The organism is Niveispirillum fermenti (assembly GCF_052474395.1).
This window is the reverse complement of sequence record NZ_CP156678.1, coordinates 344,583-402,253: the sequence shown is the minus strand read 5'-3', so window position 1 is coordinate 402,253 and position 57,671 is coordinate 344,583. Positions and strand designations below refer to the sequence as shown.

General features: G+C 66.7%; 44 protein-coding genes (2 of these 44 cut by a window edge). 23 read left to right on the top strand and 21 right to left on the bottom strand.

The window, feature by feature from the left end:
• From ABC728_RS01570 to ABC728_RS01560, 3 genes are all read left to right on the top strand, one after another.
• Window positions 1-378 carry the end of an FAD-binding oxidoreductase gene (locus ABC728_RS01570; protein ID WP_416618635.1) on the top strand. It extends 1,080 nt beyond the left edge of the window, so 378 of the gene's 1,458 nt are visible here — the last part of the coding sequence; its start codon lies off the left edge, out of view; its stop codon occupies window positions 376-378.
• Between the two features lie 47 nt (window positions 379-425).
• Window positions 426-1,640, top strand: coding sequence for an aspartate aminotransferase family protein (locus tag ABC728_RS01565; protein WP_416618636.1), 1,215 nt, complete (start codon window positions 426-428; stop codon window positions 1,638-1,640).
• Between the two features lie 75 nt (window positions 1,641-1,715).
• A complete protein-coding gene (locus tag ABC728_RS01560; RefSeq protein WP_416618637.1) occupies window positions 1,716-2,117 on the top strand; it encodes a group II truncated hemoglobin in 402 nt (133 codons plus the stop codon).
• 13 nt (window positions 2,118-2,130) lie between these two features.
• On the opposite strand, the gene ABC728_RS01555 is transcribed toward ABC728_RS01560, so the two are convergent.
• The 7 genes from ABC728_RS01555 to ABC728_RS01525 form a co-directional block, all read right to left on the bottom strand.
• A complete protein-coding gene (locus tag ABC728_RS01555) occupies window positions 2,131-2,598 on the bottom strand; it encodes a GNAT family N-acetyltransferase (protein WP_416618638.1) in 468 nt (155 codons plus the stop codon).
• A complete protein-coding gene (locus ABC728_RS01550; protein ID WP_416618639.1) occupies window positions 2,595-3,341 on the bottom strand; it encodes an NAD-dependent deacylase in 747 nt (248 codons plus the stop codon). The genes ABC728_RS01555 and ABC728_RS01550 overlap by 4 nt, the downstream gene beginning before the upstream one ends.
• An 81-nt stretch (window positions 3,342-3,422) precedes the next feature.
• Entirely contained in the window at window positions 3,423-6,308 is a 2,886-nt protein-coding gene (locus tag ABC728_RS01545) for a glycosyl hydrolase 115 family protein (protein ID WP_416618640.1), read from the bottom strand.
• 14 nt (window positions 6,309-6,322) lie between these two features.
• Window positions 6,323-7,480, bottom strand: a complete 1,158-nt coding sequence (locus tag ABC728_RS01540; RefSeq protein ID WP_416618641.1) for an endo-1,4-beta-xylanase — start codon at window positions 7,478-7,480, stop codon at window positions 6,323-6,325.
• Window positions 7,481-7,649: 169 nt separating this feature from the next.
• Entirely contained in the window at window positions 7,650-8,822 is a 1,173-nt protein-coding gene (locus tag ABC728_RS01535) for a DUF3667 domain-containing protein (RefSeq protein WP_416618642.1), read from the bottom strand.
• 73 nt (window positions 8,823-8,895) lie between these two features.
• Entirely contained in the window at window positions 8,896-9,969 is a 1,074-nt protein-coding gene (locus ABC728_RS01530) for an efflux RND transporter periplasmic adaptor subunit (RefSeq protein ID WP_416618643.1), read from the bottom strand.
• Between the two features lie 279 nt (window positions 9,970-10,248).
• The gene (locus tag ABC728_RS01525) at window positions 10,249-13,356 is read right to left on the bottom strand and encodes an efflux RND transporter permease subunit (protein WP_416618644.1); all 3,108 of its coding nucleotides are present in this window, start codon (window positions 13,354-13,356) and stop codon (window positions 10,249-10,251) included.
• A 314-nt stretch (window positions 13,357-13,670) separates the two neighbouring features.
• On the opposite strand from ABC728_RS01525, the gene ABC728_RS01520 reads away from it, so the two are divergent.
• Both ABC728_RS01520 and ABC728_RS01515 read left to right on the top strand, forming a co-directional pair.
• Window positions 13,671-14,648, top strand: coding sequence for a KpsF/GutQ family sugar-phosphate isomerase (locus tag ABC728_RS01520; protein WP_416618645.1), 978 nt, complete (start codon window positions 13,671-13,673; stop codon window positions 14,646-14,648).
• A gap of 62 nt (window positions 14,649-14,710) precedes the next feature.
• Window positions 14,711-15,151, top strand: coding sequence for a YbjN domain-containing protein (locus ABC728_RS01515; protein WP_416618646.1), 441 nt, complete (start codon window positions 14,711-14,713; stop codon window positions 15,149-15,151).
• Window positions 15,152-15,178: 27 nt separating this feature from the next.
• On the opposite strand, the gene ABC728_RS01510 is transcribed toward ABC728_RS01515, so the two are convergent.
• Together ABC728_RS01510 and ABC728_RS01505 are read right to left on the bottom strand one after the other, a co-directional pair.
• Window positions 15,179-15,928, bottom strand: a complete 750-nt coding sequence (locus tag ABC728_RS01510) for an ABC transporter ATP-binding protein (RefSeq protein ID WP_416618647.1) — start codon at window positions 15,926-15,928, stop codon at window positions 15,179-15,181.
• A 6-nt stretch (window positions 15,929-15,934) separates the two neighbouring features.
• On the bottom strand, window positions 15,935-16,789 hold the full coding sequence (locus ABC728_RS01505; protein ID WP_416618648.1) for an ABC transporter permease: 855 nt from the start codon (window positions 16,787-16,789) through the stop codon (window positions 15,935-15,937).
• A 211-nt stretch (window positions 16,790-17,000) separates the two neighbouring features.
• Here ABC728_RS01505 and ABC728_RS01500 point away from each other — a divergent pair, with 211 nt between their 5' ends.
• The 6 genes from ABC728_RS01500 (at window position 17,001) to ABC728_RS01475 (ending at window position 26,735) form a co-directional block, all read left to right on the top strand.
• On the top strand, window positions 17,001-19,256 hold the full coding sequence (locus tag ABC728_RS01500) for a glycosyltransferase family 2 protein (RefSeq protein WP_416618819.1): 2,256 nt from the start codon (window positions 17,001-17,003) through the stop codon (window positions 19,254-19,256).
• Entirely contained in the window at window positions 19,253-20,419 is a 1,167-nt protein-coding gene (locus ABC728_RS01495) for a glycosyltransferase family 2 protein (RefSeq protein ID WP_416618649.1), read from the top strand. The genes ABC728_RS01500 and ABC728_RS01495 overlap by 4 nt, the downstream gene beginning before the upstream one ends.
• A gap of 109 nt (window positions 20,420-20,528) precedes the next feature.
• Window positions 20,529-22,772, top strand: a complete 2,244-nt coding sequence (locus ABC728_RS01490; protein ID WP_416618650.1) for a peptidase domain-containing ABC transporter — start codon at window positions 20,529-20,531, stop codon at window positions 22,770-22,772.
• The gene (locus tag ABC728_RS01485; RefSeq protein ID WP_416618651.1) at window positions 22,741-24,105 is read left to right on the top strand and encodes an HlyD family type I secretion periplasmic adaptor subunit; all 1,365 of its coding nucleotides are present in this window, start codon (window positions 22,741-22,743) and stop codon (window positions 24,103-24,105) included. The genes ABC728_RS01490 and ABC728_RS01485 overlap by 32 nt, the downstream gene beginning before the upstream one ends.
• 155 nt (window positions 24,106-24,260) lie before the next feature.
• A complete protein-coding gene (locus ABC728_RS01480) occupies window positions 24,261-25,283 on the top strand; it encodes a rhamnan synthesis F family protein (protein WP_416618652.1) in 1,023 nt (340 codons plus the stop codon).
• A gap of 552 nt (window positions 25,284-25,835) precedes the next feature.
• Window positions 25,836-26,735 carry a calcium-binding protein gene (locus ABC728_RS01475; RefSeq protein ID WP_416618653.1) on the top strand — a complete coding sequence of 300 codons (900 nt, stop codon included), beginning with the start codon at window positions 25,836-25,838 and terminating at the stop codon, window positions 26,733-26,735.
• A gap of 297 nt (window positions 26,736-27,032) precedes the next feature.
• Here the strand turns inward: ABC728_RS01475 and ABC728_RS01470 are convergent, their stop codons facing one another.
• The 4 genes from ABC728_RS01470 to ABC728_RS01455 form a co-directional block, all read right to left on the bottom strand.
• Window positions 27,033-29,828 carry a glycosyltransferase gene (locus ABC728_RS01470; RefSeq protein WP_445376306.1) on the bottom strand — a complete coding sequence of 932 codons (2,796 nt, stop codon included), beginning with the start codon at window positions 29,826-29,828 and terminating at the stop codon, window positions 27,033-27,035.
• A gap of 63 nt (window positions 29,829-29,891) precedes the next feature.
• A complete protein-coding gene (locus tag ABC728_RS01465) occupies window positions 29,892-30,680 on the bottom strand; it encodes a hypothetical protein (RefSeq protein ID WP_416618655.1) in 789 nt (262 codons plus the stop codon).
• A 94-nt stretch (window positions 30,681-30,774) separates the two neighbouring features.
• Window positions 30,775-31,668, bottom strand: a complete 894-nt coding sequence (locus tag ABC728_RS01460; protein ID WP_445376305.1) for a calcium-binding protein — start codon at window positions 31,666-31,668, stop codon at window positions 30,775-30,777.
• A gap of 375 nt (window positions 31,669-32,043) precedes the next feature.
• Window positions 32,044-33,789, bottom strand: coding sequence for a class I SAM-dependent methyltransferase (locus ABC728_RS01455; protein WP_445376304.1), 1,746 nt, complete (start codon window positions 33,787-33,789; stop codon window positions 32,044-32,046).
• Between the two features lie 158 nt (window positions 33,790-33,947).
• Between ABC728_RS01455 and ABC728_RS01450 the strand changes: the two genes are divergently transcribed.
• Together ABC728_RS01450 and ABC728_RS01445 are read left to right on the top strand one after the other, a co-directional pair.
• Window positions 33,948-35,180 (top strand): glycosyltransferase, encoded by a 1,233-nt coding sequence (locus ABC728_RS01450; RefSeq protein ID WP_416618658.1) that lies wholly within the window; start codon window positions 33,948-33,950, stop codon window positions 35,178-35,180.
• 205 nt (window positions 35,181-35,385) lie between these two features.
• Window positions 35,386-37,044 (top strand): tetratricopeptide repeat protein, encoded by a 1,659-nt coding sequence (locus tag ABC728_RS01445; RefSeq protein ID WP_416618659.1) that lies wholly within the window; start codon window positions 35,386-35,388, stop codon window positions 37,042-37,044.
• Window positions 37,045-37,054: 10 nt separating this feature from the next.
• Here the strand turns inward: ABC728_RS01445 and ABC728_RS01440 are convergent, their stop codons facing one another.
• Window positions 37,055-38,344 (bottom strand): hypothetical protein, encoded by a 1,290-nt coding sequence (locus ABC728_RS01440; RefSeq protein WP_416618660.1) that lies wholly within the window; start codon window positions 38,342-38,344, stop codon window positions 37,055-37,057.
• Entirely contained in the window at window positions 38,344-39,285 is a 942-nt protein-coding gene (locus ABC728_RS01435; protein ID WP_416618661.1) for a hypothetical protein, read from the bottom strand. The genes ABC728_RS01440 and ABC728_RS01435 overlap by 1 nt, the downstream gene beginning before the upstream one ends.
• Before the next feature lie 356 nt (window positions 39,286-39,641).
• Here ABC728_RS01435 and ABC728_RS01430 point away from each other — a divergent pair, with 356 nt between their 5' ends.
• From ABC728_RS01430 to ABC728_RS01405, 6 genes are all read left to right on the top strand, one after another.
• Window positions 39,642-40,004 (top strand): helix-turn-helix domain-containing protein, encoded by a 363-nt coding sequence (locus ABC728_RS01430; RefSeq protein ID WP_416618662.1) that lies wholly within the window; start codon window positions 39,642-39,644, stop codon window positions 40,002-40,004.
• A gap of 37 nt (window positions 40,005-40,041) precedes the next feature.
• Window positions 40,042-40,458, top strand: a complete 417-nt coding sequence (locus tag ABC728_RS01425; RefSeq protein ID WP_416618663.1) for a helix-turn-helix domain-containing protein — start codon at window positions 40,042-40,044, stop codon at window positions 40,456-40,458.
• Window positions 40,455-41,618: a hypothetical protein gene (locus ABC728_RS01420; RefSeq protein WP_416618664.1), complete on the top strand. Its 1,164-nt coding sequence runs from the start codon at window positions 40,455-40,457 to the stop codon at window positions 41,616-41,618. Before ABC728_RS01425 ends, ABC728_RS01420 begins: the two co-directional genes overlap by 4 nt.
• Before the next feature lie 4 nt (window positions 41,619-41,622).
• Complete coding sequence (locus tag ABC728_RS01415; protein WP_416618665.1) at window positions 41,623-42,987, top strand: CAP domain-containing protein; 1,365 nt, start codon at window positions 41,623-41,625, stop codon at window positions 42,985-42,987.
• A gap of 172 nt (window positions 42,988-43,159) precedes the next feature.
• A complete protein-coding gene (locus tag ABC728_RS01410; protein ID WP_416618666.1) occupies window positions 43,160-44,677 on the top strand; it encodes a tetratricopeptide repeat protein in 1,518 nt (505 codons plus the stop codon).
• Complete coding sequence (locus tag ABC728_RS01405) at window positions 44,677-46,197, top strand: mannose-1-phosphate guanylyltransferase/mannose-6-phosphate isomerase (protein ID WP_416618667.1); 1,521 nt, start codon at window positions 44,677-44,679, stop codon at window positions 46,195-46,197. Before ABC728_RS01410 ends, ABC728_RS01405 begins: the two co-directional genes overlap by 1 nt.
• A gap of 51 nt (window positions 46,198-46,248) precedes the next feature.
• Here ABC728_RS01405 and ABC728_RS01400 read toward each other — a convergent pair whose 3' ends face one another.
• Window positions 46,249-47,397: a GGDEF domain-containing protein gene (locus ABC728_RS01400; RefSeq protein ID WP_416618668.1), complete on the bottom strand. Its 1,149-nt coding sequence runs from the start codon at window positions 47,395-47,397 to the stop codon at window positions 46,249-46,251.
• 137 nt (window positions 47,398-47,534) lie between these two features.
• Window positions 47,535-48,431, bottom strand: a complete 897-nt coding sequence (gene bla, locus ABC728_RS01395) for a class A beta-lactamase (RefSeq protein ID WP_416618669.1) — start codon at window positions 48,429-48,431, stop codon at window positions 47,535-47,537.
• A gap of 543 nt (window positions 48,432-48,974) precedes the next feature.
• Between bla and ABC728_RS01390 the strand changes: the two genes are divergently transcribed.
• Both ABC728_RS01390 and ABC728_RS01385 read left to right on the top strand, forming a co-directional pair.
• The gene (locus tag ABC728_RS01390) at window positions 48,975-49,148 is read left to right on the top strand and encodes a hypothetical protein (RefSeq protein WP_416618670.1); all 174 of its coding nucleotides are present in this window, start codon (window positions 48,975-48,977) and stop codon (window positions 49,146-49,148) included.
• 149 nt (window positions 49,149-49,297) lie between these two features.
• Window positions 49,298-49,702: a MarR family winged helix-turn-helix transcriptional regulator gene (locus ABC728_RS01385; RefSeq protein WP_416618671.1), complete on the top strand. Its 405-nt coding sequence runs from the start codon at window positions 49,298-49,300 to the stop codon at window positions 49,700-49,702.
• Window positions 49,703-49,735: 33 nt separating this feature from the next.
• On the opposite strand, the gene ABC728_RS01380 is transcribed toward ABC728_RS01385, so the two are convergent.
• From ABC728_RS01380 to ABC728_RS01370, 3 genes are read right to left on the bottom strand one after another with little or no spacing between them, the layout of a single operon-like run.
• On the bottom strand, window positions 49,736-50,410 hold the full coding sequence (locus ABC728_RS01380) for a TetR/AcrR family transcriptional regulator (protein WP_416618672.1): 675 nt from the start codon (window positions 50,408-50,410) through the stop codon (window positions 49,736-49,738).
• A gap of 16 nt (window positions 50,411-50,426) precedes the next feature.
• On the bottom strand, window positions 50,427-52,070 hold the full coding sequence (locus tag ABC728_RS01375) for a DHA2 family efflux MFS transporter permease subunit (RefSeq protein ID WP_416618673.1): 1,644 nt from the start codon (window positions 52,068-52,070) through the stop codon (window positions 50,427-50,429).
• Window positions 52,067-53,161, bottom strand: a complete 1,095-nt coding sequence (locus ABC728_RS01370) for an HlyD family secretion protein (protein WP_416618674.1) — start codon at window positions 53,159-53,161, stop codon at window positions 52,067-52,069. Before ABC728_RS01370 ends, ABC728_RS01375 begins: the two co-directional genes overlap by 4 nt.
• A 277-nt stretch (window positions 53,162-53,438) precedes the next feature.
• On the opposite strand from ABC728_RS01370, the gene ABC728_RS01365 reads away from it, so the two are divergent.
• On the top strand, window positions 53,439-53,864 hold the full coding sequence (locus ABC728_RS01365; RefSeq protein ID WP_445376303.1) for a hypothetical protein: 426 nt from the start codon (window positions 53,439-53,441) through the stop codon (window positions 53,862-53,864).
• Between the two features lie 26 nt (window positions 53,865-53,890).
• Here the strand turns inward: ABC728_RS01365 and ABC728_RS01360 are convergent, their stop codons facing one another.
• On the bottom strand, window positions 53,891-57,136 hold the full coding sequence (locus ABC728_RS01360; protein WP_416618676.1) for a diguanylate cyclase: 3,246 nt from the start codon (window positions 57,134-57,136) through the stop codon (window positions 53,891-53,893).
• Window positions 57,137-57,296: 160 nt separating this feature from the next.
• On the opposite strand from ABC728_RS01360, the gene ABC728_RS01355 reads away from it, so the two are divergent.
• Window positions 57,297-57,671: the start of a metallophosphoesterase family protein gene (locus ABC728_RS01355; protein WP_416618677.1), read on the top strand. 459 nt of this gene lie beyond the right edge of the window; only the first 375 of its 834 coding nucleotides appear in the window; the start codon lies at window positions 57,297-57,299; its stop codon lies beyond the right edge, outside the window.

The window sequence follows — 57,671 nt, the reverse complement described above, 5'->3', positions numbered from 1 at the left end:
ATCGGCCTGGATATTTCGGTGGCCCGCGGCCGCATGTCGGCCTTCCGGGCGGCCGCATCCGACTGGGTCCACCAGCATCATCCCGACCTTCTGGTCTGCGGCTTCGGCCATCGCGGCGATGGCGGCGACCATTTCAACCTGGTCATCCCCAGGGCCGTCGATGCCGACTGGCCGGCCGACCGGGTGGAAGCGGTGCGCCATGGGCTTTACAGGCTGCTGGTGGACGGGTTCGACGGCAGCTACAGCGCCGAACACGGGATCGGGCCTGTGAACCTGTCCTTCCACCGCACCTTCGCGGACCCGGTGCAGCAATCGCTGGCGCGGCTGCTGCAAGATCATCTCGACCCGGCCGGCCTGCTGGGCCGCGTGCGCTGGTAGCGTTCCGGGCACCTTCTCCTTTCCCCTTCAGCAGAAGGCAGAACAGCATGGCCGACAGCGCCCTGATGAACACCTATGCCCGCCTGGATGTCGCCTTCGACCGGGGTGAAGGGGCGTGGCTGATGGCCAGTGACGGCCGCCGTTTCCTGGATTTCGCGGCCGGTATCGGCGTCAATGGCCTGGGCCACGCGCATCCCGCCCTGGTGGCGGCCCTGACGGCGCAGGCCGGCCGGCTCTGGCATTGCAGCAATAATTATCGCATCCCGGGGCAGGAGGCCGTGGCCCGCACCCTGACGGACCATTCCTTCGCGCAGACCGTCTTCTTCTGCAATTCGGGCGCGGAAGCATTGGAAGCGGCGCTGAAACTCGCCCGCTATACCCAGAAGAAGCGGGGCCAGCCGGAACGCTGGCGGACCATCACCTTCGAGGGGGCCTTCCATGGACGGACGCTGGCCACCGTGACGGCGGGTGGCCAGCCCAAATATGTCAACGGCTTCGAACCGCTGGTCGACGGGTTCGACCGCGCCCGGTTCAATGACCTGGCCAGCGTGGAAGCCGCGATCGGCCCCCAGACGGCGGCCATCCTGCTGGAACCCGTCATGGGCGAAGGCGGCATCCGCGTGGCGGAAGCGGGTTTCCTGCGCGGACTGCGGACATTGTGCGACCGGCACGGGCTGTTGCTGCTGCTGGACGAGGTGCAGACCGGTATCGGCCGCACGGGCCGGCTGTTCGCCCATGAATGGGCCTTCGATGCGCCGGGCCTGCGGCCGGACATCGTGGCGGTGGCCAAGGGGCTGGGCGGCGGCTTCCCTGTCGGGGCCTGTCTGGCGGCAGGGGACGCCGCCCATGCCTTCGCACCGGGCGCCCATGGCACCACCTTCGGCGGCAACCCGCTGGCCATGGCCGTTGCCGGTGCCGTGCTGGAACAGGTGCTGGCCCCGGGCTTCCTGGAACAGGTACGGCAGACCGGCGCCCTGCTGGAACGCCGGCTTTCGAACCTGCAGGCGGCCTTTCCCACGCTGATGACGGGCGTGCGCGGTATCGGGCTGATGCGCGGTCTGCACCTGACCATCCCGCCGGCCGACCTTGTGCGGGCGGCGTTCGCGGAGGGGCTGCTGCTGGTCGGGGCCGGCGACAATGTGGTGCGCCTGCTGCCGCCCCTGATCATCGGTCAGACGGAGGTGGAAGCCGCCATGGACAAGCTGTTCACCGCCCTGTCCACCCTGATGCGCGTCACATCGCCCCTGCCGGCGCGGGTATGAAGCAGTGGCGGCGGCCGGCCAGCGCTGCTATTGGGTTCGACCCGATGGACGCAGACCGGCAAGGGACGGGTGGCAATGGGTGACGGTACGGGCGGAACGGTCAGCCTGCATGACCATATTGGCGGACCGGCGGTGATCGGGAAACTGGTCGATGCCTTCTATGACCAGATGGACAGCCTGCCGGAGGCCCGCGACCTGCGGGCCATCCATGCCCCCGACCTGACCGAGGTGCGCCGCGTGCTCACGCTCTACCTGATCCAGTGGATGGGCGGTCCCGCCGATTATTCGGCCGAGCGCGGGCACCCGCGGCTGCGGGCCCGCCATCTCGGCTTCCAGATCGGGGAGGCCGAGCGCGACGCCTGGCTGTTGTGCATGAAGCGCGCGCTGGACGAAACGGTGCCCGACGCCGCCACGCGGCATGCGGTGTTGCAGGCGCTGGCCCCGCTGGCCGACTGGATGCGCAACAAGCCCGGCTGACCGGGCCGGCGGTTCAATCCAGCCGCTTCTCCAGGAACAGGCTGGCGCCGTTGCAGGGATATTCGGCGAAGGAGGCGCAAGGGGTGAAACCCAGCCGGCGGTAAAGCGCCACCGCCTCCACCTGCCTTTCCCCTGTTTCCAGCTTCAGCAGCAACAGGCCCGACGCCCTGGCCGTCTGCGCCAGCGCCGACAGAATGGCCGACGCCACCCCCTGCCCCCGGCAGGCGGGATCGACATACATGCGCTTGATCTCCGCATAGCCGCCCGGCACATCCAGTCGCAGGGCGCCGCACCCCATGGCCACCCCGTCCCGCACGGCCAGCAGGAAGCGGATGTCCGGCGCCCGCAGCCGCTCCGGGTCCAGCAGATGATTGTCCTCCGCCCCGTAAAGGCCGCCCAGATAATGATCCAGCGCCGCGATGAGCGCGCGCGCCGCCGGCATGGTCGGGTCGGCCGGGGCAATGGTCACGGCGCCTGTCATCGTGCGGCCTCCAGCAGCCCATCGACGAAGGCGGGAACAGTGAGGGTGGCCGGCCCGTAAAGCCCCGCATCGAACAATCCGCCCGTCGGTTCCAGATTGATCTCCACCGTCAGCGCACCGGCCATCCGGGCCTCGGTGGCAAAGCCGGCAGCGGGGTAGACCTGGCCTGACGTGCCGATGGACAGGAACAGGCCGCAATCGGACAGCGCATCGCCGATCGCCGCCAGATGCAGCGGCATTTCCCCGAACCAGACGATATGGGGACGCAGGGTGCCACGCGCCCCGCAATCGGGGCAGATGGCATCGGCCGCCAGATCATTCTCGTACCGCTCCATCCGGCCACAGGCGCCGCAGCGGATCTTCAGCAGTTCCCCATGCATGTGCAACAGCCGGTCCGACCCCGCCCGGTCATGCAGGTCATCGACATTCTGCGTCACCAGAAGGAACGGCCCGGTCCAGGCCTGTTCCAGCCGCACCAGCGCCCGGTGGGCTTCATTGGGTTGCACGGCCGGGTCCAGCACGGCGCGGCGGCGGGCATTGTAGAAGCCCTGGACGCGGGCCGGGTCGCGGGCGAAGGCCTGCGGCGTGGCCACCTCATCCAGCCGCACCTGCCGCCAGATGCCGTCGGCATCACGAAACGTGTGCAGGCCGGATTCGCGGCTGATGCCGGCACCGGTCAGGATGACGATGCCGGCATCGGGCCGCAGGGCGGCAAGCTGGCGTCTCAGGGAAGCGTCGATCATGGCGGTCCGGCAGCAGGCGGCAGGGGACCGCAGCCTTGCACAGGGCCGGGGGGCCGGACAAGACCTGGCCTGGTCCCGGCGTCATGGTGCGCGCCGGCTGGCGGCCGGGCCCAGATAGCTTTCCCCGACGGCACCGGTGCGCAGTTCCAGCCGCTGGAAGGCCAGCCCCGTATCGACATGCCACAGTTTCACGACATGCCGGCCGGGCCGGTCGATGCGGTGGCGGGTGGTGCCGATGCGGATATTGTCCGCCACGCTCCGGTCCCAGGCGGCCTCGCTGTCATCGGTATGCAGGTTCACCACCTGCGGCGGTTCATCATCGATGGACACCGCATAACGCAGCCCGCCCTGTGCCTTGAAATCCAGCGTGGGGGACAGCAGCACGCGCAGTTCCACCTCTCCCGCCTGCCACAGATGCACGTCATATTCCAGCCGCGCGCCCTGCCCCGTTGCCGGGGATGGGGGGGCGGTAACGGGATGGCTGATGATGGCAGAGCGCGTGCGGCCCAGATGCGGCACCTCCCGCCAGGTGATGCCGCCGGCCGGCACGGCGCCTGTATGATCCGCCGCCTCCATCGCCACCACCCCATCGGCCTGCACGAAGGTGCCCGCAGCCGGATTTCCCGGATTGTCGATTTCAACCGTGACCGGAATAGGGATTTCATTATCTCCGGTCACGGATATCTTCACGGAATGCCGGCCGACAGGCACGGCGGACCAGTCCACACGGGGGCTGATGCGGCGGCTGTCGCCGGCCAGCCGGCCGGCCGGCATGTCCACGTCCAGCCAGGGCGCATCGCTGTCGATACGGTATCGGACCGGGGCGCTGCCCCTTGCATAAATCTCCAGCCAGCCCGGCAGGGGGGCGAACCGGTCCAGCCGCAGGGACGCCCCCGGCCCCGTCCAGCCGCGCGCATCGCCGGCCACCATCACGCCAAGTCCGGCCCGTGCCGGGGCCGGGCGGCGCCGGACCTCGGGCATCACATCTTCATCGGGCTGCTGCCAGGAGGTGTAACCGATATGAGTTTGGGACATCATGTGGACCCATTTGCCCGACGCTGTCTCCTTCTCGTACAGGTCGCGGATGGCACGGTCGCGGGCGAACAGCGCCTCGGCCTCGGCCGCCAGCCGGTCGGTCTCGGCCCGGCCCTGATCGGCGGCCAGCCGGTTGCGGGCCACCGTGATGTAAAGCCGGGTCAGGTTGGCACTGGCCAGGACGGGATGCAGCACAAGCTGGACATAGGCATCGCGCCAGGCAGGCGCCAGGGCGTTGCCGATCTTTTCAGCCTGCCGTTCCAGCGCCTCCCACTCGGCCAGGACGCGGGCCGCCTCGTCATGGTGGATCAGGCTGAACGTGTCGGGCGACAGCAGTTCCGGCTTCCTGCACGCGTTCAGCCGCGTATAGCCCGTCAGCAGGTCTCCGATGGCCCGGGCGTGGGTCGGCCCAAATTGGGCCGCCGCCCATTGGCGCGGATAGTCGCCCAGCCGCTCCAGCGGCAGGGCGGCGGGGCTCCAGGCCATGTCCAGGAAGAATTCCGTGGGGAATTCCATGGGCTTCAAATCGCCGACATTCACGATCCAGATGCGGTCGGCCCCGTACCGGTGGGCCATGTCCATCTGCTCCCAGACCCGCTCGATCTGGTTGGTATTCAGCCATTTATAGTTTCGCGGGCCGCCGACATAGTCGAAATGATAATAGACGCCATAGCCGCCGGGCCGGGCCGACCCCGGTTCGGGCAGGCGGCGGATATTGCCCCAATTGTCGTCGGCGAACAGCAGGGTCACGTCGTCGGGCACGGTCATGCCCTGGTCGTAATAATCCTGGACCTCCTTATAAAGGGCCCAGACCTGGGGCGTGGCGGCGGCGGGCCGGCCCGTCACCTGTTCCAGGATGGTGCGCTGGTCCTTCACGATGGTTTGCAGCAGATCGATGGCCGTCCCCTCCTCCATCGGCTCATCCCCATCGCCGCGCATGCCGATGGTGACCAGGCTTTCATGCCCGCCCATGCGGGCGATGCCGTCACGCCAGAAGGTGCGCAGGGCCCCGGCATTGGTGCGATAGTTCCAGGGCCCCTGACCATGGCGCTCCCATTCCACATGGGCGCGCATCATGGGCTCGTGATGGGACGTGCCGATGACCACGCCCACCCGGTCGGCCAGCACGGCGTTCTGCGGATCATCATCGGCGAAGGCCTTGCCCCACATGGCCGGCCACAGATAATTGCCCTTCAGCCGCAGGATCAGCTCGAAGACGCGGTCATAGAAGGCGTGATTGAAGCCACCGAAGGTGGCATTGGCCCAGCCGTAAAGCGCCGGATTCTCGTCATTCAGGAAGATGCCGCGATATTTGACGGCCGGTGCCTCCACCCGTGCGCCGGCCGTGACATGCAGGTCCAGACGGACGGGCACCGGCACGTCGGCCCACCAGTTCCAGGGCGAGACGCCGGCCCGCTGGATCAGGTCGTAAAGGCCGAAGATGGTGCCGCGCCGGTCGCCGCCCGCGACCACCAGCGCCCGCTCGATGCCAGGGGCGGGCGCATCCACCGCCTGCACGACGAAGGCTTCCCACCGCCCCGCCACACCGGCTGTCTCCAGCCGGCCGGCCGCGGCCAGCGCATCGATGACGGGGCTCGACCCCAGCGTGCCGGCCAGGATGACAGTGCCGCCACCGGCGGGCACGGGCGATCCCGACAGGCGGGCCAGATCGGCACGCACGGTATCGGCCGCGCGTTCCACACCCGCATCCTGCGGTCCGTCCAGCAGAAGCGGCAGCGCCACCCCGCCCGTGATCAGCGCCATGGAACCGGCGGCGGCCACGGGGCAGACGGCCGCCGGCCCCACGCAATCGCCGGTCACCGGCAGGGCCGGGGCCGGGCGGAGCGGCAGGGCCGCCGCCAGCACCGCAAAGGCCATCCCGGCCAGGAATGGAAGCCGGATGCGGCGAGCCGCCGCCCTGGTCTGGATCATCGCCATAACCTGCCTCACCCCCTTGCCGTGGCGCCGCGCAGCGCGGCGGCGATGGCGTCGCGCAGGGGCTTGGGCTTGAAATCGGCATCATAAGGCGTGGGGCGCTTGGGCAGCCGGTCGGGCCGCAGCCACAGGTTCTGCAGCCAGGAATACCGGTCCGACATCCCCCAGGTCACGATGTCGGTAAGCTGCGGATAGGACAGCATCAGGTCCAGATAGGCCCGCGCATAATCGGCAACGGCCCGGTCGCGCGACGGGATGTCGGCCGGCAGGCCTTTGTCATGCACATCGAATTCGGTGATGATGATGTCATAGCCCATGCCCACCGCGACATCGACGAAACGGCGCCATTCGGCCTCGTGATAGTCACCGAAGCCCGTGGAACTGTCGGTATTGGCCGTGCCGATATGCGACTGGATGCCCAGCGCATCCACGGGCGTGCCGCGCTTGCGGAACCCCTCCAGAAGGCGCAGCACACCCGCGCGATGGTTCTCGTGCCCCGGCTCCCAGCTCATATAGTCATTATAGACCAGTTGCCCACGGGGCAGCACCTCGCGCGCCTTGTGGAAGGCGATGTCCAACACCTGTTCGGCCGGGATGTGGCGGCTGAAAGGGGTTTCGCGCATGGCGCCCGTGTCGGCATCCACCGCCTCGTTCACGACGTCCCAGGAAACGATCTTGCGCTTGTAGCGTCCGGCGACTTTGGCGACATGGTCGGTCAGCATGCTTTCCACGGCTGTTGCCGGGTGCGGACCGAAATCATGCGTCGCGGCCCAGGCGGGGAACCATTGCGGATGGTGCCATAGCAGCGTATGGCCCCGGAAACCCAGCCCGTTCTCGTCCGCGAAGGCGACCTGACGGTCGGCGGCGGCGAAATCATACCGATCGGGCGCCGGCCGCAACGCGGCCCATTTCATCTCGTTTTCCGACACCAGCAACCCGCATTCGGCCACCAGCAGGGCGCGAAGTGCCGGGTCGGCGAAGGATCCCGTCAATGTGCCCGGCGCGCCGCCGCCCACCACCGCCCCGAACCGCCGGCCCCCGGCACGGGCCAGTTCATCCAGCGATGGCCCGTCAGGGCGGGCAAAGGCATTCCGGCCGTGCCAGGAACCGGCAATGGCGGCGGCGAACCCCAGGCCCAGGGCCTGGCGGCGGGTCAGTCGGGCAGGCATGTCTCAACTCCCAGGCGTCATTGTTATGGGGTGCCAGCGCACCTTGGTAGCGCTAATGTTAGCGGTAACCATTCGGAGGTCAAGCCATAACGCCCGGCAAGCGGGAAGAAAACCGAACCACATGCGGGGAAAATAGGAGGCGGCGGCCGGAACCCTCCGACCGCCGCGATCAGCCCGCCACGCCCATCGACACGATGAAGATCACGAAGGTCAGGCTGGTCATGGAGGTGATGAACAGCAGCGCCACGGTCCGCCACAGGGCGGAAAAGGCGGACAGCCGGTAGGTTCCCTTCAACTGTGCGAACATATGCACCGGCGGGGCCAGAACCAGCAGGGTGCCGATGGTGTCGCCGAACCCTTCGGTGAACTTGAACAACAAGGATACGGTGATGAACAGCAAGGACATGAAGGAAAGGGAGTATAGCGAGAAGATGGCATGATCATACATGGCCACATCACGCTTCCAGAAGAACAGCATCCACAGGAAAGGCAAGGAGATGGGGATCAGCAGCCAGGAGAACTTGTAGGCCGTGTTCTGCATCTTGTAGATCAGGAAATCCGGGTTGCTCAGCCGCTTCTTGACCCTTTCCTGAAATTCCTTGGTACCGATGGTGACCTTCAGGTCCTTGCCCATTTCCTGGCTGATAAGGTTGCCCAGCGTGGTGCTGGGCCCCGTGACGACGCCGGCAGCCTTGCCGTCCTTGTCTTCCGTCACCGTGGCGCCGGTCGCCTCCAGCGTCGCCTTGTAGGCATCCAGGGCCACCTGCGCCCGTTCCACCCGTTCGGCGGCACTGTCGCGCAGGCGCGTGGCAACCGCCACCTGTTCGCCGGCGGCGGTCGCGGCCGTCAGATCGGCCTCCACCTCCCGCAGCTCGCCCCGGGCCTCCGCCAGCCCCTCCTCCAGAAGGCGCAGGGCTTCGGCCTGTTCGGTGGGCGGCACGGCGACGGGCACGTCGCCGGCCCCGCCCATCATGGAAAACACCATGAGCATCAGAAAGGCCGTGAACAGGAACATGGCCAGCGGCGTCACATAGCGCGCACGGTGGCCATGGATATAGTCATAGGTCAGCTTGCCCGGCCGGAAGATCAGCATGGGCAGCGTGCGCCAGGCCTTGCTGTCGAAATGCAGGATGCCGTGGAAGAATTCCTCCACGATATGCAGCATCGACCGGTGCAGATGCCCCGGCTGGCCACAGGCGTGGCAGAAATTCCCGCGCAGCACCGCGCCGCAATTGGCACACGCGCCATGGGCATGGCCGTGCTGGCCGCTTTCCCCTTCGATGGCCGCCGCCGCTAGGCCGGCCGTGGCCATGGCGCCGACGGAGTCAAACCCGTCACTCATGCGATCCCCCCTTGCACCCCGGCGGGCAGCCTGCCAGGGATAACGGGTCGGGATCAAGCGGTCACATGGCCTGTCAGCCCACCTTAGGGTCCAGTTCGACCTCCTGGCCGTCGCGCAGCCGCTCGGCGCCGCGCGTCACCAGCCTGTCACCGGCCTTCACATCGCCGATCACCTGCACCCATTCGCCGATGCTGGTGCCGGTGCGCACGGTCAGGCGCTCGGCCTTGTTATCGGCATTGACGCGGAACAGATAGGTGCCGTCACCCCGCAGGACCAGCGCATCGCGATGGACGGCCACGGTGCGCGCCGCCATGTCGGAGGGCAGGCCGACGCGCACGGCGGACCCGACGATCCAGGGCCGCTCCCCCGACGGCAGGTCAAGCCGCACCTCGAAGGTACGCGACTGGGCCTCACCGATGGCGATGATGCGGCTGATGCGACCGGTCACGGTCTGCCCCTCCACATCCAGCGGCACCTCCATCCCCTCTTCCAGGTGGCGGGCAATGGCCACGGGGGCCTGGGCCCGCACTTCCACCCGGTCCACGGCGACCAGCCGCGCCACCTTCACGCCGGGGGCGGAATATTCGCCCACCTCCAGCATCCGCGCGGCCACCTGTCCTGCGAAGGGGGCCTTGACGACGGTCCGCTCGATCTCCAGCGCCGTGCGGTCTCGGCTGGCCTGGGCGCGGACCAGTTCCTGGGCCAGCACGTCACGCCGGGACATGGTCTCCTCGAACCGGGTCACGGGTGTCGTGCCGCGCTCGGCCAGTTGGCGCTGGCGATCCACTTCGCGTTCCTGGAAGGCCAACTGGCTCTCCAGGCTTTTTACCTGCGCCTGATACTGGCGCAGTTCCAGGCGCAGCAGCCGGTCGTCGACACGGGCGATGGCCTCCCCGGCCGCGACGCGGGTGCCCGCCTCGGCCACCCAGGTGACCCGACCTGACACTTCCGCCGCCACGGCGGCATCCTGGCGCGACATGACACTGCCCGGCACCTGCTGCACCGGCGCCATCTGCCGCAGGCTGGCCTGCTCCACCTGCACGCGGGCCGCGGGTGCCGCCTGCTGGGCAGTCGCCCCGTGGAGCGGCAGGGCGAACACGCCCAGCAGCAGCAGGGCGGCAAGGCGGAAAGGGATGCGGCGGGTCATGACGGCCATCCGTTCGTGAATTGCTTGCCTTCCTTTTAGTCAAAAGCCGGTAACCTGCGGGTTTCGATGTGTAACGCGCATGTAAAGCCCCGACCTGGGCAAGCCGCCGGGAACCGGCATCTCATACTGTTTTGCGGTGATCGGAACCTGGTGGTCCTGATCACCGCCCGTGAGGCGCCGGGCGCCGCCATCCGGCGTCTCGGCTCACGCGCGCAGGCGCGCGCGGCCGCTCAATACGCCAACCACGTTGCGGTGAGTTCCACTCACCGCAACGTGGCATCACTCCGCAGCCAACCGCTCCGCCGGGGCATCGCTGCCGGTGTCGGGCAGCGCCGGCCGGCCGGCCTTCTCCCCCACACGCAGCAGGGCCGGCAGCAACAGCAGCGTGAAGAGGGTGGAAACGGCCAGCCCGCCCGTAATCACGGCCGCGATGCCGCGATAGATGACGCTGCCCTCCCCCGGCACGACGATCATGGGCGCCATGCCGGCCACCGTCGTGACGGTCCCCATGAAGATGGGCTGGATACGGCTGCGCAGCGCCTGATGGACGGACTCCGCCCGGCTCCTGCCCTCCCCCTCGCAGCGCCGCGTCTCGTCCACCAGCAGGATGGCATTGTTGACGACGATGCCCAGCAGGATGATGAAGCCGATCATGGTCAGCAGGTCCAGCGGCTGAAAGGTGAACAGATTGGTCACATCCAGCAGCGCCAGCCCCCCCACCGTGGCCAGCGGGATGGAGATCATCACCATGGCGCTGTCCTTGGCCGACCGGAACAGCAGGGCCATCAGCAGGAACAGCAGCCCCAGCGCGATGATGAAATTCTTGCCCATGGCGGCCACCGTGGCATCCAGCCGGTCGGCGGAACCGCCATAGCGCAGGGTGCCGTCGGCCGGCAGGAAGCTGCGCAACTGCGGCTCGATCTCGCTGCGCAGCAGGGTCATCACATCCTCAAGCGCCACATTCTCGCCGGGCTGCATGTTCAGCATGATGGTGCGCCGGCCATCGACGCGGGTGATGTTGCTGGGGCCGACGGTGCGCTCCACGCCCACCAGATCGCCCAGCGGCACCACGGCACCGGACGGCGTGGCGATCAGCACCTGTTCCAGTTCCTCCGGCCCCGTCCAGTCATGGGACCGCAGGATGATGTCAAGGCGGTTCTGCCCGTCGAAATGCTCGCCCAGCCACAGCCCGTCGCCCAGCGCCCGCACGACCTGACCCACCTGGCTGCGGGTCCAGCCGACCTCGGCGATGCGCCGGTCGTTGGGGCTGACGGTCAGTTCGGGCTGGGCCATCTCCGGATTGGGGTTGGACCAGCTCTGCACGTCGGGCATCTTCTCGCGCAGCAGGGCCAGCCCCCTGGTCGCCGCTTCCGACAGGCCGGCCGCGTCGCTGGATTGCAACAGGATGGAGACATTGCCCTCCGCCCCCAGGCCGCCGAACAGGTTGCCGCGGTTGGCGAAGACCTGAATATCGGGAAAGCCGGCCAGGATGTCGTTGCGGACGATCTCCATCATCTCGTCCAGCCGCGTATCATCCTCCAGCCGAACGGCGACCGAGCCGCCGCCCGGCCAGCCCAGGAAGTAGAAATTCTTCACCCGGGGCTGCTTCTCGCCATGATAGTAGGGCATCAGCCGGTCCACGACGATTTCGGCGACTTCGGCCTTGGCCATGTCCACCGATGTGCCGACGGGGAAGTTGATGAAGGCATCGACACTGTCGCGCTTGACCGGCGGCAGATAGGACATGGACGGGAACAGCAGCCAGGACCCGCCCAGCGACAGGGCGACCAGCCCCGCGATGACACCGGCCCGGCGGCGGTTGTCGCGCGTCAGGTCCATGATGCGCCCGGACAGCCATTCCACCCAGCGGGCCTCGCCCCCCATGCGGGGTGTGACACGCATGAACCGGGCCGCCGCCACGGGCAGGACGGTGGCGCAGACCAGCAGGGAAATGGTGACGCCGACCGCGATGGTCAGGGCCAAATCGGCGAAGATCTGGCCCTCCACCTCCCGCATGAACACGATGGGCACGAAAGTCACCACCGTCGTCGCGGTGGACGCGAACAGGGCGGAAATGACGCGCTTGGTGCCCTGGTGGCTGGCCTCCTCGCTCGAAAGGCCGCGATCGCGCATGCGGACGATATTTTCCAGCACCACGATGGCGCTGTCGATCACCATGCCGATGGCGAAGGCCAGCCCGGCCAGCGAGATGACATTGATCGACCGCCCCGTCAGCGACAGCACCGCGAACAGCGACAGGAGCGAGATGGGAATGGTGATGGCGACCAGCAGCGTCAGTTGCGTGCGCCGCAGAAACAGCCACAGCGCGGCCACCGCCAGCACGATGCCCGACAGGATGTTGCCCGTCAGCAGGCCGATGGCGTTCTCGATATAGACCGACGGGTCGAAACTCTGGTTGTTGGTCAGGCCGCGCGTCTTCATCTCGCCGTCGCGCAGTTCGGCCATCAGGGTCTTCACATCGTTCAGGGTGGCCAGGACATTGGCCCCCTCGCGCCGGATGATGCGCAGACCGATGGCCTCGTTGCCATTCTGGAATCCGTACTGCCATTGCCGGCCGAGCTGCACCTTCACCTCGGCCACGTCGCCCAGGCGCACGGGCCGCCCCTCGCGCCATTCCAGCACCAGATCGGCGAACTGGTCGGGCTGGAAGCGGCCCTTGTAACGCACGGTATAGATGCGACGGCCATCATCCACGAAGCCGCCGGTCACGTCCTGGGCACGGCCGACAAGGCCGGACACGGCGGGAATGGTGATACCGTACTGCGCCATGCGGAACGGATCGAAGATGATCTGCACCTCCTGCTGCGGCGCTTCGGACTGGTCGCCGAAATTGACGCGCGCCACGCCGGGAATGGCCTCGATCCGGGGGATCACATCCTCGGTCAGGTAATGGTAATGGTCGCTCAGCGCGCCTTGCGTGCCGGGCAGCTTCTGGACGAAATAATAGATCAGCGTCTCGTTGGCATTGTCGCCCCCGCCCATGATCAGGCGCGGCGGGTCGGCATCGGCCGGCAGGCTGGGCAGGCGGTTCAGGCGGCTGATCACATCCAGCATGGTCTGCTGCATGTCGGTACGGGCATCGAACTCCAGCCCCACGAAGGCGCCGCCGGGATTGGCGAAGCCACGCATCTGCGTGACGCCGGGCAGACCCTTCAGCACATTCTCGATGGGCTCCAGTATCTCGCTTTCCACCTCCTGCGGGCTGGCGGCGCGCCAGGTGGCCTCGATACCCAGCGTGGGCTGGCGGATATCGGGGAAAAGCTGCACGGGCAGGGTCATGGCCGACCAGATGCCCAGGCCCACCGTCAGCAGCACGGCGACGGCCAGCGCCGCCGGGTTGCGCAGGCCCAGTTTGATCACATCCATGTCCGCCCCCAGGTGTCCTTGCCGGCAAAGGGCAGCTCCCCGCCACGCCAGGGGGGGGACCACCAGAGCGGCACCATAGGACGGGCCGCTGTAACAGGTCCGTTGGAATTGGCTAATGGATGGTGAATAAATGTAACGGTCCGTTACAATTCAGGGCGCCTGTGGCCATGCCGGAACCGGCGGGCGGCCCCCCCGCTTGCCACAACCGCGCCATGCGGCAGCACCAGGATGAAGTGCCGGCCGCGTCCCCCTACCTTAAGGAACCGTCCGGCACCACGCCCGACCCGACCTTTGCCGACCCAGGAACGACCATCATGCAAGCCGCCCCCACCGCCGCCGCCGCCAGCCACGCCGTCACCATCGGCCGGCAGGTCATCGAACGGGAGATGGATGGACTGTCCCGCCTGCGCGACAGCCTGGACGACACCTTCGAGCGCGCGGTGGCCCTGATCGCCGACCGGGGGGGCCGCCTGTTCGTGACCGGCATCGGCAAAAGCGGCCATATCGGCCGCAAGATCGCCGCCACCCTGGCATCGACGGGAACGCCCGCCTTCTTCATCCATGCCACGGAGGCCAGCCATGGCGATCTGGGCATGATCGGCGACCAGGACATGGTGCTGGCTTTGTCCAATTCCGGCGAAACGCAGGAACTGGGCGATATCCTGCATTATTGCGGCCGGTACGGCATTCCACTGATCGGGATCACCAGCCGGCCCGAATCCGCGCTGGCCCGGGCGGCCACGCTGGTCCTGGTGCTGCCCGACGCGCCGGAGGCCTGTCCCGTGGGCATGGCGCCCACCACCTCGACCACCATGTCGCTGGCGCTGGGCGACGCCATTGCCGTGGCCCTGATGGAACGCCGCGGCTTCACCGGGGAGCATTTCCGCAATTTCCATCCGGGCGGCCGGCTGGGACAGAAGCTGATGCGGGTGGACCGCATCGCGCGGCGCGGTGATGCGCTGCCGCTGGTGACCGGGGCGATGCCCATGTCGGAGGTGCTGCTGACCGTCACGGCCAAGGGGCTGGGCTGCGCCGGCGTGGTGGATGATGACGGGCGGCTGATCGGGATCATCACCGACGGCGACCTGCGCCGGCACATGGCGGCCGACCTGCTGGGCCGTACCGCGGCGGAGGTCATGACCCCCCGCCCCCGCACCACGCGGGAGGATGCCCTGGTCGGCGAGACGCTGGCCCGCATGAACCGGGAGGCCATCACCAGCCTGTTCGTGGTGGAGGACGGGCGGCCCACGGCCATCGTGACCCTGCATGACTGCCTGCGCATCGGGGCGTGACGGAAAGCCCGGACTTGCCCCGCACACCGCCGCGGGGCATGGTCGGCCGGAACAGGGAGAGGATGATGCTGGACAATCTGTTGCGCGGCGTTTCGGTCGCCGACCTGGAAGCGGCCCTGGAAAGGCTGGGGCTGCCGGCCACACAGGACCTGACGCCCACGGGCGCACCGGTGCTGCGCAGCGCGATCGGGGGCCTGACCTTCAATGTCCGGCCGGGTGCCAGGATCGATCCGGAGGCCGAGCGGTTCGGCGATTACAATTTCAACCTGATGTTCCAGGTGCAGCCGGCCTTCGATGCCGGCCTGCTGAACCAGTGGAACCGCCACAAGCGCTTCGCCCGCCTGTCGCTGCGCGATGATTTCCTGGTGCTGGAGATGGATTGTCTGGCCGTCGGCATCAGCGGCGACCAGGTTCTGGCCAGCCTGGAACTCTGGGGCCGGCTGGTGGTGGAGGCGCTGAATTTCCTGCGCACGGCCCATGGCGGGCCGGCGGGCCATTCCTGACAGGCCGGCCCGGGCAGGGACGGGGTTTCACGCCGCCAGCGCGCGGTCCAGCAGGGCCGGCGTGACGGGGCCGAACTCCACCACCCGCCCATGTTCCAGCACGGCCACCTTGTTGCACAGCCGTTCGATCAGGTCGCGGCTGTGGCTGGCGATGACCATCAGGCTGGCCCGGTCGATGAGCGCGTTCACCCGCTTTTCCGCCCGTTCCATGAAGGCGGCGTCGCCGGCCGTGATCCATTCGTCCAGCAGCAGGATCTCCGGCGAGATGGCCGTGGCCACGGCGAACATCAGCCGCAGCAGCATGCCCGAGGAATAGGCCTTCACAGGCAGGTCCAGATATTCGCCCAATCCGGAGAAATCCCCGATCTCCGCGGCATATTCCTCGATCTCGCCCGGGGTCAGGCCCAGCAGAAGGCCGCGCAGGCGCAGATTTTCCCGGCCCGTCGCGTCGGGATCGATGCCCAGCATCAGATCGAACATGGGCGATACCCGCCCCTGTACCTGGACGCGGCCCGATGTCGGCTCATAGATGCCGGCCATCGTGCGCAACAAGGTACTCTTGCCGGCCCCATTATGGCCGATCAGACCGACACGGTCGCCTTCGCCCAGGTCGAGGGTCACCCCGCGCAGCGCATCGATATGGACACGCCCGCCCGGTTCGGTGCCGATGCGGCCGCCCGTGGTCAGCTTCAGCGCCGTCTTCTTCAGGGACCGCCCATGCAGGCCGAAGACCTGGAAGCGGACATGGACATCGTCAAGGCGAATATGGACAGGCATGGTCCTTCAGATCCAATAGGTGACGCGCGGCCGGGCATACCGGAAAACCAGCAGGGCGGCGGCAAGGCCGGACAGGGCGATGGCGCCCACGACCCACCAGTGGACGGGGTCCACATGGCCGGCGATCAGGGGCTGGCGGACGATTTCCACCATGTACTGGAACGGGTTCAGCCGCAGGGCCAGATGCCCGGATTCCAGGAAATTGCCTTTCCACAGGACGGGCGTGATGAAGAACGCCCCCGTCAGGATCGTGGAGACGATCTGCGACACATCGCGGAACCGCATGCAGGTGCAGGCCAGCACCAGGCCCCAGCTATAGCCGACGACCAGCAGCAGCAGCAGCCCGCCCGCCGACAGCAGCACGCCCGTGAAACTGACGCCCAGATCGAACCAGAAAAGCACGGCCACGATGATCAGCACGTGATGCAGCAGCACCAGCGCGTTGCGCGCCACGACACGGTTCACGAACAGGGTCAGGGGCAGGCGTATCTGCCGCAGATAGCCCTCCGCCCCCACCAGCGCGCCGCAGGTCTCGTTGATCAGGCTGCTGATCAGGGTCCAGGCCACCATGCCGATGGCGACATGCGGCATCAGGGCATGCACGTCGATCCGGAACAGCCCGGCATAGACCAGGGCGATGCCGACCGTGAAGGCCCCCATGCTGATCGTGACCCAGAGCGGCCCCAGGATGGACCCGCGATATTTCTGGCGAATGTCGTTCCAGGCCAGGATGAACCAGATGCGCCAGGATGCGAAACCCTGCGCCATATCGACCAGTGCCCCCCTGGTCGATGGCCTTCCATCCGTCGTGAAGCCGCCATACCAGCCCCGGCTGCCATCGGCGGGCTGTTGATATGACATGATGGGCAAACCCCTCCGGTCGTCTCGCTCGCCCCTGCTGTAGCGGTTGAAACCGCCTGTGTGAAGGGGTTTGCACGCCGGCCCGGGCGGAACGCGCCTGCGGTATGCCACTACCGGCCACGATCTGCTAAAGCTATGGGCCATCGCCCGGGTGCCGCCCGGGACCGCCACCGTCCCGCCTCCTCTCCCCTGTTCCGGGAACCGTTTGTTGATGCAGATCCTCGGCTATCTGGAAACCTATGAGAACCAGACCCTGATCGGCTGGGCCTTCGACCGCGCCGCGCCTGGGCGGCGCCTGCTGCTGGCGGTGGAGGTGGATGGCGAGCCGATCGCCGCCGGCCTGGCCAACCTGGACCGGTCCGACGTGGCCGGTGCCGGTCATGGCGACGGGCGCTGCGGCTTCCGGCTGCGGGCCCACCTGTCCCCCTGGGCCCCGTTCCGCGTGGTGGAGGTGGGCAGCGGCACCGTCCTGTTCACCGAGGCGGACCTGAAACAGGCCGATGGCGACACGGAGATGGCGGAAACGGCGGCTTGCGAGGGCGGCGGCGTGCAGGGCCATGTGGACAATGTGCTGGGCACGGTGATCCAGGGCTGGTGCTGGCGGCCGTCCGCCCCCGACAGCCATCCGGTGGTGACGGCCAGCATCGACGGCCGGGTCGTGGCAAGCTGCCGCGCCGACCTGACCCGCGGCGACCTTGTCAATGCCGGTATCGGGGAGGGCGACCACGCCTTCAACCTGCGCATGCCCTACTGGACGCTGGACGGGGTCGAGCACGATGTCGAGGTGGCCGTGGAGGGGGAAGGCCCGCTGTCGGGCAGTCCCATCCGCTTCATCGGGCTTTCCGATGGCGGCCGGCCGCTGCTGGGCCGGCTGATGGCCGCCCTGCCGCAGCCCGGCTCCGACTTGACAGCCACCGCGCGCCTGCTGGACAGCTATCTGGAACAGATGGAAATGCTGGTCCCGCAATCGCTGGGCTTCGCCTATTATCCGGACTGGTACCGGGCACAGGCGGCGGCCGGCGGCACCCAGCCTCCGCCGGCCGCCTTCGCCGATGACCGGCCGGGCCTGCGGGAGGCGGGACTGCGCCTGCGGGCCGGCGACGGCCCCGTCTATCTGGCGCTGCTGGACGAGGGGGTGCGGCTGCTGCCCGGCGGGCTGGAACGGGCCCTGCGCGCCGTCGCGCGCTGGCAGCCGGCCATCCTCTATGCCGATGCCCAGGCCGTCGTGGATGGCACGCTCCTGCCCTGGTTCCGCCCGGACTGGAGCTATGATCTCTGCTTGGCGCAGGATTACACGCGCGGCCTGACGCTGATCCGCGAGGATGCGATGGTGCCGGCGGCCGGCAACCGGACCCTGGCCGGCGCCCGCACGGCCGCCCTGCTGGCCTGCGATCCGGCCGGCATCCGCCATCTGCCGGAGGTGGTCTGCACGCTGGCCACCGCGCAGGCCGGCCCGGTCGGCCAGGATGTGGCGGGCATGGTCGCGGCCCATCTGGCAGCCCGCACCGGGACCCCCAGCGGGGCCCGTAGCGGGGAAAGCGCCCGCCTGCGCGTGATCGATCCGGCCTGCGGCCTGCGCCGGGTCGACTGGCCACCGCCGGCGGACGCGCCGCTGGTCAGCCTGATCATCCCCACCCGTGACCGGCTGGACCTGTTGCGCACCGCCGTGGACAGCATCATCCGGCTGACAAGCTACGACCGATTCGAGATCATCATCATCGACAATCAGAGCCGGGATCCGGAAACCCTGGCATGGCTGGCCGACGGCGAGCGGCAGGGCCGTTTCGAGCGGCTGTCCTATGACGCGCCGTTCAATTATGCCGACATGAACAACAAGGCCGCGGCCGTGGCGTCGGGCGACATTGTCGGCTTCATCAACAACGATGTCGAACTGATCACGCCGGACTGGCTGCAGGTGGCGGTCGGCCTGCTGGCCCGGCCAGAGGTGGGGGCCGTAGGGGCGCGGCTGCGCTTTGCCAACGGCATGATCCAGCATGGCGGCATCGTGGCTGGCACGGGCGGGCTGGCGGAAAACGCCTTCCAGCATGTGCATGTCGATGATGCGGGCTATTTCCACCGCACGCGGGTGGCCGGCAATTACAGCGCCGTGACGGCCGCCTGCCTGTTCTGCCACCGGCAGGAATTCCTGGACACGGGCGGGTTCGACGCGGCAAACCTGCCCGTGGCCTTCAATGATGTGGATTTCTGCCTGCGGCTGCGCGAGCGGGACCGGCAGATCGTCTGGACCCCGCATATCGAACTGTTCCACTATGAAAGCGTCAGCCGGGGGCAGGACAGTACGCCGGAAAAACAGGCACGGGCGATGAAAGAGGCACTTTACATGCGACAGCGCTGGGCCCGCATCACGGCCATGGACCCCTATTACAGCCCCAATCTCAACCTGGACGGTGCCCCCTTCTCGGGACTGGCCGTGCCGCCCCGCCGCCGCTGGGGGCAGCCGGCATGATTCAGGGGCATTTCGATTGTGTGGTCGGCCGCGATGTCTGCGGCTGGGCGTGGGACAGGGCCAATCCGGACCGGCCGGCCCGCGTCCGGGTTCTGATGGATGGCGTGCCGGTGGCGGAAGGCATCGCCGACCAGCATCGCCCCGACCTGGAGGCCGCCGGCATCGGCTCCGGCCACCATGCCTTCTTCGTGCGTCTGCCCATGGCGCTGCTGGACGGCCGCCGCGTCCGGCTGGTGCTGACGGGGGAGGACGGGCTGCCGCTGACGGGCACGCCGGTCGACATGGACCTGCCCAGCCTGGCCTTCCGGCCCGTGGCACCGCCCGCCAACCCGACGCCGCTGACATTGTCGGTCTGCGCCATCGTCCGTAACGAGGCGCCCTACCTGCTGGAATGGATCGCCCACCACCGGCTGGTCGGGGTGGAGCATTTCGTGCTGTTCGACAATGGCAGCGACGACGGAACCACGGCGCTGCTGGCCGGGCTGGCCCGCGCCGGGATCGTGGACCATGTCCCCTGGCCGGACATTCCCCATGTCGCGGTGCAGTGCCCCGCCTATATCGCCGGGCTGGCCCGCCTGGACGGCCGGAGCCGCTGGGTCGCCTTCATCGATGCCGATGAGTTCCTGAACCCGTTGCGGGGGGAAACCGTGCCCGACATCCTGCGCGATGTCGACAAGGCGGCGGGGCTGCTGGTGCCCTGGCGTCTGTTCGGGTCCAACGGGCATGAAACGGCGACGGACGATCTCGTCGTCCGCCGCTTCACGCGACGCGCACCGGCGGCCCATCCCCTGAACAGCCAGGTCAAGACAATCGTCCAGGCCCGGCTGGTGGCGCGGCCCGACATCCATACCCCGCGGATCACGGAAGGCAGCCTGGTCGACGAGTTCGGCCGCATCGGCGGCAGCCAGGGGCATACCGACCATCACGCCGTGCCGGATGCCGCGCGGCTGGTGATCAACCATTATTTCACGAAATCGCAGGCCGAATGGCAGCGCAAGCGCAGCCGCGGCCGGGCGACGATGAGCGGGGACAGCACCAGCCGCTGGCGGCCCGACCATCATTTCCAGGCCCATGACCTGAATGATGAGGAGGACAGGGGCCTGGCCTCCCGGGCCGGGGCCATCCTGGACGAAATGACGCGGCTGCGCGGCCTGTCAGGCTGATCCGCCGGGTCTGGTCCCCGCCCGGCGCCGACCAGCACGCTTGACACCGTCGCGTCGAACCCGCCACCTTCGCTTTCGCGAAATTGGCGGGTGCCCGGGAAGGAACCGAATGGTGCAGGCGGAGTTAGGTGGCGCGCAGGAGGACACGGCCGAAATGGCGACCGGCAGCCATTCCATGCTGGAGGGCTTGCGCTACATCGCCCGATACCATGGCCTGCACCTGTCGCGGGAAAACCTCGTCCGGCAATATGTGCGCGAGGACGGGGAGGTTCGCCCCTCCGTCATCGTCGCGGCTGCCGACAAGGCCGGCCTGAAGGCCAAGGCGACGAAGATGCGATTCGAGCATCTCCTGCGCCTTGGCCATGCGATACCGGCGCTTCTGCGCCTGCGTGACGGCACGGCACGTATTCTCCTGATGGTGCAGCCCAGGGGAAATCCGCCGCTGATCATGCTGCGCCACCCGATGGAAGGGTCCCAGCCCCAGCCCTACGACATGATCGGCCTTTCGGAGATCTGGGACGGCGAGATCATCCTGTTCAAGCGCAAGCAGGGCACGGCGGAGGACAGCAGCGATTTCAGCCTGCGCTGGCTTTTCCAGCAGGTGGCCAGGGACAAGCGCATCTTCCGCGATGTCGGCTTCTGCGCCCTGGCCATGTCCGTGTTCGCGCTGGTGCCGCCGTTCCTCTATTTCATCGTCCTCAACCGCATCCTGGTGCATCAGCGCATGTCGACGCTGTTCGTGCTGGCGGTGGGCATGGCGTTCCTGATCCTGTTCGACACCGCCTTCGGCTATCTGCGGCGATGGCTGGTGGCGGAAGGAACGGCGCGCATCGACGCGCGGATCAGCAGCTACATCTTCGACCGCCTGCTCGGCCTGCCCGTAACCGTGTTTGAAAGCCAGAGCACGGGCACGATCATGCACAAGATCCAGGAGGCGAGCCGCATCCGTTCCTTCCTGACGGGACAATTGTTCACCGCGCTGCTGGACAGCATGGTTCTGTTCATCCTGCTGCCGGTGATGTTCTATCTGAACGCGCAGTTGACCTTTTTCGTGCTTGGCATCGCCGTGCTGATGTTCATCACGATCGTGCTTTTCATCCCGGCCATCGGACGGGCCCATGGCCGGGTGGTCCGGGCCGAGCAGCGCAAGGGATCGCTGCTGATCGAAACCATACATGGCATGCGGACCATCAAGACCCTGGCGCTGGAAGGCCGGCGCCGGCATCAATGGGATGATGCCGCATCGGCCGCCGTGCTGGCCCACCGCGACATGGGTTTCCTGGCCAACCTGCCCCAGACCATCCTCCAGCCGCTGGAAAAGCTGATCTATGCCGGTACGCTGCTGCTGGGCTGCTATCTTGCCCTGACGGCGGAATCCGGGGCCGTGGTGGTGGGGGCGCTGATCGCCTTCACCATGCTGGCCTCGCGCGTCATCCAGCCCTTCGTCCAGATCGCCGGCCTGCTCCAGTCGCTGGAAGAGGTGCGCGGCGCGCTGAACCAGGTGGCCTCGCTGGTCAACATCCCGGCGGAAGACACGCGCGCCACCCACGGGCTGCGGCCACGCTTCACGGGCAGCATCCTGTTCGATGAAGTGCGTTTCCGCTATCCCGGTGCGCAGAGCTTCGCGCTCGACCGGGTGACCTTCAGCCTGCCGCCGGGCAGCGTCACGGGCGTCATGGGCCGCAGCGGGTCCGGCAAGACCACGATCACCCGCATGCTCCAGGGCCTGCATCAGGATTATGACGGTCTCATCAAGATCGACGGTACCGACCTGCGGCAGATGGACATCTCGCATCTGCGCGCCAATCTGGGCGTCGTGCTGCAGGACAATTTCCTGTTCACGGGCACGATCCGCGAGAATATCGGCATCGCGCGACCCGACGCCACGTTCGAGGACGTGATCGAGGCCGCGCGCCTGGCCGGTGCGGAGGAATTCATCGAGCGCCTGCCGCAGGGCTATGACACGATCCTGACCGAAGGGGCCAGCAACCTGTCCGGCGGCCAGCGCCAGCGCCTGGCCATCGCCCGCGCCCTGCTGGTCGATCCGCCGATCCTGATCCTGGACGAGGCGACCAGCGCCCTGGACCCCGAAAGCGAAGCCATCGTCAACAACAACCTGCGCCATATCGCCCAGGGCCGGACGATGGTCGTCATCTCCCACCGTCTGGCATCGCTGGTGGATTGCGACCAGATCATCGTCATGGATCGCGGGCGCGTCGTGGATATCGGCCGGCACGATGAACTGCTCGACCGTTGCGCCATCTATCGTGACCTATGGTTCCAGCAGAACCGCACCCAGCCGCCTTCCGGAGCAAGCAGCCATGAACGGTCGATCACTGGTCCTGCGTCCTGATCCGCGGGCCGCTGCCGCCGATCAGGATATCAACGACTTCCAGTCACATATGGCCGAGATCACGGGCGCGCCCTATCCGTCGCGCGTGCGGCGGACGGTGCATGTGCTGGTGGCCATGCTGGTCACGGCCATCGTCGCCGCCTCCGTGCTGCAGCTGGACCGGATTGTGTCCGCCAATGGCCGGCTGGTCTCCCGCACGCCGACCCTTCTGGTGCAGCCGCTGGAATCGTCGGTGATGCGCGAGGTGCATGTGCGACCGGGGGATGTCGTGGCGCGCGGCGACCTGCTGGTGACGCTGGACCCGACCCTGTCGACGGCGGACGTGTCCAAGCTGCTGTCCAACCGCGACGCCCTGCGGGCCAAGGTGGCCCGGCTGGAGGCGGAACAGGCGGGGGCCACACTGCCCGAACCGGCCGAGGACAACGAGACCCTGCGCACCGAATATTCCATCTGGCAGGCCCGCATCGCCGAGCGTCAGGCCCGCCTGGATGTCTATGACCAGCGTATCCTGGCCGCCAGGGGCCAGATCGCCAGCGGCCTGCGCGATGCAGAGCATTACCGCGCGCGCCTGAAGGTCAGCAGCGAGATCGAGGATATGCGCTCCGAACTGGCGCGCAAGGAGGTGGGCAGCCGCCTGAACGTCCTGATCGCCCAGGACACCAAGGCGGAGATCGCCCGCAACCTGTCCAACAGTGAGCAGCAGGTCACCACCTCGCGGCACGAGCTGGAGAGCCTGCAGGCGGAGCGGGAAGCCTATCAGCAGGAATGGCGGTCGAAGCTGACGACCGAACTGGTCGCCCGGCGGACCGAGCTGTCGCAGGTGGAAGATGACCTGTCGAAGGCGGAATACCGACGAGACCTCGTGGAATTGCGGGCCATGGCCGATGCGACCGTGGTCAGTGTCGCCGATGTCGGCAGCGGCTCCGTCGTCCCCTCCGGCGAGGTGCTGGTCAGCCTGATGCCCAGCAATGCCACGCTGGAGGTCGAGGCGGACGTTGCCGGCATGGACCAGGGCTTCGTGAAGGTCGGCGATGAGGTGCAGGTCAAGCTGAACGCCTATCAGTTCACGCGGCACGGCACCGTGGTGGCCGAGGTGCGATCGATCAGCGAGGACAGCTTCACCAAGCGTGACGACGGCACCGTGGCGCCGGAGCGCTACTACAAGGTGCGCGCCGATATCAAAGCCGTCGAGTTGCACAACGTGCCGGAGGATGTGCGCCTGGTGCCCGGCATGCCGCTGCAGGCCGACATCGTCGTGGGTCAGCGTTCCATCATGTCCTTCCTGCTCGACCGCGTCATGGTCAATACGATGGAAGGTATGCGGGAGCCCTGACCCCAGCGCGGCCGATGGGCAGCGGCCGGACCATGGGCCGCTGCCCATCGGCCCTGTCATTACCGATTGTGGATGGTTCGCGAGTTTGTTAACAACGGAGCCTGTAGATTAACGAAGCGCGCCGCTTTGACATTTTTCCGAAGATCGATAACGCCATGAAAACCATCAAGTATATTGAACGGCTATGGGGCGGCGTGCGGAATGTTGTTGATTTCGGCATCACCTACGCGATCAAGCCGACGGGACCCAGCTACATCCGGCGCAAATGGACGGGTGAACAGGCCCTGGAAGGGGCGCGGCGTGTCGTCGTGTTCAACCATTTCGATCCGAAGGGCCTGATCCATCGCTATGTCGTCCATTATCTGGAGGAACTGGCCAAGGCCGGCTTCACCACGATCTTCACCAGCAATTCGCCGCGCTTCCCCACGGAAAGCGTGGAAAAGCTCATACCGCTGACGGCACGGATCCTCTGGCGGTCCAATGTCGGGTATGATTTCGGGGCCTTCAAGGATGGCATCGCCCAGGTCCCCGACCTGCTGGCACTGGATATGCTGCTCATCACCAATGACAGCATGTATGGCCCGTTGCAGGACCTGTCCGGCATCATCGACCGCATGCCGGCTGCCGGTGCCGACATCTGGGGCATCACCGATTGCTGGGACCGGCGGTTCCATCTGCAAAGCTATTTCCTGCTGTTCCATCCGGCGGCCCTGCGGCACGCCAGTTTCAAGCGCTTCTGGGGGCGGCTCCCCTATTTCCGGCGCAAATATTGGGTGGTGCGCGCGGGCGAGATCGGCCTGACCCAGTATTTCCAGCGCCATGGCGTGCGGGCGCGGGCCTTGTTCCCCTATCGCGGCACGGTGCGCGACATCACGGGGCGGATCGAGACCTATCTGGCCCGGCCTGATTCGGCGGATGACAAGGTTCGCTGGCAGTACCTGTCCCGCATGTCGCAATGCCTGCGCGATGGTGTTCCGCTCAATCAGACCCACTTCTTCTGGGACTATCTCCTGGCCGAATTGCGCTGCCCCTTCATCAAGCGCGACCTTCTCCAGCATAATCCCATGGGTGTGCCATATCTGCATCATTGGGAACCGCTGCTGGCTACCGTCTCCGACTATGACAGCAGTATGATCGTCGACCATCTCGAATATTCGATGCGAGGTCGGGTGTATTGATGGGGATTGCATAAAAATAAAGACAAAGTTTCTCCCGTTGGCAGAGCCGGGAGTGATGTAACGAGAGCGCTTGGCCGGCTTTGGTCCTTCCCGTGGGACGCGGGATGAGTAACGCGGCCGACCAGCGGCCAGGCCTTTGAAGAGTTTAACACCCGTCACTGCCCTGCCTCGGCGCCCACCTTCTCCGGAACGCTCAACCAAGCCTTGTCGACATATCCGGAACCTGAAAATATTCAGGCGACGCATCTTGAATACGTGGCGAGGCAGATATTTCGTCCCTCCATACCCCCGCATCACTACCCTTGCATAAGCGTTCCTTGGATATTATTTATTGCCGGCTTTACACACAATCAAGAAACACAATCGACAAGACTTTCTTCAATTACTATACAGAACTTCGGCTAATTTAGTTTGTCACAATAAAGGCCTGTTGCCGACTGATGCGGGAGATGATAATTTTAACAGACTGAGGGTCATCGACCCGGGGGGACGGATCGGAGCTGAAATGCTCACTGGCCGTCGAGAGACTGTCACTTTCGTCGGAGGGGTGCGATGACAACGTTGCCGGGTGGCCAGACCGTCGCCTTCGTTGGCCTGAACGAGATCGAGTTGTCCGTTCTGAACACCATCTACAGCAATGCCGGCCCTTCGCTGGCGTCGACCATTGCGCAGGTCACGGCTTCACCGACATCGCTTACCGGCGCTGTGACGGTTGGCACCATTACGACCACCCAGGTGATCAACCAGGCGGTAAGCGGCGGCGCCAATATTGTAACTCTGGTGGATGGCGGTTCGCCGGCCCCGGGCTCCACGGGCGTGCTCACCAACATCGTCGCCGACAGCAGCGTCACGAACGTGATCCTGACGAACACCGGCAATAACAATGTTACGGCCTTCTTTGGCGGGCAGAATACCACGAGCGTGGTTGGTGATTTCGGTTCGCAGTTCATCGTCGGTTCCAGCAACGGCAGCGGCATGACCATCCTGACCGGAACGGGAAATGATTCCGTACTCGGCGGTGCCGGCAACGATGTCGTGCGGTCGGGCGGGGACTCGATTGTCAATGGCGGCGCCGGTAACGACACGATCATCGGCGGCAGCGGCATGAGCACGCTGGGCGGTGGTGCTGGCGCCGACAGCATCGTTGCCGGCTCCGGCGGCAGTTACATTATCGGGGAGTCGGGGAACGATACATTGGTCGGCGGTGCCGGCAAGGATATCTTCATCTACAGCCCCGGCGACGGCAACGACACCATCATCGGCTTCGACCCCACGCAGGACACGCTCGCCTTCACCAGCACCAATTTCGGGTCCGGCTCGCTGGATCTGGGTGCCCTCATCAGCAATGCGCAGGTTTCTGGTGGCAACACCGTCCTGACCCTGCCCGACGGCTCCACCATCACGGTGGTCGGGCTGACGGGTGTGAGTATCAACTGGTTCACCGCCAAGTAGGGCGCGCGGCAATTGGTCCTGGCCGGCCGATTGCCCCCTCCTGCTGCCCTCTCCATCATGATACCGGCCTGCCAGGTGGTTCCGCCTGGCAGGCCGTTTTGCGTTTGGGTCCTTGGGTATCAGGCCTTGGGTATCAGGCCTTGCCCATCCTGCCGCGCCAGACCTGAACCCAAATCCCGGTGATCGCAACCGATCACCGGCCTCAATCGCCGGCGCCCACATCCGTGGGCTTGGCACCGGCGCCCACATCCGTGGGCGTGGGCACGCCGCGTGTGCGGCGCGGCGGCGGTTGCCGCTTTACCCTTCAACAACCAGCGACAGCAAGGCGTCGTTGATGGCGGCAGGGGGCAAAGCCGGCGGCAGCAGGGCGCCGCGGCCCCAGGCACGCAGCCGCTCCGCCTGCGCCCCCAGGTCGAACGCCACGACCGGCAGACCGGCAGACATGACGTGGGTCAGGGCGTAGCACCAGGTTTCCGGCCATGTCGAGGGCAGGAACGCCAGATGCGGTCGCAGCAATGCCAGCAGTGACGGCACCTCCGCCTCCGCATAACGGCCGGTGACGACAATATGCCCGGTCTGGCACAGTTCCTCGTCATCCAGGCTGTATCCCAGTATCTGGAAGGTCAATGGCAGGCCACGCTGCCGCGCGTCCCGCGCGCAATCCAGCAAAAGCTGGTACCCCTTGGGTGGGCCGATGGCGCCGGGAACGACGATGCGCACCCCCTCCCCTCGCGCCCGGCGCGTGGGCAGCACGGGTGCCGGCGGCAGGGCCGGCTTCTCCGCCGGTGCCACCTCGTACCGCGCCGCCGGTATGTAACGGTGCATCCGGACGGCCGTGTCACGGGTGGAGCAGCCGACCTGACCGGCACCGGCCAGCACCGACGCCATCGCCTGCCGCCATTCCACGACAGCCATGTCACCGATACCCAATTCGTCGCCGAACCTGCCGACGCAGATCTCGCACCGGTCCACCGGCGGTTCGCCGCAATAGCGATCCTTGTCCGCCGTCAGCGTGATACGCGGACAGATCCAGCTATAATCATGGATATGGGCGCGATAGGGAAACCAGGTGGCCAGTTCCTGCAGCAGCCCGACGCGCAGCAGGCGGGGATGGTGCAGTTCCATCTCCCGCACCCCGAACCGGATCAGGTCCTCGTGCAAGGCGGCCAGGCCGTCCCCGTCATCACCATAGGACAGGTTGTTCAGTTCCAGCCGGTCGGGCACCTCCAGGCACAGCCGCACGCAGCCATCCCGCCCACCGCCCACCGGCCGCAGAAGCAGGACGGGTGCCGCCAGCATTGCGATCCGCTCCCGCAGGAAACGTTCCGTTCCACCGCCCAGTTCGGCACAGACCAGCAGCACGGGGCGGGGCACACCATCCGCCAGCAAACGGGCCCTGTCCAGCAACCGGCGGGCCGGGCCCAGCGGGTCGGCCGCGATGAAGCGATGCACCTCCGCCTCATAATCCGGATAGCGTGTGGCCAGCACGGCAAGCGCGGCATTGATCCGCGCCTGCTTGGCCGCCCCGAAGGACCCGCCGCCCACATGCCCGACAAAGGTGTCCAGGGCGATGACATGGCGCCAGCCCTGCGCCGTAGCGCGCAGGCAGAAATCATTCTCCTCGCCATAACCGGCACCGAACGCTTCCGCATCGAACCAGCCGGTCTGGTCCAGACAGGCGCGCCTTATATAGAGGCAGAAGCCCACCCCGGTCGGCACCTCCATCGTCCGGCCGGCCAACGCCGTCCGGGCCACGTCGTCCAACTCCTCCACATCGATGTCGGCAAGCGGGGTCGGCGCATTGGCCAGCGGATAGGAACAGATGGTCGCATCATTGGACCAGGGCGTGGCCGTCCCCGTCCGGTCCGAGCCCAGGGCGGCGGCGCGCAACCGACCCAGCCAGCCAGCCGAAACACAGGTATCCGCGTTCAACAGCACGACATCCCGGTCCGGATGCAGGGCCATGCCGATATTCACGCTGCGCACAAAACCCAGATTGCCGGGATTACGGCGCAGAACGATCCGCCCCTGCCGGGCCAGGTCATCCAGGAATTGCCCGATCTCCGGGTCGGGACCCCTGTCATCAATGGCCACGATGCGCATGGGCCAGCCAGGATCGCAGCCCAGCAAGGCATCAAAGCAGGCCTGCGTCGCCGCCCGGTCGCCATGGACGGGCACGATCACATCCACGGTCCCATCTTCGGCGGCACCTGCCCGTGGCGTGGCCGGCGGCAGGGACAGAGGCTCCCCCGTCAACTCGAACAGAAGCCGTACCCGCCCCGCACCCGCGGGAAGCTGGAAAGAGAGGATGGGCGCATCAAGCACATCCAGCATGACCGCCCCATCCGGCGGCACGCTGACATGGCGGCCGACCACCCGGTCTCCCTCCATGATCAGAACGGCGACAGGACGCTCCGGGCAGGCCATATCCAGCACGCGCGCCTGATAATGCCCATCGTCAGTGATTTCGACCAGGCCCGACAGGCGCGGCGGACGCAGCCAGCGGCCGGCGGCCAGGCCCGACTGCACCGGCACACCATCCACCGCCACCACGGGATCAACCGGCCCCAGCAGCGCCTCCGGCAGGGGCAGCGGCCATGATTGCACCTTGTCGGACGCCGGCAGGTCGTCCTGCCGGACCACCAGATGCTGCCATGTCATACGAAGCTGCCGTCCACCCGGCGCCACCGCGCAATGGAGCTGACGCTGGCGGATGAAACAGGCGGGCCGGCCCGTGGCGGCGACATGGGCCAACAGCATCTCATGCGCCTGATCACTCGTTTCCGCGTGCCATGCCAGGGCCGCCACCACATCCGGGGTCAGCACGCCAAGCCGGGCCAGCGTGCAGGCCACCATCAGGTGACGGGGTGACAGGGACAGGGCGCAGTCCAGCAGGCTGCGCGCCGTTTCCACCTTGCCTTGCACGAATTGAACCGTGGCAACGACAAGCAGGTCATCCGCATGCACAGGTTCCATCCGGAGCAGCCGTTCGGCCAGCAGGTCCAGCCCCGCCCCCGCCCCGGCCTTGATCCCGGCCAGCAACCGCGCGCGAAGAGCCAGACGGGGGGAGCCGAAAAGGTCGGCCGCCGTCACTCCGGCCCCGTCTGCGGTTGTCGATTCAGGGGTCGAGGATGGTTGCACAGAGCTATCCCCGCATCAGCGGGGAAGAATGGCGACACGCAACGCGATCAGCGGATCCTGCGGTTGCGGTGACCGGCAGGGTTCGCCATCCACAGCCTCCATCTCCCCATGGCGCAGAAACCGGGCGCCATAGACAACGCGATGGGTGCTGGCCAGCGGCGGCAACAACCGAAAGGCGATGCCGGAAAGCGGACGTCCCCCGGGCGCACCCAGCAGACCGGGCGCCGGCATCCAGTTCCCTTCAGACGTGCTGACGCCGGGCACGCGATATTGCAGCAACTGGCCGACGGTGGGTGTAACCTCGACGCGAATCGCCTCAACCCAGAAGGGTGCATCCTCAGCCGCGGCCCACTCGCCAGCGGCGAAGCTCACCTCTCCCACCTGCTGGATATGGGTATGCAGACGCAAGCCGACAGTCGGGGCCGTTGCCACATTGTCCAGCCGCTTTACCTGGACATCCAGGCAAACCTGCAACTCCCCACCGTAAAGGTAATTCGTGATCAAAAGCGGGCTGGCACCCGCCGGCACGACGACAACCGCCTGGTCCGTTCCGCTCAACCAGGCGGAGGAATTCAACTCCCCCTTGTGCAGGAACCGCGGTGCCACCGACCCCGGCTGGGGGATGCTGGTCAACTGCACGCTGGGAAAGCTGACCCCACGGACGATCACGGGTGCCTGGCGTGGCGGTGTGACAGAGATGAGATACAACCCCTCTGGCAGGGGCAGAACCTGTGCTGTGGACCGGAAACGATCGCTCTTCGTATCCCGTTCACCGGCAACTGCAACAGCCTGGTCACTGGTCATCGTCCACCACACCAATTTTTCATCGTGAAGGACAGTACCAAAATGAAAAGGCGGGCAAAAGCCCGCCTTTCCACTCTGGATGAAACCGCCGGATTTACTTGGCGGTGAACCAGTTGATATCCACACCCGTCAGGCCGACCACCGTGATGGTGGAGCCGTCGGGCAGAGTCAGGACGGTGTTGCCACCGGAAACCTGCGCATTGCTGATGAGGGCACCCAGATCCAGCGAGCCGGACCCGAAATTGGTGCTGGTGAAGCCGATCGTGTCCTGCGTGGGATCGAAGCCGATGATGGTGTCGTTGCCGTCGCCGGGGCTGTAGATGAAGACATCCTTGCCGGCACCGCCGACCATCGTGTCATCACCCAACTCGCCGATCAGGTAGCTGCCGCCGGAACCAGCGACCAGGCTGTCGGCACCGGCACCACCGCCCAGCGTGCTCACGCCGCTGCCACCGATCAAGGTGTCGTTACCGGAACCGCCATTGACGATCGAGCTTTCACCCGAGCGCACAATATCGTTGCCGGAACCGCCCAGGACCGAGTCGTTACCGGAGCCGGTCAGGATCGTCATATCGGCAGAACCGCCGATGATGAACTGCGAACCGTAGTCACCGGCCACCGTCGTGGTGTTTTCGCCTGCGAAGAAGGCCGTGACATTGTTGTCGCCGACATTCGTCAGGATGACGTTCGTGACGCTGCTGTCCGCGACGATGTTGGTCAGCACGCCCGTGGAGCCGCCGGACGGCGCACCGCCATCCACGACCGTCACGACGCCCGCACCGCCAGTCACGGCCTGCGTCACCACCGAACTGGTCGTCACCGTACCAACAGTGACGGGAGCCAGAATCCCCGTGGGAGTGGCCGACACGGACACGACCGACGCCGCCAGCGCCGGCCCCTGAGTGCTGTAAACCGAAGTCAGAACAGATAACTCGGCCTCATTCAGGCCGACAAAGGCTACCGTCTGGCCGCCCGGCAACGTCGTCATAGGACCCCCCAACAAAAATCAACAAACCATGAAACCAGGAGGCACCTTGCATCCCTGGCCGCATAATTGTGAAGTTGCATCACGTACTTTCACTATTCACTAAAACTTTATCAGCCACCGCCTGCTTCCGCAACCACCTATCGCGCTGCAGCGTCCCCCCTGAACAGGGGGCCTGCCGCCCTGAAGGCAAGCGGGCGACGCCGGCCACGATGCGCCAAAGGGCACAAAAACCAAAGGATATCAAAAATATACAGAAAAACCGAAACATGGGACGAAACCGGAAAAGGTATTGCAACGGTTGGTAAAAACCCCTACCTAAAACTTTTGACCTAGGCCAACAGGTTGAACACCCCCTTCCGGTCATTCCCCCATGCGTCAGCCCTTCGCAGATGCAGCAATGGCCAGTGCCTGGGCCACGGGCTCGTCTTCCGCCAGCTTCGGCGTGTCCCAGGCGGCGAACAGATGCTCCGCCTCCGCGAAGGCGCCCAGGAGTACAAGACGAATCAGTGCCAGCTTGCGCGCATGGCGGATGGAGGCTGGTGCCTCCGCCGCACCGGGCGTCACCCAGATGGCGTCCAGGGCGGCCCGCACGGCCGCGGCATCGGCAGCCTGTTCGATCGCGGTGAAGGCCGGGACGGGGCCGGCCGGGATATCGGCGCGCAACAGCCGCTCCAGCAGTGCGACCTCCCCTTCCGCCGCCTCCACCCGGGTCACGCCCTGCCAGAGCAGGTTGGGATTGCGGGTGTTGCGCAGATCGCGGCAAACCGTGGCCCGCGCTGTCCGGCGGAACTGGTCGGGCAGCAGCAATCCGTCGGCGGCGGCTCCTTCCTCCACGGCCGTCAGAAGGGGCGCCACATCGGCACCGCACCCGACGGCGGCGGTCATGAACAGATTGATCGCCGCCATGCACAGCACCTCGGTCTCGCCATCCTCCATACCAACCTTGTGCAGCGCCCGGCGCAGGCCCGCCCCCATCAGCGCTGCCTTGCCCGCGAAAAGGGCAGCAGCCTGTGCATCTCCCTGGACATTGTTGGCCAGCACGGCCCGGAAATAGAGCAGGCCCGCGACATTGCCCGGCATGGCCGACAGCCATTGCTCTGTCGACAATCCCGCGTCCGGCACCATGAGCGATTGCGGCCGGGTGATGTCGATGCCGAATTGCTGACGATGGGCCGCTGCTATTTCTTCGAACAGGGCCAGCGCCTCGTCGGGGTCGCCGCCATTCACCATGTCCTTCATCAGCCGGTAGCGCAGACCCGACAGCAGCGCCGGGGCCAGGTCCGGCGACGCGATTCGCTGCCGCAGATAGCGATGATAATGCGCAGCGTCCAGCAGGCGCGGGGGCGGCAGCGGCGCATTGGATGCGAAGGCGTGCAGGGAGCAGCCCACCGCTTCCACCCTGATCTGCGTGAAGCCGGCGGCCCGCAACGCATGCTCCAGCCCAGCCGCGCTGAACAGGGTCAGATGCAGGCCGGGGCTGGCAATGGGGGCCAGCATGGCCGGCGATGTCAGGGGGTTCAGCGCGGCACCGTCGGGCGTGGTCAGCACGGCCATGCCCTGGTCGCCCACGGCACGCCGCATGGCCGCCAGGAAGGGACCGGGTTCGGGAATATGCTCGACCACCTCCGAGGCATAGGCGATGTCGAACGGCTGCGTCATGGGCGTATCGGCCGTCCAATAGTCGCGCGTGATGTCCAGCCCCAGATAATCACGGCCCAGCGTGGCCAGGCCGGAAGGGTCATACCCCTTGGCTGTCCATCCGAACACTTCCTGGGTGAAATCGCTGACGAAGCCGAATCCGCCGCCGATCTCCAGCATGCGCCGCCCCTCACCCGGCTCCACGAAGCCCAGCGGTTCCAGCATGGGGCGCAGGCCGGCCCCCTGTTCCAGATAGAAATGCAGCAGGGGGGCGTTGGGCAGGTCATCGCCGTGGTAATCGGCGCCCTGCCGGTCGGTGGAAAAGCGGGTGGCGCAACCGGCGCATTGCACGATTACCCAGTCCGCACCGCCGGGCCCCGAACGGGGTAGCACCACCACGGGCCGGTGTCCGCCACCATGGCCGCAGACCGGGCAGGACTGCGCAATGGCGGGGCTGTCTTCGGATTGCCAGATGAACTCCACGGCTCTCTCCCGGTGGCTGGATATCGCTGCCTGTCGCGCAAGGGACTGCGTTGATAACATAAGGATGGCAAAGGTCAGCGGAAAACCCGCTATGATGCCTTTCAGCCATCCGCCTTGTCCCACAGCCATCCCCCCAGCCGCAGGCATTCCAACCGGCGATGTACCGCATCCTGTTCCTGCATAAGGATTTCCCCGGCCAGTTCCTGCATCTGGCCCGCCATCTGGCCGGCCTGCCGGGGGTGGAGGTGCGGGCCCTGGCCAGCGATCCGGCCGCCCCCGTGGACGGGGTCGCCGTCACCACCTATCAGGTGAAGGCCCCAGCCGATGGCCGGCCGCATCCCTATCTCCACCTGCCGGACCAGGCCATCTGGCGGGCCCAGGCCGTGCTGGTGGCATGCGTGGGGCTTCAGCAAACGGGATTCGTGCCCGACCTGGTGATCGGCCACAATGGCTGGGGCGAAACGCTGTTCATCAAGGATGTCTGGCCCCGGGCACGGCTGATCGGCTATTGCGAATTCTACTATCATGGCCAGGGGGCCGATGTCGGCTGCGACCCGGAATTCCCCGCCACCCTGGGCGACGTGGCGCGCGTGCGGGTGATGAACGCCGTCAACCTGCTGACACTGGAAGCCATGGATCGCGGTGTCAGCCCGACACGCTGGCAGCACGGATTGCATCCCGCCGCCTATCGGGACCGGATCAGCCGCCTGCATGACGGCATCGACACCGTGGCCGCCTCTCCCGGCCCGGCCCGGCCGCTGACCCTGCCGGACGGGCGGGTGCTGGCCCCCGGCACACCCATCGTGACCTATGTGGCCCGCGACCTGGAACCCTATCGCGGATTCCACACCCTGATGCGGGCCGCTTCGCTATTCCTGGAACAGGTGCCCGATGCCCATCTGGTCATCGCGGGCGGCGACGGTGTGTCCTATGGCAATCCCCCGCGCGAGGGCGGGAGCTGGCGCACGCGCATGCTGTCGGAACTGGCCGGCCGGCTGCCCCTGGACCGGGTTCATTTCCTGGGGCACGTGCCGCATGACGGGTTCATCAACCTGATGCGCCTGTCCCGCACGCATGTCTACCTGACCTACCCGTTCGTGCTGAGCTGGTCGATGCTGGAGGCCATGGCCTGCGGCGTCACGCTGGTCGCCTCGGCAACGCCACCCGTGCAGGAGGTGGTGGCCCACGGCGCCAACGGGCTGCTGGTGCCGCCGCTGGACCCGGCGGCCATCGCGGCCGGCATCGTGGCGGCGCTGGCCCTGCCGGCATCGGCGCGTCGGGACCTGGGTGCCGCGGCCCGGCAGACCGTGCTGCGCCATTTCGACAGCGCGCAGGTGGCGATGCCGGCCTGGCTCGGCATGCTGCGCCGCGATTTCGGGCTGCCGGATTGACCCGCCCGTGGCGATCACCGGCAATCTCGTATAAGACCAGAACCTGGAAAGTAGAATTTGCCGGGTTCTGGTAAGACGGTGATCACCGGGACACGGGGGGGTATAAGACGCTGGCAAGGATCACCAAGGGGGAAAGCGGCCGGTCACAGGCCGTCATGCCCGCCAGTCCCCCTTGGTAACCATTTCACGGGAAAGGTGCATCCGCGTGGCCCTTCAGACCATGATATCGAAGACATGGAAGCAGTTGCAGGGACTGCGCGGATCCCCCCTGACACGCGGCCGGAAGGCGGCGGAGGCCGGAAAGCTGACCAAGGCCGCCGGCATCTGGCAGGAGGGTGCGCGGGCCGGCGACGGCGAATGCCAGTTCGCCCTGGCCGAGGCGCTGGCGAAGGGGATCGGCGTCCTGCGCGACCCGGGGGGGGCCTTCCGCTGGTATCTGGCTGCGGCCGAATCCGGCCTGGCCCTGGCGCAGACCCGCGTTGCATCCCTTTACGCCCGCGGGATCGGCCATGCCGGGGAGGGCGAGGGGCGGGCCGGCGGTGACGCCCCCTTTTTCCTGGCCCAGGATGACAAGGCGGCCCGCCATTGGGCCCGTCTGGCGGCCGAACAAGGCAATGTGGAAGCACAGGTGCTGCTTGGCTGGCTTCTGAGCCGTGACGGCGGCCCCGGCGTCCCACGCGAGCCCGAGGACGCGGCGCGATGGTATGGCCGGGCCGCCGATGCCGGCAACGCCACCGGCATGGTCGGGCTGGCCAACCTGATCAGCGCCGGGGAAGTGCCCGGCCGCGAGCCGGCGGAGGCCTATCCGCTCTATCGCCGCGCGGCGGACCAGGACAATGCCACGGCCGCCTATTTCACGGGCACCCACCTGCTGAACGGCATCGGCACCGATGCCGACCCGGTGGAGGCACGGCGCTGGCTGTCCAAGGCGTCGGAGGCGGGGATCATTGCGGCCATGCGCCTGCTGGGCCTGCTTTACCTGCGCGGTACGGTCGGCCGCGCCGATCCGGTGCAGGCGGAAACCTGGATCCGGCGGGCAGCCGTGAAGGGGGATGCCGACAGCATGGTCCTGCTGGCCGAACTGCATCAGCAGGGCCGCACCACGGTGCCCAACCGCTCGGAAGCCGTGGTCTGGTACACGGCCGCCGCCGAAGCCGGCAATGCCCGCGCCGCCCTGGCCCTGGGCCAGATCCATCTGCGAGGTGACGGCGTCATCCCCGACGCGGCCCGTGGCCTGCGCTATCTGGAACAGGCGGCGGCCGAGCTGCCGGAAGCGGAATTCCAGCTTGGCATGTGCTTCCTGGAAGGAATGGGCGTGCCGGAGGACCATGACCGGGCCCGCCAGCACATCATGAAGGCGGCGGGCCAGCGCCACGCCGACGCCACCTATAATCTCGGGGTGATGCATTACCACGGCAAGGGCGTGCCACTGGACAAGGAGGCGGCCTTCCGCTGCTACGCCGCGGCGGCCGAACTGGGCAGCGCCTCGGCCCAGTTCCGGCTGGCCTATGCCATGACGCTGGGCGTGGAGATACCGGAGGACCCGGAGCGCGCCATCACCCTGTTCACCCTGTCGGCCCAGCAGGGCCATGTGGTCTCTCAGGTCAATCTGGCCCGCATGCTGCTGAAGCACCGGCCGGACGCCGAGGCGGAACTGGCCGATGTACGCCGGCGGATGGAAACAGCCGCCGCCCAGGAATTCCCCGCCGTCCTGGCCGTCCTGGGGGAGATGGCCTGGCGGCTGGACCAGGATCGCGAAACCGCCATGGCCCTGGTCGCCCGTGCCGAGGCCCTGGGTGATCCACATGCAGCCTATGTCCGCGAAATGGTGACGGCGGCTGCCGGCCCGCTCCCCGCCGCCTGACCCCTGCCGGTCAGGCGAACCGCACCAGCCGCAGCCGCGGCAACAGGTTGCAGGCAAAGATGCCGCAAGCCACGACACCCATCAGGATCAGGTTGAGGGGGAAGGCGAAGAAGTTCAGATAGCCGGGCGCCAGCAGCATGATGGCCAGGAACACATAGAAATGGTGCGACCGGACATAGGCGGCCCCCCGCTCCCGCAGGCTGGTCAGCAGCATGAAGGCCATCAAGACATGGCCCAGATAGCCCCAGTCGGTCAGCCCGCCTACGATCACACCCGGCACCCCGAAATCGGCATAGGCCAGGATCGGGCCGCCAAAGGCCGGGGTATGCCCCGCCTCCGCCAGGCCGGGATAGAACATCTCGTTCAGCAGGATCGGGCCATAGACGAAGGGCTTGTCCGCCCACAGCAGGCGCGGCACCGCGCTGATGATCTCCGTCGCGGAAATCTGGCCATAGAAAAGGTCCGCGACGCCATTGTGATAGGCGCGGATGAAATAGGCGCTGTTGGAGTAGTAATCGAAATAGAAGAAGATATCGACCAGATCGGCTGACCCGAAATTCAACAGCACCGCCGCCGCCATGACCACGCCGACGGCCGCCACCGTGCGGATCTGGATCTTGAACCCATAGATCAGCATGAAGGCAAAGGCCGTGACCGTATAAAGGATGAGATATCCCTTGGAACCCAGCATGAAGACGAAAGGCAGGAAGAACAGCCAGGCCGCGATGATGTGCCAGCGTACCGACAGGGACAGCAGCGCCAGCACATAGGAAACGGCCAGGAACGACACCGACAGCGCATAGAAGGCGCCGGCCCCCGTGCGGTGCATCTGATACCCCGTGCGCGGGCTCAGGATCCAGTTGATCAGCCCGAAGCTCCAGCTTGCCGTGACCACGAAGAACAGCAGGAACAGACCGAAGAACAGGCCGGCCGCCAGCCGCAGCCGCACTGTGGAGATCGGCTGGTAATGGAACTGGTCGATCAGGCCGGCCACCACGTTCTGCCGCGACAAGGCCAGGATCATGGCACCCGCCACCATGTGCCGCAGGGAGAAATGCAGGTTCTCCAGCAGCAGCAGATACTGGTAGGTGCCGTCCAGGACCCCGTCATCGAAATGCACCGACGGCCCGGCGAACAGCCACAGCAGCCGCACCGGCAGCAAGGCCAGCACCAGCACCGAATAGGCATTCAGGAACGGCACCCGTGCCACATATGCGAAAAACCACAGAAAGGCCGGTTCAATCAGGAAATTGAACGCCATGTTCAGGGCGCACAGCAGCACGAGCATGGGATCGGTCATCAGTCGGCCGTCTTGCGCGTGAGATGGACGATGCTCATGTTGCCGAACTTTGCGATGTTGGAAATGGCGGACCAGACGGACAGGGCCCGCAGGAAGGCCCATTCGACCAGACGGCTGCGATTACCCGGCAGGCGGCGGAAATAATCTTCGGGAAATTCCCACAAGGTGCGGATGGACAGGTCATAGCCATGGGTCTCCGCCATGCGCCGCAGCCGGTCCAGTTCCAGCCGGCCCGGCTTCAGCCCGGAATATTCGATTCGCTGCGCCAGGCCGCGCCGGGCCAGCCAGCGGATCACCATGTTGTTCGTGGGCTCCACGAAGATGACATTGTCATAGCCATAGGCCAGCAGCTTATCGATGCTGTGATGCATTTCCGGCGTGTGGTGCAGCGCCTCGAACACGATCACCGGCACCTTGCGGGACCGGATCGGCACGAAATCCAGGTCGGACGTGAACAGGGCCAGTTCGCCGGAATAGCCGAACTGACGCAACTGGTGCGGCACGATTCGCACGGAATGGATGGACAGGTCGCTGGCATAGATGCGGCGCGGGCTGGCGCCCTGCACGATCAACTGACCGATATCATAGCCCGACCCGCAGCCCATCACCGCGAACTCGTCCCCGCCACAGCGTCGGATCAATCCCAGGATGCGTTTGAATTTTCCGGTCTGGAAATAATTATAGTAGCTGCTCCAGGTATGCTTGGCGAGCTGGAGCTTGATCTTCTCCTCGTCCTTATATTCGAACGTGTAGGAAATCTCCCGCTTCTTGTGTTCATCGACCTCGTCAAAGCCCGAAAACTCGATGATGCCGTCGGTGATCCGGAATTCCTGGTTTCCCGTCGTATCGACAACGGAACCATCGCGGACGACGAGATCGGTGGAGCCCGTATAGGGGTTGTACAAGTCCTCGATGAACTCCTGGCTGGGAAGAACCCTCATCGCCTGCACCATACTGTCACCATTCCGTTCAAGATTGCCGGTGTCGTCAGCTTCCCGTGACAGGCCTGGCGGACCAGGGCCTGCCGGCCTTCGGCTTTGCGTTTCGATGACGCTCGGGCATCACGCGGGAAAGCCAGATGGCGACCACGCAAGTCAAGCGCTATTTCAAGGATTGGCATCACGATACAGCTCTGGAAGGCCGGCATCCTATAACGGCGCGCATCGCGCCTGCAACGTTCAGCCATAGCGGTGGGGGCAACGTTGCGTCATCATGGCGGGGACTGTTGCGAAAGAACATTGGCAATCTGTTATAAAGTCGCTTATGTTCGACCTAGACAGAAGTTAGAGGTATTCGGATGTACTCACATCCCCAGCATGGTGGCGGCGAAGAGGTCAAGGAACTGCGCCGGCAGGCCGGTGCCTGGCTGAAGGCGCGCCGGACGGAGGTCGGGCTGACACAGCGGGCGCTGGCGGAACTTGTCGGGCTCGAATATTACACGATGGTCTCGATGATCGAGGCCGGGCGCGGCCGCATTCCGCCGGACAGCTACATGGCCTGGGCCGGGGCGCTGGCGATGGAACCGGCGGCATTCGTCCGCACCCTGATGCAATTCTATGATCCGATCACCCATGCCATCCTGTTCGGGGATGGCACCGTTCCCGGCCGGGACGCCGGTGGATCGCAACCGGCCGGCGCGCCGAAATTCAAGGTCGTCTGAGCCGCTACGGACCATCGATTACGGACCATCGACAGCCATGGGCGAGATCGTCTCCCTCCAGTTCGCGGCATCCAAGGCCGGCCATGGCGATATGGCCGAGGCCGGGGCGCGCGAGCGGCTGGCCGCCGTGCGGGAGCGCCGAACGGCCTGGGGGCAGGCAATGCGCCGGCGGCGGGTGGAGCATGGCTTCACCACCAGGCGCCTGGCGGAGACGATCGGCGTCACCACACCGACATTGATCAGCGCCGTGGAGGCCGGCCGCGGCCGGGTGCCACAGGGGGCGCTGGCCGGATGGGCGACGGCCCTGGGCATGGACCCGTCGCATTTCGCCGCCGGTTATCTGGCCGCCTATGAACCGGATGCCTTCGCCGCGCTGCGCTCCCTGCTGCCGGACGACCAGTCGGGCCGGGACGGGGCGGCGGTCGAGGCCAGCGAAGACAGGGGGCCGGCATGAGCGCGTCGGCCGAGATATTCCGCTTCCCCGGCCGCGGCCAGGACAATGGCAATCCCGGTGGCAATTCGGGAGCCTGGTCCAACCAGGACCTCGCCGATATCTATCGCTGCATCGATCAGTTCGCCCGTCACGGCCTGATCGTGGAGGCGGCATCGGGCATGTCGGACGAGCGGGAACCCTGGTTCGCGATCGAGGATGTGGCCAGCGGCGACGCCCTGCTGCATATCGCGCGGATCGACGGCTTCTTCGTGGTGCATGTGCTGGACGGGGAGAACTGGTCGGGCGAAACGCTGCGCCACGCCCTGTCACAGATCAATATCGGCAGCCTGCAGGCCCTGGCCGGGATTGATACGACGGCCGGAACGGGTCAGGACGCGCCCGATGCCGGCGATACGGACCGCGATGGCAGCCACGCCTTCCTGCGCATCGTCAGCGCCGTCATGGCGGTGCTGAGCGCCGATGTGATCGCCGGTGCCATCAGCCAGGATGCCGTGGCGGCCCCGCCCGCAATGCCGGAGGCGCGGGAAGGTGACGACGCGGCTGGAACCGGCATGGACCTGCTGGATCTGGCCTCTCCTTCCGACGCCCCCTCCGTCACGCATCAGGACCGGCATGCGGTTGCGGCAATGGACGATGATGGCGTATCGCCGACATTGATGACCGCCCTTACCGGTCCCGCCGTCACCAAGCCGGAGGACCATCCGGCCCCGGCGCCCGATCAAGAGGATCGGGGGACCCTGGCGCCTATACCAATGCCCGCCGCCATCGCGGTGGATGCGGCGGAACCGGCAGCAACGGCCATGGCGGAAACCCCGGCCATCACGGACGATGGCAATCTGATCTTCACATACGGGACGGAGCGGGTGCAGGTCGCCCACGGCACGGACGTGTCCTTCACGGGCATCGACGGCAAGGAAGACCTGTTCCTGATCATCCTGGACAGGCAGGACACGGACCTGACCGCGAAATTGGGGAATTTCGAGGAAGGGAAAGATAGTTTGGTGATCGAAAAGGCCCATGACCACGGCACGTCCAGCGCCATCGTCACGGACCTGGGGGCGTTGGTTGCCAATGGTAGTGCGAACATGACCATCATTGGACAGGCCACGGTGGAGATCGACTTGTCGACCGCCGCACACCTGCTGGTCACCGGAGGCTGAGACGATGAGTTTGGCAGCGCAGACGACCCTCTATGCCGGCAGCAACACCCTGTCGGTCGACGAGTTGAACCTCTACCACGCCATCAATGACCTGCGCGTGGCCGGCGGGCTCGCCGCCCTGAAGCCGTCCTATGATCTGACGGTGATCGCGGGCCAGCATGCGGCGGATTTCGACATCAATGTCGGCTATGACAACTGGGCCGTGGCGGAGGTGGCGGCGCGTCCCGTGCCGACCCTGCACCACTGGAGCGACGGGCAGTCCTTTGTCAGTGGCGTGCTGGCCATCGGCCGCGACCTGGCGCTGACCCTGCCGCAGAGCCTGGCGGAAAATGCCGATGGCGTGCTGGCCGGCGAACAGCAATCCAACGTGCTGGCCGACTGGATGGCCAATCCCGGCGCCAGCGCCAATATTCTGTCATCCCGCTGGGACACGATGGGCGTCGGCATCCATGGCGACATGGTCTATGTCACGTTCGGCAATTACGCCGGGGCCACCGATACAACATCTGTCGTCTCCATCACCGGCACGGCAGGCGGCGACACGATCCGCGGCACGGGCTGGGCCGACACGATCAGGGGGCTGGGCGGCAACGACGTGTTCATCGCTCCGGGTGACGGGGACCGGGTGGACGGGGGCACCGGGCTGGACCGGCTGGTCCTGTCCGGCACGGCTGACAGTTACAGCATCACCCGCGTGACGGAAGATGACGGCACCTGGGCGCTGATCACAGGGGCGGAGGGACAGATCCGCATCCAGAATGTGGAATATGTGCAATTCGCCGACGGCATGATCGATAGCGGAAGCTGGGGGGAGTACCTGACCAGCGTGCGGTTCGACGCCGATTTCTATGCCCGCAGCAATCCCGACGTGGCCCATGCCGTCGCCATCGGCGCGCTGGACAGCATGGAGACCCATTTCTGGTCCTATGGCAAGCATGAGGGGCGCGACCCCGCCGCCTTCTTCGATACAAGCTATTATCTGGCGCAATATCCCGACATCGCCCAGGCATTGGAAGCCGGCGTCCTGAACAGCGCTTTCGAGCATTACATCCTGTTCGGCCAGTTCGAGGGACGCAACCCCAACGCCCTGTTCGACAGCGAAAGCTATCTGGCCCTGAACCCCGATGTGGCGGTGGCGGTCGATGCCGGCTATGTCGGTTCGGCCATCGATCATTATCTCAGCTTCGGCCGGTACGAGGGCAGGCTGGCCACCGACGCCTTCAACGAGGCATTCTATCTGACCCACAATCCGGACGTTGCGGCGGCGGTGGCCGTCGGCGCCTTTGACAGCGGCCTGACCCATTACCGGCTGCTGGGACAGTTGGAAGGCCGGGAGCCGTTCGACCTGTCCGGCCTGCTGCCCGCCTGACCGCAGCCTGCCAAGCCCCCCTTTTCTCCCGATAGCGCCGGGCGGAGCCTGCAGGGCTTCTCCGGTGCCGGCGGCCTACGCCCATCGAACCCCTGTTCATCGCGATTCCAAGCCGTTATCGTGCCTGGGCCGGGATCAAGGGCCGGCATCGCCGGGGAAGGACGATAAGAACATGACCGATATCAGCATTGGCGTTGACGGCAGCCCCGCGGACCGGGGCCGGATGGCATTGGATGCCGGCAGTTACGCCGACGCGGTCCCCCTGCTGAGGGAAGCCATCCTGGACGATCCCGGCGACGCCACCTTGCGCGCCGACCTGGGGGTGGCGCTGGAGAATATGGAGGATTACGACGGTGCCGCGCAGGCCTATGCCGCCGCCGCCGCGCTGGAACCGGAGAATCCCATCTATCACTTCAACCAGGGGGCCGTGGCCCAGGCCCAGGGCCGCGGCCACGATGCCGCGAACCATTACCTGGACACGCTGGAACGCGAACCCATGTTCGCGGAGGCCTATTACAATCTTGGCACCCTGTTCTATGAGGCCGGGCATCCGGAAATCGCGGCGGAGCATTATGCCAACGCCCTGAAGGCCCGGCCGCATTATGCGGAAGCGGCCAGCAATCTGGGGCTGACACTGCGCCGGCTGGACCGCATGGACGAGGCGATCGACCATTTTCGCCTGGCGCTGCGCCTGCGTCCCGATCTGGCCACGGCCCATTCCAACCTGGGCCTGACCCTGTCGGAGGCGGGCCAGTATGACGAGGCACTGGCCTGCTTCGCCCAGGCTTTGTCGATGGAGCCGAACAGTTCGTCCCTGCATATCAACATCTCGCTGGCCTGGCGCGGCGTCGGCCGGCTGGACATGGCGGCCGACGCCGCGCTGAAAGCGTTGCGTCTGGCGCCGGAAAGCGCGCCGGCCCAGGTGGAGCTGGGATCGGTGGCCGCGGGCCTGCATCGCACGGGCGACCGCGCGGCCCTGGACGCGCTGCTGTCCGAATGGCGGGCCATTGTCGGCCAGTCGGCCCAGCTCGACCATGTGACGGCCGCGGTCGGCGGTGCGCCCGTGCCGCCGCGGGCCAGTGACGCCTTCGTGTCACAGACCTTCGATGCGTCGGCCCGTCGCTTCGACGAGATGATCGGGGCCCTGGGCTATGCCGTTCCGGCCGCCATCGGGGCCGCCCTGCTGAACCATGCCGGGCCGGGTGCTGCCGATCGCGACATCCTGGATGTCGGCTGCGGCACCGGCCTGCTGGCACCGCATCTGGCTGCCCATGCGCGCGCACTGACAGGTGTGGACCTGTCCTTTTCCATGCTCCAGCTTGCCGCGCGGCGCGGCGGCTACACCGACCTGGAGCAGGCGGAGATCGGGGCCTATCTGATCGCGCGGCCCCGCAGTTTCGACATCATCACGGCCGGCGATGTCTTCTGCTATTTCGGTGATCTGGGCGGGGTTTTCCGCTCCGCGGCCGCCAGCCTGCGCCCCGGCGGCCTGCTGCTGGCCACGGTGGAGGCTGCGACGGGCCAAGCCTATACCCTGCATGAGGGCGGGCGCTATGCCCATGATCCGGCCTACCTGCAGGAATGTCTGACGGGTGCCGGGCTGGATGTGTTGGAACTGTCCCCGCTCGTCCTGCGTTATGAAGCAGGCCAGCCCGTCGAAGGCGTGCTGATCGCCGCCCGCCATCCCTGATGCCGCCGGCCGGCCCGCACGTCGCGGGCCGCACCCTGGCGGGATCGTTCCGGTTCCGTATCGACCCCCGCGTGCAGCCCATGACCAACCTCACCCCCTCTTCCGCCATCATTCCCGTGCTGTTGTCCGGCGGGTCCGGTTCGCGGCTATGGCCCGTATCGCGGGAACGGTTTCCCAAGCAGTTGCTGAACCTGTGCGGCGAACGCACGATGATCCAGGAGACGGCGTTACGGGTGGGGGGCGACCATGGCTTCGCCGACCCGATCGTCATCTGCAACCAGGAACACCGCTTCGCCATCGCAGAGCAGTTGCAGACGGTGGGCATCCGCCCGACGCATCTGGTGTTGGAGCCGTTCGGCCGTAACACGGCACCGGCGGCGGCCGTGGCCGCGCGTCTGGCGGCCCAGCGCGACCCGGCGGCACTGGTGCTGCTGCTGCCGGCCGATCATGCCATCCTGTCGCCGGAGGCCTTCCGCGCCGCCATCGCCACGGGGGCCAGGGCGGCGGCCGATGGCCGGCTGGTGACCTTCGGCATCCAGCCGACCAGCCCCGAAACCGGCTATGGCTATATCGAGAAGGGAGACGGGCTGCCGGGGGCCGAGGGCGCCTTCGCCGTGCGCCAATTCGCGGAAAAGCCGGCCCTGGCCGTGGCCCGGACCTATCTGGAAGGCGGTCGGCACCTGTGGAACAGCGGCATGTTCCTGTTCCGTGCCGATCGTTTCGTTACCGAACTGGAACGCCACGCGCCAGAGGCGCTGGCCGCCGCCGACGCCGCCATTGCAGCGGCGCGGGTGGATCTGGACTTCCTGCGCCTGGATCCGGATGCCTTCGCCAAGGCCCCCAACATCTCCATCGATTTCGCGGTCATGGAGAAGACAGACAGCGCCGCCGTCGTCCCCTGCGATATCGGCTGGACCGATGTCGGCGCCTGGAGTGCGCTGTGGGAGATCGCGGGCAAGGACCAGATCGGCAATGCCGTGCTGGGCGACGCCATTCTGGTCGACGCCCACAGCAATCTTGTCCGCAGCGAAGTGGGGCTGACGGCGCTGGTCGGCGTCAAGGATCTGGTCGTCGTGGTAACCGACGACGCCGTGCTGGTGGCCGACCGCAACCGGGTGCAGGACGTGAAAACAGTCGTCGACAGGCTGAAGGCCGATGGACGGACGGAACGGCTGGACCATCGCCGCACCTACCGGCCCTGGGGCTATTCGCATCTTGTCCATACGGGGCCGGGGTTCGAGGTGCGGCGCCTGACGGTGCGCCCCGGCCACAAGATTTCCCTCCAGCGCCATGAACACCGGGCCGAGCATTGGGTCGTCGTGCAGGGCGAGGCCAAGGTGACGCTGGGGGACACCGTGCGCACCGTCCATGTCAATGAAAGCGTGTTCATCCCCGCCGGCCAGCCGCACCGGCTGGAAAATGACGGCGCGGTCGATCTCTGCCTGGTGGAGGTGCAGACCGGTGATCCGCGCGGACAGGACGATGTGATCCGGATCGAGGACCATTACGACCGTCCCTGACCCCGCATTTCCCCCGCCTTCACCCGCGGGGGCGGCCCCCGCCACCCGACATCACGCCAGGCCGATGGCCATCTGGCGGGCCGCCTCCGCCCCGGTCAGGACGCGCACGCGGTTGCGTCCCAACCCCTTGGCGACATAAAGCGCGGCGTCGGCACGGGCGGTCAGGTCGGTCAGCGACCGGTCGGACGGGACCAGCATGGTGACCCCGATGCTGGCGGTGAAGGAGGGCAGGCCCAACCCGCCGCCATCGGCTTCCAGCATGGCCCGCAGCTTTTCCGCCACCAGCAGTGCCCCCGCCTCGCCCGCACCTGGCAGGATGATGGTGAATTCCCCACCGCCCGTGCGGCCGATAAGATCGCCCTGCCGCAGGGAGGCCTGGATCAGTTCGGCCGTGCGCACCAGCACGCCATCGCCGACCGCATGGCCGAACCGTTCGTTGATGGATTTGAAATGATCCAGATCGACCAGCAGGCAGGACAGTTCCGTCCCTTCCCGCCGGGCCCGGATCAGCGCCGTTTCCCCGAAATCCATCAGGTGGCGGCGGTTGGCCAGCCCCGTCAGCGTGTCGCGCAGGGCCATGTCGAGCAGCCGGCCGGAATAAAGCCGCATGCGCACCAGCATGGGGCGGAAGATGAACAGCGCCTCCACCAGCAACGTGGTCAGCAGAATGGCCAGCACGATGCGCTGGGCCTGGCGGAGCCATTCGATGCGGGCGTTCGCCTCCTGCTCCAGCAGGGTGACGGCGCGATCCAGTGCCTGGGGCAGGCTGTTGCGGGCCGCCTCGTGGAACCGGGCATAGGCCAGCGGTTCCCCCGTCCGCAGGAAATCGCGGGCTTCATCCAGAAAGGCGCGCACGGCCGGGTCCAGCGGGGCCGGCCCTTCGAAATAATGCGCGGACAGCGCCGGGGACGGTGTCTGGTCGATGCCCAGGTCGCCGCCCTTCACCAGCGCGTCCTGTGACCGGGCCATCAGGTCGATGGCGGCAGCCAGCGGCTGGCGGGCCGTGGCGTCCCCGGCCTGCAGGTCCGTGCCCAGCAGGGCGATGCGCTGCGACAGCATGCGCTGGCGGCCGGCGACATTGATGATGGTGGCGGCATCGCGCTGCCGGGCGATGACATGGTCCAGCAACAGATGCACCCCGCCCGACAGCAGAGTGATCAGCGTCAATGCCACCAGATAGCCGGCCATGAGCCGGGACAAGACATGCCGATCCGCCGTCAAGGGCACCTCCCGTACCGACCGAAACCGCCCTTCCCCTGTCTACGCCCGCGCCGCACGCCGGCAAACTGTGCAATCGCATAGGTGGTGGCCTGAGACCGCAGCACCCCGGCCCCGCGTCAGCCCCCGTGCCGCCGGGCAATCAGGGCGCCCAGCTCGGCGAAGGCGGCATTGCGCCCTTCCGCCCCCGCCGCGGGGTTCCAGTAATAGCCGGTGACCAGCAGCGGCCCGCCGGCCGGTGGCCACAGGATGGCGATGTCGTTGGACCCTTTGTCGCCGCCCCCCGTCTTGTCACCCACGCGCCAGCCGCCCGGCATGCCCGCCCGCAACCGCTTGCCGCCCGTGCGGTTGTCGATCAGCCAGGCCGTCAGTTGCCCTCGCGCCGCCGGCGACAGCGCATCACCGAACAGCAGCGTGCGCATCAGGTCCAGCATGGCATCGGGCGTGGTCGTGTCGCGCTGTTCACCGGGGGGCACATCGTTGGCCGTGGGTTCGGTCCGGTCGCTGCGCGTCACCTTGTCGCCCAGCCCGCGCAGAAAGTCCGTCAGCGCCGGCGGCCCGCCGCTGGCAGCCAGCAGCAGGTTGGCCGCCGTGTTGTCGGACTGGATCATCTGCGCCTCGCACAGGTCGCGCACGCTCATCCCGCCCTTGTCGACCTGCGGCGCCGTCACGGGCGACCAGGAAACCAGATCCGCCTTGCCATAGGGGATGATGCGCGCCGCCTGCTCCAGCCCCCGGTCGATGCGCCACAGGATGAAGGCCGTCAGCGGGAACTTGAACGTGCTGTAGGAAGCGAACCGCTCCCCCCCGCGCCAGGCGACGCGGTCGCCCGTGGCCAGGTCCAGCACGGCCACGCCCAGTCGGCCACCCCGCGCCCGCTCGATGGCGGCAATATCCGCCTTCATACCGGCGATCCCCACCCCATCACGCCCGGCCGCCATCGCCACAGGCGCAGCGGTCAGGGTCAGCAGCGAAAGAAATGCCGTATTTCCAATGAATTGACGCCTCGTGACCATCGTCATCCTCCATGTCTGCCCCCAGACGCTAGCCAAGCTTCCGGCCCCGGACAAACGGGGTTAAATCGCGTTGGACATTAGGAAAACTAATGATCGGGGCGCTGTCGCAGCGGCTTAACGGCAACTGTCGCCCTGTCTCCACCTTCCGGTGGCGTTTGCGCCATAAGGCCGGAGCCGCCCTGTCCCGCCTTTTGTGCATGTTGACGGATCATATCCGATATCGGATTGTTCTGGGCAGCCAACCAACCCATCGGTGATGCCATGTCCACTCTGCTGGCCCGTCTGGGCCGTTTCCTGGGGCCGCGCCCGGCCCCCTATCCCGACCTGCCTGCGGCCATCCTGCGGGAGATAGACGCCGAGGGCCGTCATTTCACGGAGGCCGCGTCCCTGTACGGGCGGCGGCCTTTTTCGTTCCGAATTCATCCGATATCGGAACTGACGGAATACAGGGACAGATTGTTCCTTGCAACCTTCCCGCCCTTCGGCGATAAATCCCTTTGAGCCCTTTTCTGCAACCCCGTAACCCCAAGAGGAGAGATCTCCATGGATAATCTGTTCCCCCACACCGGCAGCGACGGCGGCGTGACGCGCCGTTGCACCGGGCTTTTTGCAAGCGCACGACAAATCCCCCTCAACCAACAAACGATTTTCCGAACAATCGAGGGCTGTGATGAGCTTCTTTGTATCCTTGGGCAGGGGTCCCAAATTATTCGTTGAACTGGCGCACTGGGCCGACCGGGGTGCCGATGGGTCGCGTGGCTGCGAAATGCGCCGCGAGAATGGCGAAACCCTGATCTGGCTTGGTCGTCTCCATCTGATCTATACGCCGGGCCGTTGGCGTCCGGTGGCCAGGGGACCTACCATTGATGGCCGTCACCACGATGCCTACCAATCCAGGGACAAGCGGATGGCATCCTGAAACGCTGGACCCGCTGGTCCGCGTTCTGGAAGCCCTGCGGACGCTGGACCCCGACCTGCCCATCCAGTATGCGCTGTCGTTCCTGACGATTGCGCAGAATGAGGGGCTGTCGATCCGCGACCTGTCCGAACGCCTGGGCATTGCCCAATCCTCGGCCTCGCGCAATGTGGCGGCCCTGTCGAAGTGGCACAGCTTCGGCAAGGCCGGCCACGACCTTGTGCAGGCCGAGGAGGACCCGCGCGAGCGCCGCCGCAAGATCATCACCCTGACCGACAGGGGACGGGAACTGGCCGTGCAGCTTTCCGGCCTGATCCAGCCGCCGCAGCGCCCCGGACTGCGCCGCAGCGCCTGACCGCAGGTTACGGCCGTGCCCTCGCGTGCCGGGTCACATCCGTGCGCTCGGCGTGTGGGCCGCCAGGAACACCCGCACGGCCGCGGCCACGCGCGCGGCCTTCTGATCATCCGTCAGGGCCGGCTGTACGCCCAGCAGGCCGCGCAACTGCACATGCCCGTTGAGCAGGCCATAGAATTGTTCGGCGGCCAGCAGCGGGTCGGGCACGTCCAGCCGCCCGGCATCATGCTGGCGCCGCAGATAGGCGGCGATCCGTTCCAGTGAGACCAGCGGCCCTGTCTGGTAGAAATGCCCGGCCAGCCCCGTGCCCGCCCCCGCCGACAGGATGACGCGCAGCAGGCAGTGGAATTGCCCGTCGGCCATCAGTTCCAGGAAACGGTGGCCCAGCGCCGTCAGCACGTCGGGCACGGGCCGCGCCGGATCGGCCATGGTCACCGGCTCGGTCATGCGTTCGGCCCGGCGGATGACCATGGCGTCGAACAGCCGGTCCTTGGCGCTGAAATGCTTGTAGATGGTCTGTTTCGACACGCCCGCCAGTTCCGCCACCCGGTCCATGGAGGCGGTATAGCCCTCCTCGGCGAAGATGCGCTCCGCCGCCAGCAGGATGGCGTCGCGCTTGGCGGGGTCCATGGGGCGGCCGGCGCCGCGCCGGCGCGGCATGCCCGCCGTCCTTGCCTGATCCGTCCTGTCCACCATGCCGTCCGGCATCCCGTCCCCCTCCCGATCAATGCGCATCCGCCACGGGGCCGCCGCGCAGGACGGGCCGCTTGACGAAGGGCAGGGTCAGAAGACCCGCCGTGAACAAAACCCCCATGGCCAGGAACAGGTCGGAGAAGGTCATCACCGTGGCCTGCTGCTGGATGGTGGCGGCCAGCACGGGCAGGGCCGCGGTGGCGCTGTCGCCCCCCGTTCCCGCTGCCACGCGATCGCCGACCGACGCCATCCAGTCCTGAACGACGGGCCGCGTCGGGTCGATCCAGTCATAAAGCACACGGCCATGCAGGGCCATACGCTCTGTGATCAGCGTATTGATGCCGGCCAGCCCGAAGGCGCCACCCAGATTGCGCATCAGGTTGAACAGGCCCGATGCGTTGGGCACCTGCTCGGGCGGCAATGTTCCCATGGCCAGCGAGGTGATGGGAATGATGCAGAACATCAGCCCCGCCCCGCGCAGCATCTGCGGCACCAGCAACTGGTCGAACTGCCAGTCGGCCGTGACGGGCACGGAGATGTAGAAACTGATGGCCAGCAGCCCGAAACCGATGGCCAGCACCTTGCGCACATCCATCCGGCTGGACAGCATGCCCGCCAGGGGGGACGAAAGGAACTGGCACAGGCCCGTGATCACCATGGTGGCACCGATCTGCTGCGCGTTCAGCCCCCGCACCTGTCCCAGGTAAAGCGGCAGCATATAGACCGAGCCATAGAGCCCGATGCCGATCACGAAGCCGTAGATCGATCCCATGGCGAAATTGCCGTTGCGCAGCGTGCGCAAATCCACGATGGGCTTGGCATAGGTGAACATGCGCCACAGAAAGGCAGCCCCGGCGACCAGCGCCAGCAGGGCGAAATTGCGGATGGTCTCGTCCTGAAACCATTGTTCACGCGCACCTTCCTCGATCACGTAATCCAGGCTGCCCAGAAACAGCGCCATCAGCACGATGCCCGGAATATCGATGCCTTTCAGAAGCGATGGGTTCGGCTTGTCGATATCGATGCATTTCCAGACGATGCTGGCCACCAGCAGCCCCGGCACCAGGTTGATCAGGAACAGCCAGTGCCAGGAGAATTGTTCGGTCAGATAGCCGCCCAGCGTCGGGCCCACCGTGGGCCCCAGCGTGGCCACCAGGCCGATCACCACCGTGACCGGCGCCCGGCGCGCCGGCGGGAAGGCCGTGAAACTGGTGGCAAAGACGGTGGGGATCATGCCGCCGCCGACAAAGCCCTGCAGGGTGCGCCACAGCACCAGTTCCTCCAGGCTCGTCGATTGTGCGCACATGAAGCTCATCAGCGTGAAGCCCAGGGCCGACCCCGTGAACAGCACGCGCGTCGACAAAAGCCGGGTCAGATAACCCGACAGGGGGATCATCACCACTTCGGCGATCAGATAGGATGTCTGGACCCAGACGATCTCGTCGGCGCTGGCCGCGACGCCGGCCTGAATCTGGCGCAGGCTGCTGGCCACGATCTGGATGTCCAGGATGGCCATGAACATGCCGAACACCATGGCCACGAACCCCACCAGCGTGCGCCGCGACAGGCCCGCCGTGATGGGGGGAGGCGGCGACGGCGGCGCCGCACCGTCGGCCTCTCCCGCCGCCGCATCGGCGAGCATTCCCGGCACCGCCTGGGCGGCAGGGCCGGTCATGGCCGGACCGCCAGTTGGGCGCCACGGTCGCTGCGGTCGGACCGGGCGATGCCGATCAGGTCGCGTCCCTCCTGCCGGGTATCGACACGGGCTTCCACCGACAGGCCGGGCCGCAGACGGCCGGCCAGCGGGCCGTCATGCGGCAGGGCGATGCGCACGGGCACACGCTGCACGATCTTGGTGAAATTGCCCGTGGCGTTTTCCGGTGGCAGCAGGCTGAATTGCGCGCCCGATGCGGGTGACAGGCTTTCGATCCGCCCTTCCACCACCTGGCCCGGATAGGCATCGATGGTCAGTTCCACAGGCTGGCCGACACGCAGGCGCCCGATCTGGGTTTCCTTGAAATTGGCCAGGACATAGGCGTCCTGTACGGGCACCAGCGCCATGAGCTGGGCGCCGGCCCGCACGAACTGCCCGACACGGGCGCCGTTGCTGCCGATCACGCCGGCCATGGGCGCGCGGATGACCGTCTTGTCCAGATCGCTTTCGGCCAGCGCCAGGGCGGCCGCTGCCTCCGCAAGGGCGGCTTCTGCCTGCGTCCGCTCGGTCGACAGGACGCCAAGCTGGTCACGCTCGGCCACAAGGGCGGCCTGGGCCCGGCTCAGCGCGGCACTGGCCTTCTGGGAGTCCGCCTGCGTCGTGGCCAGTTTCTGCTGGCTGGCAAATTCCCGGCCGGCCAGGGTGGCATAGCGCTGGGCATCGGCCCCGGCGCGGCGCTGCTCGGCCTGGGCGGCGGCGACATTGGCCTGCGCCTGACGGATCAGCGCATCCTCCAGCGCCAGCCGGCTATCGATATTGGCGATGGCGGCCTGAGCGGCGGCCTGCCGGGCCCGCGCCTGATCCACCTTGGCCGCCAGGTCGCCATCGTCCAGGCGCACCAGCACCTCTCCCGCCGCCACCATCTGGTGTTCCACCACCTCCACGGCGGCGACATGCCCCTCCACCCGCGGGCTGATCATGGTGATGTCGGCCTCGACATAGGCATTGTCGGTGCTTTCCGTGAAACGCGCCACCGACCACCAGTGCCAGCCGCCATAGATGCCGGCCAGCAATAACGGGGCGGCGATGGCCAGGGCGATCTTCCGGTTCATGGGGGGTCCATTCTAAATTATGATACTGGACAGTCCAGTTTTGTTGCAGACTGCACCCTGTCCACCTGTCGGTCAATCCCATTAATGGACTACGCAGTTCATGAATTGCCGCCCCAGCCATGCCCGGTCCGCATGGACCTTGGGGAATAAGGTCCGCATGGACCTGGGGGGAATAAGGTCCGCATGGACCTGAACCCATGGATATAGACGGCCGCTTGCCATGGACCGGTTGGAAACGGTTTACTCTCTCCCGGTTCGATGGCCGGGGGGCGGGGCGATGCGGCAGGCAATGATGGACAGGCGGCTTCTGCTGCGGGGCGCGGGCAGCCTGCTGGCCACCGCCCTGCTGCCCGTGGCGGCCCTGGCGGAAGGGGCTGGTGCCGACGATCCCAAGCTGCGGTTCATCGAATTGCCGCCCCTGATGCTGCCGGGACGGGAGCGCTACAGCTTCATCCGCCTGACCATGCGGCTGGTGGTCCGGCGCTCTCCCAAACTGCCGGCGGAATTGGCGCTGGCCACGGCCTACCGGCCACGCATCATCGGTCTTCTGACCGAGCAATTGCCCGAAGATGCAAACCTGACACGCAACGCAACACCGGACGATCTGGTCGCCGTGAAGCAGCATGTGCGCACGCTGGCCAACGATATCATCGGTCAGCCGGTGATCGAGGATGTGCTGATCATGAGTTTCCTGACCGGCTGACCGGTCGGCCCTCCCGATGGGACCGGCTATCCGGCGACCACGGGACGGCTTGCCGCCGGGGGGCGGCCATTGGGCTGGACCAGCACAACACGGTTGCGTCCGCCCTGCTTGGCACGATAGAGCGCGGCGTCGGCCCGGCCGATCAGATGCGCCAGATCCTCGTCAATGCCATCATACTGGGCGCCGCCTATGCTGGCCGTCACCGTGAAGATATGCCCCTCGTGGCGCACAGGCGCCGACCCGATCGCCTGGCGGATGCGCTCGGCCACCTGTTGCGCCTCGTCCATCGCGGTTTCCGGCAGCAATACGGCCAGTTCCTCCCCGCCATAACGGGCGCTCAGGTCCGTGGTGCGCACGGCCCCCACCACCTTCTGCGCCGCCTGACGCAAGGCGGCATCGCCGGCATTGTGACCATGCGTGTCGTTCACCTGCTTGAAATGGTCCAGGTCGATCAGCAACAGGCTGAACGGCCGGTCATAGCGCCGGGCGCGGTCGATCTCGGCACGGGCTGCCTCCTCGAACCGGCGGCGGTTCAGCAGGCCGGTCAGCCCGTCATAGCTGGCCAGACGCTCCAGCTCCTCATTGGCGTCGACCAGGTCCTGCGTGCGCTGCGCCACCAGCCGTTCCAGCCAGCGCCGCTGCCGGCGCAGCGCGGCCGTGCGCGCTTGCACGACCAGCGCCAGGATGCCCAGCACCGCCAGCACGGCCCCCACCCGGGCCCAGCCGGTCTGGTACCAGGCGGGCAGCACCGTGACGGGCAGGACCCGTGTGGCGTCGCCCCAGATCCCTTCCTTGTTGGTGGCCCGCAGACGCAGGGAATAGCTGCCCGGCGGCAGGTTGGTATAGGTGGCCGTGCGGCTCAGCGCATCCACCTCCACCCAGCCCTTGTCGAACCCTTCCAGATTATAGCTGTAGCGCAGGCTGCCCGGCCCGGCATAATCCAGCGCCGCGAAGGCGACGGTCAGGGTCTGTGTCCCCGGTGGCAGGGTCAGGCCCGGTGCGGCCATGCCGGCATTGCGGAACTTGGGCGATGTCAGGGGCATGAGCGGGCCGGCCGGCGTGGGCGGAAGGTTCAGCGCCGCGGACGGCACCGGCTCGTTGTCGATCTTCACCTCCGTCAGGACCAGCGGCGGCTGGTAGTCCCAGCGGCGCAGTGCCGTGGGCCTGACGACGGTCAGCCCCTCCCGCCCCCCGAACAGCAATTCGCCACCGGCCAGCCGGGCCGCCGATCCGATCCAGGTGCCGCGCACGCCCAATCCATCGTCCCAGCCGATGGTCGTCACGGCGCGGCTGTCCGGGTCGATGCGGGCCAGACCGTCCTCGGTATTGATCCAGACCTTGCCTTCGGCATCCAGCACCATGGCCTGGACGCTGTCGCCGGGCAGGCCCAGCCGGCGCCCGATGGTCATGAAACGGTAGCGCTCATCGGACAAAAGACTGTCCAGCACGCTGACACCACCGCCCAGCGTACCCACCCACAGCCTTCCCGACCGGTCATGCACCAGGCCCGTGATGTAATTATGCGCCAGCGAGGACCAGTCCCAGGTGCGGTTCTGCACGCGGCGGATATGGCCTGTTTCCGGGTCGATCAGGTGCAGGCCCCGATGGGTGCCCGCCCAGATGCGACCGTCCGGCGCATCGGCCAGCACCCGCACGCGGTCGTCGGCCAGCGTGGTGGCATCGTCGGGATCATGGCGAAACAGGGTGACGGCCCCCGTCGCGGGATTGAACCGGACCAGCCCCTCGGTGGCCAGCCACAATTCGTGCTGCCGGACCAGGATGGCATGGATAGGCTGGCCGGCCAGGGCGCCGGGCAGGTCCACGGCCCCGATCCGGCCCGTCCGCCGGTCATAGCGGGCCAGGCCAAGCTGCGTGCCGATCCAGACCTGCCCGCCCTCATCCTCGACCATGGCCAGCACGCTGGCGCGCGGCAGGCCGCCACCGGCGGGTGTGCCGGGCATCAGGTTGACGCGCCGGCCGGCCACCGGGTCGATGATATCGATGCCCCGCGTTTCGAACCCCAGCCATACCTTGCCGTCACGGGCGGCCATGACCGAGCGGACCTGCGGTTCGCTGGGGCTGTCACGATGTGCCGCCGACGCGAAGATCGACAGCACGCCCTTGTTGGACGGGTTGTGGATGTTCAGCCCGCTACCCCAGGTGGCCACCCAGATCAGCCCCGACCGGTCTCGCATCATCTCGCGGACGGCATCGCCGCTGATGGAAGCCAGGATGGCCGGATCATGGCGGATGGGGCGCATGGCGCCGCTTTCCACATCCAGTTCGACCAGCCCGCCGGGGTCCGTCGCCACCCAAAGCGTGTCACGCCCGCCCTGCTGGTCCCCCACATCCTCGATGGCGCGGATCTGCGGCCGGTCCATCAGGCGCCCGTCGGCGCGGGCCATGTCGAAGGAGCGCGCCACCCCGGTCTGCGGGTCGAACCCGACCAGGATGCCCGACCGCGACCCGATCCACACCCGCCCGCGACGATCCGCGAACAGCGCGGAGATGGCCGCCTCCGGCGGCAGGCTGGGCAGGGCCACCTGGCTGTGCGCCGGCACGAAATCGGTCTGCCCGGCCGGGCGCAGCACCAGCCCCCCGTCGGTTGCCACCCACAGCGTGCCGCGCGCATCGAACAGAATGTCATGGACGACATTGCCGGGCAGCCCGCCCTCGCGGCCGGACTGCATGCGGTAATTGGTGGCGGCACCCGTATCCCCGTCCAGCCGCGCCAGGCCTGAGCGCAGGGCCACCCAGAGATCGCCCTGCGCATCCTCCGCGAACCGGTAGGCCGTGGGATGGGCCAGGCCGCCCGGTCCGGCCGGATAGCGGGCAAATCCTTCCGTTTCCGGCACGAAGCGGGCGACGCCGCCATTGTTGGTACCCACCCACAGCCGGCCCCAGCGATCGACATGCAGCGCGTTGACATAACCGTCGGGCAGGGAGCTGGGGTCGCGCGAATCCGGTTGAAAGACCCGGAACCGGTACCCGTCGAACCGGGTCAGGCCGACCGGCGTGCCGACCCAGATGAAGCCGGCCCGGTCCTGGGCGATGGCGGTGATGATGTCGCTGGGCAGGCCGCTATTGCGGCCGATCCGCTCGAAAAGCACCTCTGCCAGATCGTCCCAATAGGCATGCTGGACGGGCTTTGTGCTATCCTGCGTGCTATCCTGCGCCGCTGCCGGCCGGAACAGCGGCAGGGACAGCATGAACAGGGCAAGCAGAAACAGGATCAGACCCCGCAGCCGATACCCGCAGGCCGTCACTGCCATCCCAGGCCAGTGGCTCGCCGTCAGCCGCAAATCCTACCCCCGCTTCATGACTTCAAGCGGCGACCATACCATTTCCGGATGCAATTCTCCATGCGGGACCGGACCGGTGAGCCCGTTGTCCCGACGGGCCGAATGACATTGATTTGACTTGGAAACACACATGCGGCTGCTGGCGATCAGCGATTTGCACTTGTCTGCCACCCCCAATCGTATGGCCTTGGACCGGCTGCCCGCCTGCCCCGACGACTGGCTGGTGCTGGCCGGTGACATCGCCGAACGGCCCGATGACCTGGCCCACGCCTTTGATACAATATCGAAACGATTTTCCCGCCTGATCTGGGTTCCCGGCAACCATGAGCTGTGGACCATTCCGGGACCGGAAGGACCATTACAGGGCCAACAAAAATACAACATCATGCGCGACGTGGCCCGCGCGCATGGCGTTCTGACGCCCGATGATCCTTACCCGGTCTGGACCGGGCCGGGCGGGCCGGTGCTGCTGGCGCCACTGTTTCTACTGTACGATTACAGTTTT

Bases quoted from the DNA above. Each gene is read 5' to 3' on its own strand.
- ABC728_RS01565 (WP_416618636.1), top strand. From the start codon at position 426: ATGGCCGACAGCGCCCTGATGAACACCTATGCCCGCCTGGATGTCGCC.
- ABC728_RS01430 (WP_416618662.1), top strand. From the start codon at position 39,642: ATGTACTCACATCCCCAGCATGGTGGCGGCGAAGAGGTCAAGGAACTG.
- ABC728_RS01520 (WP_416618645.1), top strand. From the start codon at position 13,671: ATGCAAGCCGCCCCCACCGCCGCCGCCGCCAGCCACGCCGTCACCATC.
- ABC728_RS01450 (WP_416618658.1), top strand. From the start codon at position 33,948: ATGTACCGCATCCTGTTCCTGCATAAGGATTTCCCCGGCCAGTTCCTG.
- ABC728_RS01475 (WP_416618653.1), top strand. From the start codon at position 25,836: ATGACAACGTTGCCGGGTGGCCAGACCGTCGCCTTCGTTGGCCTGAAC.
- ABC728_RS01415 (WP_416618665.1), top strand. From the start codon at position 41,623: ATGAGTTTGGCAGCGCAGACGACCCTCTATGCCGGCAGCAACACCCTG.
- ABC728_RS01510 (WP_416618647.1), bottom strand. From the start codon at position 15,928: ATGCCTGTCCATATTCGCCTTGACGATGTCCATGTCCGCTTCCAGGTC.
- ABC728_RS01500 (WP_416618819.1), top strand. From the start codon at position 17,001: ATGCAGATCCTCGGCTATCTGGAAACCTATGAGAACCAGACCCTGATC.
- ABC728_RS01375 (WP_416618673.1), bottom strand. From the start codon at position 52,070: ATGACCGGCCCTGCCGCCCAGGCGGTGCCGGGAATGCTCGCCGATGCG.
- ABC728_RS01555 (WP_416618638.1), bottom strand. From the start codon at position 2,598: ATGACAGGCGCCGTGACCATTGCCCCGGCCGACCCGACCATGCCGGCG.
- ABC728_RS01465 (WP_416618655.1), bottom strand. From the start codon at position 30,680: ATGACCAGTGACCAGGCTGTTGCAGTTGCCGGTGAACGGGATACGAAG.
- ABC728_RS01550 (WP_416618639.1), bottom strand. From the start codon at position 3,341: ATGATCGACGCTTCCCTGAGACGCCAGCTTGCCGCCCTGCGGCCCGAT.
- ABC728_RS01420 (WP_416618664.1), top strand. From the start codon at position 40,455: ATGAGCGCGTCGGCCGAGATATTCCGCTTCCCCGGCCGCGGCCAGGAC.
- ABC728_RS01460 (WP_445376305.1), bottom strand. From the start codon at position 31,668: ATGACGACGTTGCCGGGCGGCCAGACGGTAGCCTTTGTCGGCCTGAAT.
- ABC728_RS01390 (WP_416618670.1), top strand. From the start codon at position 48,975: ATGGATAATCTGTTCCCCCACACCGGCAGCGACGGCGGCGTGACGCGC.
- ABC728_RS01485 (WP_416618651.1), top strand. From the start codon at position 22,741: ATGAACGGTCGATCACTGGTCCTGCGTCCTGATCCGCGGGCCGCTGCC.
- ABC728_RS01435 (WP_416618661.1), bottom strand. From the start codon at position 39,285: ATGAGGGTTCTTCCCAGCCAGGAGTTCATCGAGGACTTGTACAACCCC.
- ABC728_RS01425 (WP_416618663.1), top strand. From the start codon at position 40,042: ATGGGCGAGATCGTCTCCCTCCAGTTCGCGGCATCCAAGGCCGGCCAT.
- ABC728_RS01540 (WP_416618641.1), bottom strand. From the start codon at position 7,480: ATGCCTGCCCGACTGACCCGCCGCCAGGCCCTGGGCCTGGGGTTCGCC.
- ABC728_RS01380 (WP_416618672.1), bottom strand. From the start codon at position 50,410: ATGCCGGACGGCATGGTGGACAGGACGGATCAGGCAAGGACGGCGGGC.
- ABC728_RS01405 (WP_416618667.1), top strand. From the start codon at position 44,677: ATGCCGCCGGCCGGCCCGCACGTCGCGGGCCGCACCCTGGCGGGATCG.
- ABC728_RS01490 (WP_416618650.1), top strand. From the start codon at position 20,529: ATGGTGCAGGCGGAGTTAGGTGGCGCGCAGGAGGACACGGCCGAAATG.
- ABC728_RS01560 (WP_416618637.1), top strand. From the start codon at position 1,716: ATGGGTGACGGTACGGGCGGAACGGTCAGCCTGCATGACCATATTGGC.
- ABC728_RS01410 (WP_416618666.1), top strand. From the start codon at position 43,160: ATGACCGATATCAGCATTGGCGTTGACGGCAGCCCCGCGGACCGGGGC.
- ABC728_RS01480 (WP_416618652.1), top strand. From the start codon at position 24,261: ATGAAAACCATCAAGTATATTGAACGGCTATGGGGCGGCGTGCGGAAT.
- ABC728_RS01360 (WP_416618676.1), bottom strand. From the start codon at position 57,136: ATGGCAGTGACGGCCTGCGGGTATCGGCTGCGGGGTCTGATCCTGTTT.
- ABC728_RS01530 (WP_416618643.1), bottom strand. From the start codon at position 9,969: ATGACCCGCCGCATCCCTTTCCGCCTTGCCGCCCTGCTGCTGCTGGGC.
- ABC728_RS01515 (WP_416618646.1), top strand. From the start codon at position 14,711: ATGATGCTGGACAATCTGTTGCGCGGCGTTTCGGTCGCCGACCTGGAA.
- ABC728_RS01545 (WP_416618640.1), bottom strand. From the start codon at position 6,308: ATGATCCAGACCAGGGCGGCGGCTCGCCGCATCCGGCTTCCATTCCTG.
- ABC728_RS01365 (WP_445376303.1), top strand. From the start codon at position 53,439: ATGCGGCAGGCAATGATGGACAGGCGGCTTCTGCTGCGGGGCGCGGGC.
- ABC728_RS01535 (WP_416618642.1), bottom strand. From the start codon at position 8,822: ATGAGTGACGGGTTTGACTCCGTCGGCGCCATGGCCACGGCCGGCCTA.
- ABC728_RS01385 (WP_416618671.1), top strand. From the start codon at position 49,298: ATGGCCGTCACCACGATGCCTACCAATCCAGGGACAAGCGGATGGCAT.
- ABC728_RS01440 (WP_416618660.1), bottom strand. From the start codon at position 38,344: ATGACCGATCCCATGCTCGTGCTGCTGTGCGCCCTGAACATGGCGTTC.
- ABC728_RS01495 (WP_416618649.1), top strand. From the start codon at position 19,253: ATGATTCAGGGGCATTTCGATTGTGTGGTCGGCCGCGATGTCTGCGGC.
- ABC728_RS01370 (WP_416618674.1), bottom strand. From the start codon at position 53,161: ATGAACCGGAAGATCGCCCTGGCCATCGCCGCCCCGTTATTGCTGGCC.
- ABC728_RS01525 (WP_416618644.1), bottom strand. From the start codon at position 13,356: ATGGATGTGATCAAACTGGGCCTGCGCAACCCGGCGGCGCTGGCCGTC.
- ABC728_RS01505 (WP_416618648.1), bottom strand. From the start codon at position 16,789: ATGTCATATCAACAGCCCGCCGATGGCAGCCGGGGCTGGTATGGCGGC.
- bla (WP_416618669.1), bottom strand. From the start codon at position 48,431: ATGGTCACGAGGCGTCAATTCATTGGAAATACGGCATTTCTTTCGCTG.